Source organism: Nocardia sp. NPDC049149, assembly GCF_043197455.1.
Lineage (GTDB): Bacteria > Actinomycetota > Actinomycetes > Mycobacteriales > Mycobacteriaceae > Nocardia.
The window spans coordinates 1-45,521 of sequence record NZ_JBICTD010000022.1; the positions used below are offsets into that span (position 1 = coordinate 1).

Consider the following 45,521-nt stretch of genomic DNA (forward strand, 5'->3'; position numbering starts at 1 on the left):
CACCATCCACATCGCCGCAATCAACCAATGGCTACGACACCAATGAGGGCGGGCCAACCGGCCCGCCCTCACCACTTCGAAACACTGCCTAGCCCACACCTGGCGATACGCCCGCGATCGCTGAGACAGCCTCGGCGAGCCGGTTGCCGTCGGGGAGTTCGCCGTTCGGCGCGATCAACCACAGCACGCCGAGGCCCTGGACGAGGACGAAGTACATCTGGGCGATCGACTCGGCCTGTTCCGTGGTGAGTTGCGGATGCGTTTCCTGCAGGGCCGTACCCATTTCGCGGTAGATGGTCGGCAGCGCGTCGGTGAAGAAGTTCTTCGACTCCGGTGAGCGGGCGATGCGCACCAGGTTCTCCATGCTCGCGACCATGCTGTCGCGGTTCTCTTCGAAGATCCTCGGCATCGCGTTCCACAGCTCGGTGAACCCCGTGATCAGCGGGGTGCCGCCGGAATCACGGATCATCGCCTCCATGCCGTCGCCAATCGCGTTGCCGAGCGCGTCGGCGAGCGCCTCGGTGATCAGCTGTTCCTTGGAGCCGAAGTGGTATCCGATGGCGGCGAGGCTGACGCCTGCGGCGGCCGCGATGTCACGGGCCGTGGTCTTGGCCACGCCCCGCTCCACGATCGCCTTGCGCGCGCCCGCCAGCAGATCTTCTCGGTTTCCCATCAGGCCAGGTTACAACGTTGTCAGACATTTGTGCCAGACGCCTGCGCTAACCGTTGCCGGACCGAACGACCGCGCCGACGCTGCGCCGTGCCGACGGCGCTAATCTCGTCAGATGCGGCAAAAGATCATCATGGACGTCGATACCGGGATCGACGACTCCCTCGCGCTGCTCTACCTGCTCGCCTCGCCGGAGGCCGAGATCATCGGAATCGCCTCGACCGCGGGCAATGTGGACGCGCCGCGGGTCGCCGCCAACAATCTCGCCTGGCTCGACGTCTGCCGGGCGCCCGAGATCGAGGTGGCGCTCGGAGCCGCTGGGCCGCTGGCGATTCCGCTGCGCACCACCGAGGACACGCACGGCCCGCACGGCGTCGGCTACGCCGAACTGCCCGCGTCGACCCGAACGCTCTCGGCACGGTCCGCCGCGCAGATGTGGGTCGAACTGGTGCGGGCCCACCCCGGAGAGATCGTCGGACTCTGCACCGGACCGCTCACCAATCTCGCGCTGGCCCTGCGGCTGGAACCTGCACTGCCGACCTTGCTGCGCCGCTTGGTGATCATGGGTGGCGCGTTCAATCATCCCGGCAACACCACGCCGACCAACGAGTGGAACGTGCACGTGGACCCGGAAGCGGCCAAGGAGGTCTTCGACGCTTTCTCCGCCGCGCCACCGGATCGCAGGCCGATCGTGTGCGCGCTCGACATCACCGAGACCATCGAGATGTACCCGAAGCACCTGGCGCAGCTGGCCGAACGCGCCGGAAGCCTTCCCGTCGAAGCGGTTTCGGCTGCCGATCCGCCTGAGGCCAGGTCCGCCGCGAGCAATCCGATCATCCGGCACGTCACCGACGCGGTGCGGTTCTACTTCGACTTCCACCAGCTCTACGACCTCGGCTACCTCGCGCACATGCACGATCCGTTCGCGGCGGCGGTCGCGCTCGACCCCGCCCTCGCGGTGACCCGCCCGGCGACGGTCGACGTGGAGCTCACCGGAACCTTGACGCGCGCGACCACCGTCGCCGACTGGGCGGGCATGTGGGGCCGGGAACCCAACGCCGACATCGTGATCGGCACCGACCAGGAACTGTTCTTCGACCGGTTGATCGCCCGCGTCGGCGACCTCGCCCGGTCGGTGTACCCGCCGGAGCGAAACAACGATGCCTGACTACCTCCTGGACTTCCGCGACCGACTCGGCTTGCCCGGAATCATCGACGTACACACGCATTTCATGCCTGACTCGGTCATGCAGAAGGTGTGGGCCTACTTCGACTCGGCAGGCCCGCTGGTCGGGCGCACCTGGCCGATCGCCTACCGTGCGGACGAGCAGGTCAGGTTGAAGACGCTGCGCGGCTTCGGTGTTCGCGCCTTCACCTCGCTGGTGTACCCGCACAAGCCGGAGATGGCGGCCTGGCTCAACGAGTGGACCGCCGAATTCGCCGAGCGCACACCGGATTGCCTGCACACCGCGACCTTCTTCCCCGAACCGTCGGCCGCGCAGTACGTCAGGACCGCCGTCGAGCGTGGTGCCCGAGTGTTCAAGGTGCATCTGCAGGTCGGCCGCTTCGACCCCCGTGACCCGCTGCTCGATCCGGTATGGGGTCTGCTCGAAGACGCCGCGATCCCGGTGGTCATCCACTGCGGATCCGGACCGGTCCCAGGGGAATACACCGGCCCTGGCCCCATCACCGCTGTGCTGCAACGTTTCCCGCGCCTGCGCCTGATCGTCGCGCACATGGGCATGCCCGACTACTCCGACTTCCTCGACCTGGCCGAACAGTACGCCGACCTCCGGCTGGACACGACCATGGCGTGGACCGACTTCACCGAATCCCAAACCCCGTTCCCCACTGCCGAACTCCCCCGGCTCCGCGACGCAGGCGACCGCATCCTGTTCGGCAGCGACTTCCCGAACATCCCGTACCCCTACGAGCATTCGATCCAGGTATTAGAACAACTCGACCTAGGCGACGACTGGCTCCGTCGAGTCTGCTACCAGAACGCCGCAGACCTGTTCGCAATCACCTAACCCGCAGCATTTGGCGGGAGTGCAATGGTTGCTGGGCCATCCACGGGAGTGAAATGGTTGTTGGCCCATCGACGGGAGTCAAATGGTTGATCAACTTCATCGACGGTAGTCATATGGTGGCAATACGCACCGAGACGCCCACCATTTGACTCCCGTCGATTTCTTTCAAGATCTTTGAACCGGACCACAGCCAAGCAACCCGGTCTGGAACGAGCGAACACGCACCTGACAGCGGAGGTCAGCCGGGTACGGCACACGACGCCACCACGCTATCCAGTGCAAACCCCGAGACTGTCCCGCTCGCCAGGAGACCGTTCAACCCGCGGATAAACCACCACCCCAGACGCAACACGCCCTAGGAAACCCGCACCAACCCCCAAAGCCGCGCCCGCCCCAGACCGCGCCCGCCCCAGACCGCGCCCGCCCGAGACCGCGCCCGCCCGAGACCGCGCCCGCCCGAGACCGCGCCCGCCCAAAGCCGCACCCCACGGGGCGGGTTGGTCTGCGGCCGTGCCGCTTTGGGCTTGGCGAAGGCAAAGATTTCCCCGACTCCACGGTCTCCTGTGAGTACGGCATCTCGGTGTGTGCACCGGATTAGCGTGGTTGCTTCGCCTGCCGTACCCGGCTGACCTCCGCAGTCGATCACGCGTTCTCACGTCCCAGCCGGGTTACTTGGCTGTGCTCTCGTTTCGAGAGCTTTCAAGATCAAACAAGTCTGATTCCCGCTACCTTCCACCGGGACACCGAGAGCGGCCGACGATCCACAGACCTTCCATACGGTTCACAGGGGTTCTGGGCCCTGTGAACCGTACAGACGGTCTGCGGGATCGACCGAAGCGGTGCGGATTTCGGCGTTCGGGCGCGGCGGACTCGCTGCTGGTGGATTCAGCGGCACCGGCGATCCCGGCATGTGGGATCTCAGGGGTGGTTCCGTGCCGAGGGGGTGCTGGTGCTGGTGGCCTCTCGGGCGATGCCTGCACCAGTACCCGGTGATCAGTCGACCAACTCCAGAACGGGTGCGGATCCATGAAGGGTGCGGGTTTCTGGAGGGTGCGGGATGTTGGGCGGGTGGGGTCAGGCTGCGGCTACGGTGAATCGGGCGCGGGGGTGGGCGGGGGTTTCGGCCTCGTCGAGTAGGGCGACTGCGAAGTCTTCCATGGAGATGGTTGAGGTGCCGTCGGAGGTGGTGAGCAGGTCGTCGGTGCCGGAGCGATAGGTGCCGGTGCGGGTGCCTGGTACGAGGAGGGCGGGTGGGCTCAGGTAGGTCCAGTTTGCGGTGGTTTCCGCGCGGTACAGCGCGAGCTGTGCTGCGCAGGCGAGAGCGATGGGGCGCAATTCTGCTGGGAAGTCCGGGGTTTCGTGCAGGGTGAGGCCGTTGGCTTCCGGGACGTTCAGTGTTGCCGCGCCGCCGACGGCCAGCACTCGAACGCCGGTGTGTGCCAACGCCTTCAGCAGCACCGAGGTGACTGCGGGTAGTTCGCGCTCCTGGCCTGCCGGCGGGCGGGTCGCGGTAATCACGAGATCCTGTCCGGCACTGAGGTTTACCACGTCGTTCAGGTCGGCTGCATCGCCGACGCACACTTCGGCCGCGGCGGGCACCGCGGCCGCGCGGGCCGGATCGCGGACCACCGCGACGACCTCGTGACCGCGCGACAGCGCTTCGGCCACTACTCGGCTGCCTACGTCTCCTGTCGCACCGAACACCGTGATACGCATGATTTGTCTCCTCCGGACGCCTTCTCAGTTACTTAGCACTAAGCAACATAGCTTAGCGCTGAGTAATTTCGGGCATGAGGTATCTCACCGTTGAGGTATTCGATAGAGTGCGGGGGTGACCGATCATGTCGACCGAGTGCTTGCCCAATGGCAGGCGCAGCGCCCCGACCTGGACGTCTCCCCCATGGCCGTGCTCGGACGGTTGACCAGGCTGTCCCAGCTCGTCGGCACCGAACTGCGCAAGACCTTCGCCGCGCACAACCTCGACGCCGCCTCCTTCGATGTGCTGGCCACCCTGCGGCGCAGCGACCCGCCGCACTGCCTGACCCCGACCGAGCTGATGCATTCGGCGATGGTCACGTCCGGCGCGATCACCCAGCGCCTGGATCGGCTCGAGGAACGGGGCCTGGTCACCCGGTCGCGTAGTGAATCCGACGGCCGCGGCGTCCGGGTCGCACTCACCGAGGCGGGTCTCGCCCTCATCGACGCGGCGCTGCCCGACCACGTCGCCACCGAGGAACGCCTGCTCGCAAAGCTCAGCCCCACCGACCGCGACCAGCTCGCCGACAATCTGCGCACGATGCTCGAATCCCTGGGCGACTCAGCCTGATTCGCCGGTCAGGCCGCCGGTCAGGCCGCCGGGCGGGCGGCCAGGCCGCGGATGTAGTTGACCCGCTGCTCGGTGTCGAGGACCTGACGGCGGTCGCTGATCGGCACCTGGGTGGCGTAATAGAAATCGGGGCCCTGCACGCTGACCTGGACGAAGCCCTGGATGACTTCCTCGCGGACGGCCAGGAACAACAGGCCGAGCAGACAGGCGAGCATAAGCAGCACCGCGAGCACGATCGCATAGGACGGGATGCGCTGACTCACGGTGGTCTGGTTGGTCAGGATCCAGGTGGTACCCGCCAACGGGTGCGCACCGGACGGCGTCAGCACCCGGGTTGCCGTGCAACCGATGTCGCCAACGGTCACGAGGACCGGCTCCGGCGTGTTCGAGGCAGGGAACATGATCAATTGGGGCGGCGGTTCAGGCCCGGCAGGTCGATACGACCGAACCGGATGCGGTTCAGGCGTCCAGTGATTCACGTCATCGGTCATCGACCACACCTCCTTCGAGCTACGGAGGGAACGAGCCCTCCGTATCACGTCGGCCGGCGAGTCCTCGGCAACCGCGTCGTCGCCGGGCGGGAACCTTCAGGAAAGGAACCTTCCGCTGAGGAACCTTCGAGCCTACTCCGCGTCAACGGCGGTCGACAACTAGCAGACGAGTGGCAAACATTCCGGATTGCCTGCATTTCATATCATCCGCCCAGCTGAAGACATCCAGCCGACGAAACAAGCGGCGACCGCGCCACTACACCAGCAGCTCTGGCGACTTGCCAGTTGCCCTGTCCTGTCCTGTCCTGTCCTGCCCTGCCCTGCCCTGCCCTGCCCTGCCCTGCCCTGCCCTGACCTGACCTGACCAGAGTGCCGCGGCGACGATCAGTCCGCGAGATCGATCCTGATCGTCAACAGATTCGTACCGAGGGCACGAACCACCGCGCTGTTCATCGTCGGCAGCGTGCGCAGCCGGGCGATCGGGTCGTCCTGCGGCATCGGATGCGCGGTGCCGTGATGCCACTGCCCGTTGAGGCGGATCCGAACGGCGGAGTCCGCCATCAGGTTTCGCACGTAATCGGACTGGTCGCCATGATTCGAAACCAGCCAGAATTGCCGCCCCACCTGTTTGCCGCCCACCGGCGTGCGTCGCGGCTGGCCGGACTTGCGCCCGGTGGTCTCCAACAGGACCTGCCCCGGCGTCCGGGTGCTGATCGGATTGGCAAGGCGACGGTGGAAGAACCTGTCGAGCCGCATGCGCCAGCTGTTCGATGCCATGTCGGTCATACTCGCCGCGAACCGCGCCGAGTGCAACTTACCGACCGTCAATCACCAGTCAGCCCTCAATCACCAATCAGCTCAGCGTCCATCGAAGGCGCGCAGCAGTTCCTCCGCGGCCAGCGCCGCGGTGAGCGTGCCGTCGCGAACCTGCTTTTCCACTGTGGCCCGAATGGCTTTCACGTTCGGGTTGTCGGCGAGCCGGCGCAGCAGCTGGTCGTGCACCATCGTCCAGGTCCAGTCGATCTGCTGCCTGCGGCGCTTCTCGTCGAACTCCCCGGCATCGGTGAGCACCCGGCGATGTTCCAGGACGGTGTCCCAGAACTTGTCCAGCCCAATGCCTTCCAGCCCGCTCATGGTCAGCACCGGTGGCTGCCACAGCGCGTCGTGCGGATGGATGAGCCGCAGCGCACCGCTGAGTTCGCGCGCCGCCGACTTGGCTTCCAGTTCGTGCTTGCCGTCGGCCTTGTTGACCGCGACCAGATCGGCGAGCTCCAGCACGCCTTTCTTGATGCCCTGCAACTGATCTCCGGTGCGGGCCAGCGTCAGGAAGCAGAAGACGTCCACCATGTTGGCGACGGTCACCTCGGACTGGCCGACGCCGACCGTCTCCACCAGGATCACGTCGTAGCCCGCTGCCTCGAGCAGCACGATGGTCTCGCGCGTTGCCTTGGCGACCCCGCCGAGGGTGCCTGCGGTGGGTGAGGGCCGGATATATGCGTTGCGCTCCACCGAGAGTCGCGCCATCCGGGTCTTGTCGCCGAGGATCGACCCGCCGGTCCTGGTGGACGACGGATCGACCGCGAGCACCGCGACCCGGTGTCCCTTGCCGATCAGGTCCATCCCGAGCGCGTCGATGAACGTCGACTTGCCGACACCCGGAACACCGGTGATACCAACACGATTCGACACCGTGGCCGTCGCCGAGCTCTGCTTGTCCGGCGTCAGCTCGAGCAGCAACCGCTGTGCGAGATCGCGATGATCCGCGCGCGTCGATTCGACCAGGGTGATCGCCCGCGCCAACGCCGCGCGCTCCCCCGCCCTGACCGCCTGCGCCAGCGCGTCGACGTCGATCACCCTGCCCCGCCGCGCAGGCCGAGGACCTGCGTCGGCGGCGGCAGTGCCAGTGCCCTCACTCATTCGGCCCCTGCGGAGTCCTCGGCGCCCGCGTGGCCGAGTTCAGTCGCGAGCTTCTTCAGCAGGTCGATCGCGGCGTCGGCGATCACGGTGCCCGGCGGGAAGATCGCCGCGGCGCCCGCCTCGTACAACGCGTCGAAGTCACCGGGCGGGATGACCCCGCCGACGATGACCATGATGTCCGGTCGCCCGGCATCGGCCAGTGCCTGCCGCAGCGCGGGCACCAGCGTGAGGTGGCCTGCCGCCAGCGACGACACACCGACGACGTGCACGTCGTTGTCGGCCGCCTGCTGCGCCACCTCCTCGGGGGTCTGGAACAGCGGGCCCACGTCGACGTCGAAGCCGAGGTCGGCAAAGGCGGTGGCGATCACCTTTTGACCGCGGTCGTGGCCGTCCTGGCCCATCTTGGCGACCAGGATGCGCGGGCGGCGGCCTTCCGCCTCGGCGAACTCCTCGACCAGCTCGCTCGCCTTGGTGATATTGGTGACCTTGCCTGCCTCGTCCCGGTACACACCCGAGAGAGTACGGATCTCGGCCTGGTGCCTGCCGTATACGCGCTCCAGCGCGTCGGAGATCTCGCCGACGGTGGCCTTGGCGCGGGCCGCGTCGATAGCGAGCGCGAGCAGGTTGTTCTCCATGCCACCCTCGGACGACGCTGCCGCCCTTGACAATTCGGCGAGCGCGCGTTCGACCTCGCCCGCGTCGCGTTCCGCGCGCAGCTGGCGCAGCTTCTCGATCTGCTCGACCCGCACCCTGGAGTTCTCGACCTTGAGGACCTCGACCTCTTGGTCCTCCTCGACCTGATACTTGTTCACGCCGATCACCGGCTGCTGGCCGGTGTCGATGCGCGCCTGAGTGCGTGCGGCCGCCTCTTCGATGCGCAGCTTCGGGATGCCCTCGCCGATGGCCTGCGCCATGCCGCCGTGCGCCTCCACCTCGGCGATGTGGGCGCGGGCGCGGTTGGCCAGCTGATGGGTCAGCCACTCGACGTAATAGGAACCGCCCCACGGGTCGATCGGCCGGGTGGTGTTGGACTCCTGCTGGATGAGCAGCTGGGTGTTGCGCGCGATGCGGGCGGAGAAGTCCGTCGGCAGGGCGAGCGCCTCGTCGAGCGCGTTGGTGTGCAGCGACTGAGTGTGGCCCTGGGTCGCGGCCATCGCCTCCAGGCAGGTGCGTGCCACGTTGTTGTAGGCGTCCTGCGCGGTCAGCGACCAGCCCGAGGTCTGCGAATGCGTGCGCAGCGACAGCGATTTCGCGCTCTTCGGGTTGAACTGCGCAACGAGTTCGCTCCACAGCAGGCGCCCGGCACGCAGCTTGGCCACCTCCATGAAGAAGTTCATGCCGATGGCCCAGAAGAACGACAGCCGCGGCGCGAACTTGTCCACCGGCATGCCCGCGTCGATGCCTGCGCGGAGGTACTCGACGCCGTCGGCGAGGGTGTAGGCGAGTTCGAGGTCGGCGGTCGCGCCGGCTTCCTGAATGTGGTAGCCGGAGATGGAGATCGAGTTGAACTTGGGCATCTTGGCGCTGGTGTAGGCGAAGATGTCGGAGATGATCCGCATCGAAGGCTTGGGCGGGTAGATGTAGGTGTTGCGGACCATGAACTCTTTCAGAATGTCGTTCTGAATGGTTCCGGCCAGCTGTTCCGGCGTGACGCCCTGTTCTTCTGCCGCAACGACATACAGCGCGAGAATCGGCAGCACCGCACCGTTCATCGTCATCGACACGCTGACCTGGTCGAGCGGGATGTGGTCGAACAGCTGGCGCATGTCGAGGATGGAGTCGATGGCGACGCCGGCCATGCCGACGTCACCCTGCACGCGCGGGTGGTCCGAGTCGTAGCCGCGGTGCGTGGCCAAGTCGAAGGCAACCGACAAGCCCTTCTGACCCGCCTGCAAGTTGCGGCGGTAGAAGGCATTCGAGTCGGCGGCGGTGGAGAAGCCCGCGTACTGGCGGATGGTCCACGGTTGGTTGACGTACATCGTCGGGTACGGACCGCGCACGAACGGCGCGATGCCCGGCACGCTGTCGAGCGGATATCCCTCGGCCACAACGGCATCCCGATCGGCCTTGGTGAATACCGGTGCCACGTCGATGCCTTCGGGCGTCGACCACTTCAGCTGCTCGGGCGCATAGTGATTGGCGGCGGCCGCCGTGCGGACGTAGGCATCGACCTGTGCGGTGTCGACGGCGGCGGGCTCCGGCGCCCGCTCGGTCAGCGGCACCTCGGCGAAACTGCCGATCAGATGCTGGATATCGCCCGGTTTGCGGGCGTGGCTCAGTGTCATCAGGCTCCCACCTTCTCCAGCAGTCCGGACAGTGCGGCGACCGCGTCGATCTTGGCCGCCAGGAATCCGTCCGGTCGTTGCGACTCGCTCAGCCCGGCGACCGCTTTCGCGGCACCGGCGAGCAGCACCGTCGTCACCCCGGCGGCACGCAGCTGCTCCACCGCCGCACCGGCCTCGGTGCCGTATCTGGCGTCCGCGCCGCAGAGCACAGCGATCGGCGCGCCCGCTTCGGTTGCGGCCGTGGCGATTCCGTCCACCGCCAGCGGGCCCGGGTTGATCGACTCGATGCCGCCGGAGGCGAGCAGGTTCGCGATGAAGGTCACTCGCACGTTGTGTTCGGCGACCGAACCGAGCGGCACCAGCAGCGCTTTCGGGCGCACGCCGTGCTCGGCCAGGTAGGCGTCGGAGCGGTTGCGCAGCTCCTCGAATGCCGCGCCGTAACGCGCCACCCGGCCAGGCTGCCGTGCCGACTCCGACAGCGGCTTCTCGGCGAGATTGGGGAACTCGTTCACGCCGGTGACCGCCGTCTTGCGGTGGGCGACATCGGCATCGCGGGTCGCCTTGGTCGCGGCGATGCGCTCGGCGAGCAGTCCGGCATCCAGCGCGGCCGGGTAGCCGCCCGCCGCCTCGATCTCCTGCATGAACTCCCACGCCTTGGCGGCCAGCGCCGCGGTGAGATCCTCGACGTACCAGGAACCCGCGCCCGGGTCCTGCACGAAGCCGAGGTGCGATTCCTCGAGCAGCAGCAGCTGGGTATTGCGAGCCATGCGGTCCGAGAACGACTTCGACACCCCGAGCTCGCCCGCGGGCAGTGCCGAATCGAACGGCAGCACGGTGACGGTGTCCGCACCGCCGACGCCTGCGCCGAACGCGGCGAGCGTGGTGCGCAGCAGGTTCACCCACGGGTCACGCTGAGACATCATCGCCGCTGACGTGACCGCGTGCTGCGGCGCACCGCCGAAGTCCGGCGCACCGAGGACGTGCGCGACGCGGGCCCAGAGCTGGCGCGCGGCCCGGAATTTCACGACCGTGGCGAACTGGTCGTCGGTGGCGGCGAACCGGAAGCTCAACTGCTCCAATGCGTCCGCAATGTCCAGGTGCTCACTCAGGGCGCGCAGGTAGGCCAGGCCTGCCGCGACGGCAGCGCCCAGTTCCTGGGCATCGGAGGCGCCTGCGTCGTGAAAGACGGTGCCGTCCACGGTGATCGCACGGACCGTCTCGGCCCGCTCGGCCGCGGTGGCGGCCAAGGCCACCGTCTCCGTGAGTTCGAGATCGGGGATGCCGGCAAAGCGGCTGGTGAGTGGCGCTGCACCGAGCTCGACCTGAATCTCCTTGCGGGAGACCACCTCATAGCCATCGAGCACGTCGAACACCTGTGCCGCCGCGGCGGCCGCGGCAGTGCCTGCGTCCATGGTCAGCGGCGCGAGCTCGAACAGCAGCCCCGACAGCGCGGTAGGCAAGTCCGCCACCGGCACACCGCGTTCCCCGGCGCCGAGCCAGAGCGCGCTGATGCCGTTGCCGAGCGCGGCCAGGATCTCCCGGTTCACCTCGGCCGCATCCGCACCACCGAAATGGGCGCTCACATACCACCCGCGGTGCACGTCCCTGGTGGCGTCGCGGCCACGGACGAACGGGAAGGCGCCGGGCAGCGGCTGTTCGGGCAACTCGTCGCGGCTGGTGTAGAGCGGGGCAACGGTCAGCCCGTCGTAGGTCGTCTCATCGAGCAGGTGCTCGGGCTCCTCGGGCAACTCGGTGACCTCGACCCGCCGGACCTTCGCGAGCACCCCGGCCACACCCTTACGCCACGCGGAGAACTCCGGAACCGGACCCACACCGGTGGGTCGCTCCGCAGGCTCCGCTCCCGCGCCGGGCTCTGAAGCAATCGGCATAGCTTGCTTTCTCTCTTCCCCTCGACCTTCGGCGCACTCGTCGCGTGCACCGAAACCGCCGTATTTGCCCAGTTCAGCGCGTACTTTGGTTAACGAGGATTCGTCCCGTTTCCTCTGATGCTAGCGCCAACTACCGGATGCGTTCTCCTCCAGTACCACTACCACCCGGTAATCTTGCGCCGGTGACCAGGCTGCTCCGCGATCCCCGCGTACTCACACTGCTGGTCGGCGTGGTCGTGCTGTTCGGTGCCGCACTGCTGGTCCCGCTGCCAAGTCCGCAACAGATCCAGGATTGGGCGGGCACGGTCGGCCCGATCTTTCCGCTGCTGTTCTTCGTGGTGCACGCGCTCGTGACGGTCGCGCCGATCCCGCGCACCGTGTTCACCGTCAGTGCCGGACTGTTGTTCGGGCCGGTGCTCGGCATCGCGCTCGCGGTGGGTGCGACGACGGTCAGTGCCGCACTCGCCATCCTGCTGATCCGCGCACTGGACCGAGAGCGCGTGGCCGCGCGGTTGACGCATCCGGCGGTGCGCGCGGTCGACGATCGCCTGCGGCGGCGCGGCTGGCTCGCCGTCGGGTCGCTGCGGCTGATCGCGGCGGTGCCGTTCTCGGTGCTCAACTACTGCTGCGGGTTGTCTTCGATCCGCTTCTGGCCGTACATGGCCGCGACCCTGCTCGGTGTGCTGCCCGGCACCATCGGCACGGTCATCCTCGGTGACGCGCTCACCGGCACCACCCATCCAGCGCTGCTGGTTTTCTCGGGCGTGCTGATCGGCATCGGGGTGCTCGGTCTGGTCGTGGATGCCCGCTGGAAAGACACCACGGAAACGCCGGAGCCGGTGCCGGTTTCGGTGCTCGAGACCCCGCGGGCGCGCTGAGCGGGATCCGGCGTCAGTCCACCGTCAACTCGATCGGCACCGCGATCACGTCGACCATCGCACCGTTGCGCAGCACCGTCACCGGCAGCTTCTTGCCGATCGCGTCGGAGAACAGCTGGCGTTGAATGCCTTGCGCGTCACGGACTTCCGCCCGCGCGACGCTCAGCACGAGATCGCCGCGCCGCAATCCGGCCTCCTCGGCAGGGCCGCCGCGCACCACCTCCATGATGCGCACCCCGCCCGCCTGGCCGGTGCGGGACGCGACATGGGCGGGCAGCGGCGCGGGCATGCCGACCAGGCCGAGATAGGCGCGGCGCACGCGGCCTTCGGAGTGCAGCGTGCCGATGATGCGCCGGGTCGTCGTGTTGATCGGAATCGCAAGGCCGAGACCGATGCCCGCGACGGCGGTGTTGATCCCGACCACTCGTCCAGACGAATCCGACAGTGCCCCACCGGAATTGCCGGGATTGAGCGCGGCGTCGGTTTGGATCACGTCCTCGATCACCCGGCCCGCCCGCCGCGAGGCGACCGGAACGGCGCGACCGAGCGCACTCACCACGCCGGCGGTCACCGAGCCAGCGAGTCCGAGCGGGCTGCCGACCGCGACCACCAGTTGACCGACGACCAGCTGATCCGCGTCGCCGAGCGTCACCGCCCCCGGCGCACCGCCGCGGGAACGCAACACCGCGAGATCCGAGAGTGGATCGACCCCGACCACGTCGAACCGGGACTCCACCCCGTCGGCGAACACCACCTCGCCACCGCTGGCCGACCCGATGACGTGCGCGTTGGTCAGCAAGAAGCCGTCGTCGGTGAACACCACCGCTGAGCCGCTGCCTCGCCTGGACCGCACGCTGGCCACGTGCGGCGTAACCGACGCGGCCACGGAGATCACAGTGCGGGAGTAGGCATCCATCGCCGCATCGTCGTCCACGCTGACCACCAACCCATTCCAGCCTCGAACCAGCCCCTCCAGCATGCCCGCACTCGGCGCCGTGCGCACCGTGTTCACCCCAGGCGCAACAGGACTGCGCGGTCACCGCAGTTCCTGCAGCGAGATCCGGGCGGCCCGAACGTCTGCGCGGCCGGTGCGCGCGGACTGGGGTGCGGCGCAATGGATTCGCCACGCACTTGCCGAAAACACGCGCGGCAACCCTCTTGTCGCCACCGTCTCAGACGGTATCGTACTAGTAGTACCGCATACTGACGGTACGAAGCTCAATGAGGTGCGAGATGACCGAATACAGTGTGCAAACCAACGCACGCACAACCGGATATCCACGGGCCAGGCGGATCCGATTCCGATTCGGCGACCCGGAACCCATGGCCAAGTACTTCGCGGGCGGTGACATGGTGTTCAGCCACTTCATCGCCGGGCTCTCGGCGGCCTTCCCGCCGGGCGAAGAGTCGTTCATCCGATCGGTGCGCCGATTCGCCGACCAGATCAGCGATCCGGAGCTGAAGAAGCGCGTCACCGGATTCATCGGCCAGGAAGCGACACACGGCCACCACCATCGCCAGCTCAACGAGAAGCTCGCCGAAATGGGCTACCCCGTCGAGTGGTACGACTCGCCCGCCGCGATCGAACGGTCCAAACGGATCGAGGAACGACTGCCCGCCCTGCTGCACCTGGCGGCAACGGCGGCCGCCGAGCACTACACGGCGGTACTGGCCGAACGGACCCTGGCCAAGGCCGAAATCCAGGCGCTCGCAGGCGATCCCGAAGTGCGCAACCTCATGAACTGGCACGCCTTCGAGGAACTCGAGCACAAGTCGGTGGCCTTCGACCTGTATCGCGCGATGGACGGGACGGAGGCGATGCGGATCATGACGATGGCGACGCTGCTCGCGCTCACCCTGCCGCTCACCGCCGTCGGCCTGACTGTCTCACTCAGTCGAGATCCTGACGCCCGGCGCTATCCGCTCAGCCTGGCCAAGGAGATGGTCACGCTGTTCCGCGGGCCGATCTTCCGTGGCATCGGCCGGGAGCTGGCGCTGTATCTGCGGCCAGGGTTCCATCCCGACGACATCGAGACCACCGAGTTGTTGGAGCGTTGGCGGGCCGAGCTTTTCGGGAACGACGGCGATCTGGTCGACCACCTGAAATAGGTCAGCGCAGCCAGCCTTTTCGCTTGATGTAGGCCAACGGGATCACCGCGGCGACCAAGGTCATCAGGGTGGTCGCCAGAAACCCGTGCTGCCATTCGAGTTCGGGCATCCAGGTGAAATTCATGCCGTAAAAGGTGGCGATCAACGTGGGCGGCAGGAAGACCGCGGTGATGATGGTGAACACCTTCACGATCTGATTCTGCTTGACGTCCAGCCAGGTCATCACCGACTGCTGCAGGTAACGGACCTTGTCGTGTTCGAAGCCGGCATGCTGTTTCACCCCGTCGATATCGGCGATGAGGATGGCGATCAGGCTCTCCAACTCGGCGCTGTGCACGGTGATATCGGCCATCAGATGCCGTGCGGCACGGGCTAATTGGAGCTGGGTCTCCTGAGTGCGCGAGACGATCTCCTCCGCGGAGTTCATCCGCGACATGGTGCCGCGCATGTCCGCGACGCCGATCTCACGGCCGCGCTGGTCGTGGCCCATGGTCGCCATCTCGATTTCGTCGTTCATCGCCTCCAGCGCGTCGCTGGCGTAGTAGATGACCCGCTCGGAGGCCTCGTTCAAGGCCCACAGCAGCGCGTACATCACGCCGTGCGCAGAACCGGTGAGGGCGGGATTCCTGCGCATCTTCGCGATGGCCTTGTCGAACGGGATGAAGTGCTCGTCCGGTTGCAGCGTCACCAGGAATTCGGCGCCGAGCGCGAACACGATCGTCTCGCGTTCGATGGTGTCGCCGTGCTTGTAGTTGGCCACGACCGGCAGGTAGAGGAAGTTGTCGGTCTCCCAGACCCGCTGCTTGGCCGCGGCGAAGTCGACGCCGAGCCGCTCACGCAGCACCGCGGCGGTATCGGCGTCTGCGGCCGCCAAAGGAATCCAATGTTGTTGCAGGACTTCGGTATCGAAGCGATCACCGGTCACGGCACTGCCGACGGAGTGCATCCGCTACCGCCCCGAGGAGTGGGCAGGCGACACCGACGACGACCCGACCGGCGCCTGCGGGTGCACATAGTGCATCGTCAGCAGCCCGGCACTGATCAGCAGGTAGAGACCGATGGTGAACCAGATCGCCTGGCGCTCCAGATTCGGTGCGCGGTGCGGTGTTTCACCCCTCTTGAACATGATCGCCATGGCGGAGCTCCAATACTCGATAGTGAAAGTCAAAGCGGCTAGCGGAAAGTGCGCCCGCCTGCGCGGGCCTGGTGTCCGGGCGCGGGCAGCAGGTGTCCGCGACCGGACCTCGGCGCGGCCGTCCTCGGACGATCGCACCGAGCGCAGGCCGACGGCGCGCGCCGACCTATCGGGTCGAAAAGAATGCTGGAATCGGTGCCGCGTCAGGCGATCGGCGGGCCATCCACCTCGGCCGCGCGTCGCGCGGGCAGATCAACGACGAACCGGCACAACCTGTTTCGCTAGGGCGGTCCGGCTAGAGACGTCGATACTGTCAACCGGCATCAGCCGCTCACCCCGCTTCGTTGGTTGCTCATCCACGCAGAAATTGCGCACCCATCATTAGAAACCCGCTGCCGCACATACGTCAATCAGTTGCGCAAGTATTCGACAGCGTGTCACGCTACCGACAGGTTGGAGGCGACGTGACCGAGCACAGCGAACCGGGTCTCATCCCGGCGGCTCAACTACATGACGCGGCAGCGGTTTTCGGCATGCTCGCGGCCACCGCCCGGTTGCAGATCCTCTGGCTGCTCAGTCAGGGTGAACGCGACGTCGGCACACTGGCCACCGACATCGGCCAAACCGTGCCTGCGGTCAGCCAGCATCTCGCCAAACTCCGACTGGCCGGTTTGGTTCACGTCCGCAAAGCGGGCCGACGCAATGTCTACACCATCGCCGATCCCGGCGTCGCCGACATCGTCCGCCTCGCCGTCCGCCACCACCGCCGCCGCGGCGGGGCACTGCCCGGTCAGGTCGACTGAGCGACGAGTCGCTCTGCGGCCACCGCCGAGCTGCCGGTTGCACCCGCCCGACCGTCCTCGCTGCTGACCGGCGCTGAGCCGCCACACCGTATCCGCCGAGCCGCCCGCTCGCACTCGCCCGACCAAACCGACTGAGAGGAATATCGCTCCTGCTCAGGTCGCCGGTTCGGTTCCGTCTAGGTAGCGTGACCTGGTCTGACCCGTTAGTGATCCAGAAGGGAGCGGTGATGATCCCGTTCTCTGCCCGAAATGCCGGAGTTGCCGCTGTAGCGGTGGTCGCCTTGGCGACCGGCTGCGCCAGCAACGACGTGCCCGAGGCCGCGCCCGCCGCCGCCCGCACCCCGTTCGCCGACTGCGCGCCGCTGTCCACCGACCAGATCAGCGAGGCCGTGCACGCCGACAGCCTCGTCGCGCACCGCACCCCGCAGGCCTGCCTGTGGGACGCACAGATCGGCACCGGCGATGCGGGCATCAGCTTCGCCTTCTCCGCCGACGAGTCGCTGCAGCAGCTGTGGGACCGGGCCAGGGCGAACGGCTTCCAGACCGAGCACATGATCATCACCCAGCACGCGCTCGGCACCGTCACCGCAACCGCGTTCTACATCCGCAACCCGCACGACCCCGACGACTGCGCGGTGGCCGCCGCGTCCAACGGTTCCATCACCTGGCGCGTCCAGAACCGCTCGCGCCCCGCGGCCCTCGACCCGTGCGCGGCCGCGCTCCAGCTGGCCACGATGATGGTCGACCTCTCCCCCTAGCCGCGACCGGCCGCCTCAGAACAGGAAATAGCGCTGCGCCATCGGCAGTTCGGTGGCGGGCTGCTCGGTCCAGACCTCGCCGTCGATCCGCACGGTGAACGTGTCCGGGTCGACCTCGATGTGCGGCATCGCCTCGTTGTGCGGCATATCGGTCTTGGTCCGATCCCGAACGTTCTTGACCGGCGCCAGCGTCCGACGGAGCCGCAGCCGCTCGGCCAGCCCGTCCTCGATCGCCTGCTCGGACACGAAATGCAGCGAGGTCGCCGCCGCGGCCAACGGCGCCGCACCGAACATCGGCCGCGGCAATACCGGCTGCGGCGTCGGGATCGACGCGTTCGCATCGCCCATCGCCGCCCACGCGATCGCGCCGCCCTTGAGCACCACGTGCGGCCGCACACCGAAGAACGCGGGCTCCCACAGCACCAGGTCGGCGAGCTTGCCGACCGCCACCGAGCCGATCTCGTGATCGAGCCCGTGCGCCACCGCCGGGCAGATGGTGTATTTGGCGATGTAGCGCTGCACCCGCGCGTTGTCGGCGGCGCCGTCGCCGGGCAGCGCACCGCGGCGGCGCTTCATCACGTGCGCGGTCTGCCAGGTCCGCATGACCACCTCGCCGATGCGCCCCATCGCCTGGGAGTCGCTGCCGATCATCGAGATCGCGCCGAGATCGTGCAGCAGATCCTCGGCGGCGATGGTGGACGGGCGAATCCGGCTCTCTGCGAAGGCGAGATCCTCGGGGATGGACGCGCTCAGATGGTGGCACACCATCAACATGTCGAGGTGTTCGTCGAGGGTGTTGACGGTGTGCGGCCTGGTCGGGTTGGTCGAGCTGGGCAGCACGTTGAGATGCGCTGCGACGGTGATGATGTCGGGCGCGTGCCCGCCGCCGGCCCCCTCGGTGTGATACGCGTGGATGCCGCGGCCCGCGATGGCGCCGAGGGTGTCCTCGACGAAGCCCGCCTCGTTCAGCGTGTCCGAGTGCAACGCCACCTGGACGCCTGCGGCTTCGGCGACGGTGAGGCATGCGTCGATCGCGGCGGGCGTGGAGCCCCAGTCCTCGTGCAGCTTGAAACCCGCTGCGCCGCCACGCAATTGCTCCCACATCGCCTCGGCGTTGACCGTGTTGCCCTTGCCGAGCAGGACGATGTTCATCGGCCAGCCGTCGGTGGCCTCCAGCATCCTGGCCAGATGCCACGCGCCCGGCGTCACCGTGGTCGCCTTGCTGCCCTCGGCGGGCCCGGTGCCGCCGCCGATCAACGTGGTGATGCCCCCGCCGAGCGCCTCGTCCATCAGCTGCGGGCAGATGAAGTGCACGTGACAGTCGATGGCGCCCGCGGTGAGGATGCGCCCGTTACCCGCGATGATCTCGGTGGACGGACCGACCACCAGGTCGGGGTGTACCCCGCTCATCGTGTCGGGGTTGCCCGCCTTCCCGATGCCGCAGATCCGGCCGTCCCTGATGCCCACATCGGCCTTGATGATGCCCCAGTGGTCGATGATCACCGCGCCGGTGATCACGGTGTCCGGCGCACCGTCGGCACGGGTGGCCCTGGACTGTCCCATGGATTCGCGCAGCACCTTGCCACCGCCGAAGACGGCCTCGTCGCCCGCGAGTCCCGGTCCGCCGCTGCGGTCTTCGGTGATCTCGATGAGCAGATCGGTGTCGGCCAGGCGAATTCGGTCACCGGTGGTCGGACCGAACAGTTCGGCGTAGCGGGCGCGGCTCAGTTCGGTCATGACTGCTCTCCGTCCAACTGCCCCGGCGGCGTCAGGCTGATGCCGTGCACCTCGCGCATTCCGCCGAGCGGAACCAGCGAAACCCGCTGGCCGAGACCGGGTTCGAAACGCACCGCGGTGCCTGCGGGGATGTCGAGCCGATGGCCGTGCGCGGCCGCCCTGTCGAAGCGCAGCGCGGCGTTGGCCTGCGGGAAATGCACATGGCTGCCAACCTGCACCGGCCGGTCGCCGGTGTTGAGCACGTCGAGTTCGAGTCGCGGCGCACCCGCGTTCAGCTCGATAGTGCCCTCGGCACAGAGGTATTCACCCGGAATCATGGCCCGCCTAACCGATCGGGTGGTGGACGGTGACCAGCTTGGTCCCGTCCGGGAAGGTCGCCTCGACCTGCACGTCCTTGATCATTTCCGGCACACCGTCCATCACGTCGGCGCGCGTGAGAACCGTTCGCCCGGAAGACATCAGCTCGGCGACCGAGCGCCCGTCCCGCGCGCCCTCCAGCACGTGATCGGTGATGAGCGCCACGGCCTCGGGATGATTCAGCTTCAGCCCGCGCGCCTGCCTGCGCCTGGCCAGCTCGGCCGCATAGCTCAGCAGCAGCCGTTCCTGCTCGTGGGGCGACAGTCGCATGCGGGGTCCTCGTGGCTCGGGATGGCAAGGGTGACGGTCATTCTGGCACGCCTGTTCCGCAGGCGCGCCGCCGTGCGACCGCTCAGGCAGGCAGGTTCTGCAGCCGGACTTGGCCGCGCGCGACCACCCGGGCCTGCTCGTCGGTGATCACCACTTGCCACAGCTGTTGCAGCCTGCCGCGATGCACCGGCGTCGCCTCGCCGACGAGCAGGCCGTCGCGGACCGCACGCAGGAAATCGGTGTTGTTGTTCACGCCGACGACCGTGCCCTTGCCGCCGTACCAGACCCCGCCCGCGACGCTGGCGAGCGTCTCGATGACGGTGCAGTAGACGCCGCCGTTCTGGATGCCGGCTGGCTGGTACAGGTGTGGCTTGACGGTCCATTCGCCACGCACCCGGTCGGGGCTGATTTCGGTGTAGCGCAACCCGATCAGGTCGGTGAACGTGCCTTCGCTGGCCTCGGTCATCTGGTCCGGCGTGATGCTCGCCAGCCAGTCACGCGCCCTCTCCTGTTGCTCTGTCATACGGTCCACTTTTGCACAGCGATCGCCGCCGATTTGCGCTGGCTCGCCGCAGGCCGGGTACCGACCCCGGACAGAGCGATGGGCTCCACCGAAGTGGAGCCCATCGCGGCAATGGATCGGGGGTCACCGCAGCCCTCGGGACTCTCGCTCGATCCGCCCGCCGAGAATGAGTATAGGTCAGGCTTACCTAAGTTAGCAAGCTGGTCGTTCGGCGCACCGGAAGTCCGCGCCGCTCCAACGCCGCCAGCAGCCCTTGACCGCGGCGAGTGCCCGCCACCGCGTCGGTGCGCGCCAGCTCCGGCACGTAAGTCGAAGCGCCCGCGATGGATTCGCCGACCAGTTGCCAGAACCGGCGGGCGGGCAGACCCGCGTAGCGCGCCATGCTCGACTGGATGAGCACCAGCGCGGGCTCGCAGCGGTGCGCGAGCCAGACATACATCGCGCCGTCGCACGGCAGGCTCACCACGCCGGAATCGCCGGAAAGCACGTCGCCGTCGACGACCCGAATGGTGGTGTCGCCCAGGCCCGCCCAGTCGGTGCCGCCGTCGTTGTCGGTGTGGATCCACAGGTTCTCCAGGCCGGGATCCCAGGCCCGCCCCTCGGCGATCAGCAGCGCGACCACCCGCCCGACCACCGCGTGAATCAGCGCGGTGGCCACCACTTCCGCCGCGACGTCGGCGCGGATCATCTCGGCCGCATGCCTGCGATACATCAACTCGATCCGGCCTTCGCGCACCCCGTCGGCCAATCGCCACCATCGACGCTTGCCCTGCTCAGCCATCGCCGCCACGGCATAGACCCGCGGATGCTCGGGCTGCAGCGCACGCAGCCGATCGCAGGTGCGGTCGAACGCCAATTGAGCATGGCGTGGCGGACTGGTGGTCATGAGCTCGGGCATGAAACCTCCTCGAGGGGTTGGCCGTGACGCATGCGCACCGGGAGTTGGCCGGGACAGGTGCGCACCGAAGATAGGTTAGGCTTACCAGACCAACCAGTACCGTGCTACCACGAATCAGGAGCAGTTCGTCACCGTGACCATCCTTGGCACCGTGCGGCGCCGTCGCCTGTCCGGGCTGCTCGCGTTGACCGCACTCCTCCTGTTCGCCGCGCTCGCCAGCGTCGCGATCGGGACCAGGTCGCTCTCGCCGGGCGTCGTCTACGACGCTGTCTACCACGGACTCACCTGTCAGGGTGGACCGTTCAGCTGCGCTACAGAGTCCACCGCCGAGGACATCGTCCGCGGGCTCCGGCTGCCCCGCACGGCGCTGGCACTGACCACCGGACTCGCGCTCGGCATCGCAGGCGCGCTGATCCAGGGCTACACCCGCAATCCGCTCGCCGACGCAGGCCTGCTCGGGCTGAATGCGGGCGCGGCCTTCCTCGCCGCGCTGAGCATGTACCTGTTCGCGTTCACCACACCCGCGCAATACATCTGGTTCGCCTTCGCAGGCGCGCTGGTCGCCGGGCTCGCGGTCTTCGGGGCGTCGTCGGTCGGTGCCGGCAAGGCGAGCCCGCTGAGCCTGGTGCTGGCAGGCGCGGCAGTCACCGCATTTTTGCAGGCGATGACGAATGCCGTTGTGCTGCTTGATCCGGCGGCACTCGACGCCTACCGGTTCTGGGTCGTCGGCAGCGTCGGCGGCCGCGACGCGGCGGTGCTGTGGCAGGTGCTGCCCTTCCTGGCGATCGGTCTGCTGCTCGCCGTGATCGCGTCGCCAGGACTGAACCTGCTGAGCCTCGGCGACGACGTGGCCCGCGGGCTCGGCGTGAACATCGGCCGCAGCCGAGCGCTCGGACTGGCCGCCATCGTGCTGCTGTCCGGCGCGGCGACCGCCGCGGTCGGGCCGATCGCGTTCATCGGCTTGGTGGTGCCGCACCTCGCCCGGATGATCACCGGGCCCGACTTTCGCTGGCTCGTCCCGTATTCCGGCCTGATCGGCGGACTGCTGCTGCTGATCGCCGATATCGTCGGACGGGTGATCGCCCGCCCCGGCGAGCTCGAGGTCGGCGTCATGCTCGCCGCGCTCGGCGCACCGTTCTTCATCGCGTTCGTGCGCCGCCGGAAGCTGGTGAGCCTGTGACGCTTTCGCTGAAACCACGGTCGACCAAGGGCGTGCTGCCGACCAAGGGCGCCCGTCCCGCACTGCGGATCGGGCCGATCTCGCTGGTGCTGCGCCCGGTGATGGTGCTCGTCGTCGCCGCACTCGGCGCCGCCGCGCTGCTGTTGTTCTGTCTCGACATCGCCACCGGCGAATCGCACATCCCGCTCGGCCGGGTGCTCGACGTGCTGAGCGGCGGCGGCACCAGGGCGCAACGGTTCATCGTGCTCGACTCCCGGCTGCCGCGCGCGCTCACCGCGCTGGTGGTCGGCGCGGCGCTCGGACTGTCCGGGGCGATCACCCAGTCCATCCTGCACAACCCGCTCGCGTCACCGGACATGCTCGGCATTACCGCCGGTGCAGGCCTCGGCGCGATTTCGGTCGTCGTCCTCGGCGGCAGCACCGGTCTGGCCGCAACGCTCGGCGCGCCGCTCGCCGCACTCGCCGGCGGGCTGCTCACCGCCGCGGCGATCTATCTGCTGGCCTGGGGCCGCAGCCCGACCGGCGATCGTGGCGTCACCGGATTGCGGTTGGTGCTCATCGGCGTCGGCTTGAACGCATTGCTGCTCGCGGGCATCAACTGGGTGATCACCCGCGCCGATCTGCAAGACGCGCAGCGAGCGCACCTGTGGCTCAACGGATCTCTCAACAGCGTCAACCGCGACACCCTCGCCCCGGCCGCGGTCGCGCTCGCGGTGGTCGCGCTCGTCGCGCTCGGCTCAGCGCGGACGCTGGCCGCGCTGCGGCTCGGCACCGACACCACCCGCTCGCTCGGCGTGCGGATCCAATCCCAGCAGGCGCTGCTGATCGGAGCGTCGGTGATCGGCGCCTCGGTGGCCACCGCGATCGTCGGCCCGGTGGGCTTCGTCGCGCTGGCCGCGCCGCAGATCGCGCGCCGCGTGCTGCGCACCCCCGGCGAACCCCTCATCGGTTCCGCGCTCGTCGGTGCCATCCTGGTGGTCGGGGCGGACGTGGCCTCCCGCAGCATCCTCCCCGCCGACCTGCCGGTCGGCATCGTGACCGCCGCGTTCGGCGGGCCGTTCCTGCTGTACCTGCTCGTGCGAATGAATCGGAAGGCAACGCTGTCATGACCACCGAAGCCGCGACCAGCGCGGCGGACGCGAAGCCGGTTCCGCACTCCCATCGGCTCGGCGCCGACACCGTCACGCTCGGCTACGGCGACCGGGTGATCGTCGACGGGCTGACCCTCGACATCGCCCCCGGCGTGATCACCACGGTGATCGGCCCCAACGGCTGCGGCAAGTCGACGCTGCTTCGCTCGCTCGGCCGGTTGCTTCGCCCGCAGGCGGGCCGAGTCCTGTTGGACGGCAAGGCCATTTCGACGATGAAGACCAAGGACGTGGCCAGGGTGATCGGCATGCTGCCGCAGTCGCCGGTCGCGCCGGAAGGTCTCACCGTCGCCGATCTCGTTGCGCGCGGCCGACATCCGCACCAGTCGTGGTTCCGGCAGTGGTCGGCGGCGGACGAGGCCGAGGTGTTCGCCGCGCTCGAACAGACCGGCATCGCCGATCTCGCCGACCGCGCGCTCGACGAACTCTCCGGCGGCCAGCGCCAACGCGCCTGGATCTCCATGGCTTTGGCGCAGGGCACCGACATCCTGCTGCTCGACGAGCCGACCACCTACCTCGACCTCGCCCACGCGGTGGACGTGCTCGACCTGGTCGACCGGCTGCACGCGGATCTCGGGCGCACCGTCGTCATGGTGCTGCACGATCTGAATCTGGCGATCCGCTACAGCGATGAGCTCCTCGTCATGCGCGAGGGCCGGATCGTCGCGCACGGCCGTCCCTCCGACATCGTCACCGTCGATCTGCTGCGCGAAGTCTTCGATCTGGACGCCTCCGTTTTACCGGACCCGGTCTCCGGGCGACCGATGGTGGTGCCGATCGGAACCAGGCATGTGCGCGGCCGTGTCGGAGGTCCCGTCATGCCGGAAAACAGCACGGTATGACAAATGACACACCAGCTATTCCATAGTTACGACGACCTGTAGTACGCATGCATGTCGTTGATTCCGTAAAATTGTGGGATGGCAGGACTTGGTGAACTCGAGAAAGCGGTCATGGACCAGTTGTGGTCGACCGATGAACCGCAGACGGTCCGGCAGGTGCACGAGGCATTGGCCGCGCGCCGGGAGCTCGCGTACACCACGGTGATGACGGTGCTGCAACGCCTCGCGAAGAAGAACCTGGTGGTCCAGCAGCGTGACGACCGCGCACACCGGTACGCGCCGGTGCACACCCGCGACGAGCTGGTGGCGAGTCTGATGGTGGACGCACTGCAACAGGCCGACGCCGCGGGCAGCCGCGCCGCCGCCCTCGTGCACTTCGTGGAACAGGTCGGCAAGGATGAGGCTGACGCCCTCCGGGAGGCACTCGCTAAGCTCGAAGCATCCGAGGACACGCCGCCGCCACAATAGTTGTCGCAGTAGACTCCTCGGGGACCACGCCCCCAACGCAGTGAGCTGAGTCGATGAACGCAACCGCGCCGGTATTCGCCGGACTCGCATTGCTTCTCGCGGGGCCTGCCCCGGCCCTGCTCAGCCGGGCGACCTGGACATACCGGACGCCCCGCGCCGCGCTCGTGCTGTGGCAGGCCATCGCGCTCGCCGCCGTGCTCAGCGCGTTCGGCTCCGGACTGGCCATCGCCGCGGAGCTGCTCGTGCCTGGCCCGGACGGCAGGCCGACCACCGCACCGATGCGCGAGATCGACGCGCTCGGATTGCCGCTGTGGCTGGCCTATGTCTTTGTGTTCATGCTCACCCTGCTCGTCGGCGCGCGGTTGATCTACGCCATCGTGCGCGTCGGTGTGCACACCAGGCGCAGGCGAGCCAGGCATCGGATGCTCGTCGACCTGCTCGATCAGAGCGGACCCCGGCGCCGGGCCTCCGATATCCGGGTGCTCGCCGCGACCGAGCCGATCGCCTACTGCCTGCCCGGCCTGCGCCAGCGGGTGGTGATCAGCGAGGGCACGCTGACCAACCTGGAGGACGCGGAGATCACCGCGATCGTCAGCCACGAACGCTCGCACCTGCGGGCACGGCACGACCTGGTGCTCGAGGCGTTTACCGCGGTGCACGAGGCGTTTCCGCGGGTAGTGCGCAGCAAGGCCGCACTCGGTTCGGTGAAGCTGCTCATCGAGTTGCTCGCCGACGATTCCGCGGTCAAAGTCACCGGGCCCAAGCCACTGGCCCGCGCGCTCGTCGCCTGTGCCAAGTCCACCGCGCCGCAGGGCGCGCTCGCAGCAGGCGGACCGACCACGCTGATTCGCATCCAGCGACTCTCCGGCCGTATTGGCGACGTCCGCGTCGCCAGCGCCGCCTACCTCGGCTCAGCCGCGATTCTGGTGGTGCCGACGATGGCCGTCGCGGTGCCGTGGCTCGTCGAACTGGGTCGGCTGTTCCGCGGCTGACACTCGTAGGACGTATCCTGGACACTTGGCCCGCCCGTTGGCGGCCACATCGCCCTCTTCGCGCTGCGCATGATGTCTCTTGCCGCAGCGCGCGGTGAACCGCCCTCGGTCACCGCCCCGACCCCACCGAACAGCGCGTTCACGAAGACGAGCGCGCCGTCTTACGAAAGGCACACACCCCTCGTGACCCCCTCGACAACCGTCGCCGCGGCGCCCACCGTGTCATTTACGGACCTGGGCCTGCCCGCCGTGCTCGTGCAAGCACTGCGGCGCGACGGCATCGAGGCACCGTTCCCCATCCAGGCCGCGACGGTGCCGGACGCCCTGGCGGGCAAGGATGTGCTCGGCCGCGGCCCGACCGGTTCCGGCAAGACCCTCGCCTTCGGGCTGCCCATGCTGGCCAGGCTCGCCGGCGGGTCGAGCAAGCCGGGCAGGCCGCGCGGGCTGGTGCTGGTGCCGACCAGGGAACTGGCCGCACAGATCGAACGCGCCATGGACGCACCGGCACTCGCGCTCGGCCTCCGGGTCGCCTCCGTCGTCGGCGGTGCGCCGATCAAGCGGCAGGCCGACCGGCTCGCGCGCGGCGTCGACTTACTCATCGCCACCCCCGGCCGGCTCTTCGACCTCATCTCGCAGGGCTCGGCGTCGCTGGCCGACGTGCGGATCACCGCGCTGGACGAGGCCGACCACATGGCCGACATGGGGTTCCTGCCGCAGGTCACCAAGCTGCTCGATCAGACCCCGAAAGACGGTCAGCGCCTGCTGTTCTCGGCCACCCTCGACGGCGAGGTCGACAAGCTCGTCAAGCGCTACCTGCGCTCCCCCGTCACGCACTCGACCGCGCCGCCCTCGGCGTCGGTGGCGACGATGACCCACCACCTGCTCTATGTGCGCGACAAGATCGCCAAGCGCACCGTCGCCGCTGAGATCGCCGCGCGCGACGGGCTCACCATCATGTTCGTGCGGACCAAGCACGGCGCGGACCGGCTGGCCAAGCAGCTGCGCGGGTCCGGCATTCCGGCGGGCGCGCTGCACGGCGGCAAGGCGCAGAACAACCGGACCCGCACGCTCGCGGCGTTCGCGGACGGCTCGGTTCCGGTGCTGGTCACCACCGATGTGGCGGCGCGCGGCATCCACGTCGACGGCATTTCCCTTGTGGTGCACGTCGATCCGCCCGCCGAGTCGAAGGCATACCTGCATCGGGCCGGGCGCACCGCGCGGGCGGGCGAGGACGGCGTTGTCGTCACGCTGGTCATGGACGAAGAACGGCGCGACGTCGAGACGATGACGCGTAAGGCGGGTGTCAAGGTCGCCGGTATCGAGGTCAGGCCGGGTGACCGCAAGCTGATCGAGATCACCGGTGCGCGCCAGCCCTCCGGGGTTCCGGTCGCCGCGCCCGCACCGCCGAAGCAGGCTGCGGCCGAAGGTGGTTCGAGCACCGGCACCGGTCGCAGGCGTTCCGGTTCGGCGAGTCGTCGCGCGGCCGCTGGTGAGACCGCGGGGCGTGGGGCCGGTGCTCCGGCGCGCGCCGGCCGGGCTGCCGGAGGCCGAAATGGCGGTCCTGCCAAGGGATTCGCCTCGCGTGAAGACAACGCTGGGTCGAGCCGCACCGGCGGATCGACCGGTCGTGGCGCGGCCAAGGTCGGCGCAGGATCCGCGGGCGGCGCCACTCGTGGCGCGAAGGTCGGCGCCGGCCAGGCGGGCGGCGCACGCGGTGCGTCCAGGTCCGCGACAGGCACCGGGAACGCCGCGGGATTCGGCGGCCGGGCCGCCACCTCGAGCCGTTCCGCAGGATCGGGGACCGGCTTCAGCGGTCGCTCCGGCGGCGGCGCGAACGGCGACACTCCCGGAAACGGACGGCGACGCGCCGTACGCCCGGAGCGCGCGCCGAGCCACCGCAACCGCGGGGCTAACTGACGATCGTGGCCGAGCACCCCGTAGGCGCCGTCGTCTGCGCGGTGCTGGCTGCGCTGTTCTTCGCGCTCGCGGCGGTCGCCCAGCAGCGCGCGGCCGCCGCGGTGCCCGAAGGGGTTTCGCTCGTCCGTGCGCTGCTGAGCAACCCGCGCTGGTGGGCCGGTGTGGTCGGCGATATCGGCGGCTACGGCCTGCAGGTCGCCGCGCTGGCCCTCGGCGCGGTGTTGCTGGTTCAGCCGATCCTGGTGAGCGCGTTGGTGTTCGCACTGCCGCTGGCCGCGCGGCTCAACGGTAGGCGGGTAACCGGACGGACCTGGGCGGGCGCGCTCGCCCTCACCGTGGCGCTCGCCGTGTTCCTGCTGGTCGGCGATCCTTCGGCAGGCAATACCGATGCGCCGCTCCATGATTGGCTGGTCCCGCTGATCGTACTGATCGGGCTCGTCGCCGCCGCAACCACGGCAGGCATCGGAGCCACCGATCCCAGCAGGCGCGCACTGCTGCTCGGCGCGGCCAGCGGCTCGCTGTACGGCTTGGCCGCGGCCCTCACCTCCTACGTCACCGATCTGTTCGAACACGGCATCGGCCACGTGCTCGGCAGCTGGCAGACCTGGGCGCTGGTCGCCGCCGGAATCACCGGTGTCTACTTGCAGCAGCGTGCATTTCAGGCCGGACCTCTCACCGCGTCGCTACCCGCCGTCACGATCGCAGAACCGCTCGCGGCCGCGTTCATCGGCCTCACCGTCCTCGATGAGCGCTTGCGCACCAACGCTTTCGGCCTGGCGATCACTGCGGTCGCCGTGATCATCATGTGCGCCACCGCAATTCAACTCTCTCGCGCCCAGGCGACCAGCTGACGGGTTGTAACGGAGCCCGCCGTCGGTCCGATTCCTGAGTCATAGGCTCGGCCTGGAGAGTGACATGGGCACGAACACCACACCGGCGACGAACCGGCTTCGACTGATCCGGCCCTTAGCCGGGGCCGGGGCCGCCCTCAGCCTCGTGGTAGGAGGCTTACTCGCCTTCTCCTACCAAGAGGAACCTCACGGCAAAGAATGGGCTGTCAGCTATCCCGTCGTCATACACGACCTGCGCCCCGCACCGACCAACCCGTCGTTGTTCCCCCCGTGGCTGCGCTCGCCTCCCCCGGCAATCAGCCCACCACCTGCCCTTTTCCTACCGCCGACCCCCTCGGACTGCTGCCGCGGACCCGCCGCCCGCTGCACCGTCGGCCTCCACCTGATGCTGGGCGATTGCACGACCATGACCGCTCTTGGTTATCATCGGTTAAGTGCAGTTTCTCCCTGGCCATCAGCCGCCGTATGACCTGACCTACGACGACATCTTCCTCGTCCCCAATCGGACGGATGTCGCCTCACGGTTCGACGTCGACCTTTCCACCGTCGACGGGTCCGGCACCACCATCCCGATCGTCGTCGCCAACATGACCGCGGTCGCTGGACGCCGGATGGCCGAGACCGTCGCCCGCCGCGGCGGCATCGTGGTGCTGCCACAGGATCTGCCGATCAGCGCGGCCGCCGACACCATCGCCTTCGTCAAGAGCCGCTCGCTCACCGCGGACACCCCGGTCACCCTCGACCCGGAACGCTCGGTGTCCGAGGCCGTCGCCCTGATGCACAAGCGCGCCCACGGCGCGGTCGTCGTGGTGGACACGACCGGCCGCCCGGTCGGTGTCGTCACCGAGGCCTCGTGCACCGACGTCGACCGGTTCGCCAGACTGCGTGACGTGGCGATCACCGATTTCGTCCAGGCGCCCGCGAGCACCTCGCCCCGTGACATCTTCGAACTGCTCGAGGCCAAGCACGCCAAGCTCGCGGTCCTGACCGCCGAGGACGGCACCCTGGCAGGCGTGATGACTCGCACCGGCTCGGTCCGCGCAGGCATCTACCAGCCCGCCGTCGACCAGCAGAACCAGCTGCGCGTCGCCGCCGCGGTCGGCATCAACGGCGATGTGGTCGCCAAGGCCAAGGCGCTGGTCGACGCGGGCGCCGACGTGCTCGTCATGGACACCGCGCACGGCCACCAGGCCAAGATGCTCGAATCCCTCAGCGCCGTCCGTGATCTCGGCCTCGGCGTGCCGCTGGTCGCCGGAAACGTGGTGTCCGCGCAGGGCACCCGCGACCTGGCCGCCGCGGGCGCCGACATCATCAAGGTCGGCGTCGGCCCCGGCGCCATGTGCACCACCCGCATGATGACCGGCGTCGGTCGCCCGCAGTTCTCCGCGGTCGCCGAATGTGCCACCGCCGCAAAGGAACTCGGCGTGCACATCTGGGCGGACGGCGGTGTCCGGCACCCGCGCGACGTCGCACTCGCGCTGGCTGCTGGCGCGTCCAACGTGATGATCGGCTCCTGGTTCGCAGGCACTTACGAATCGCCCGGCGATCTGCGCGTCGACCGCGACGGCAACGCCTACAAGGAGAGCTTCGGCATGGCGTCCAAGCGTGCGGTCGCCGCGCGCACCGCCACCGACAGCGGCTTCGACCGGGCCCGCAAGGCGCTGTTCGAGGAGGGCATCTCCAGCTCGCGCATGCGGCTGGACCCTGAGCGCCCCGGCGTCGAGGACCTCATCGACCACATCTGCTCCGGCGTGCGCAGCGCGTGCACCTACGCGGGCGCGCGTAGCCTGACCGAGCTGCACGAGCAGGCCGTGCTCGGCGTGCAGTCCGCGGCCGGTTTCGCCGAAGGACGCCCGCTGCCCAGCGGCTGGTGAGCACCGGCTCGACACGCCCGTGACATGACATGGGACCGGCCAACGCGATCGTCTGCGTTGGCCGGTAACATTGTTGTTGCCGGTCTCCGGCACCACGGCCGCCACTTTGCGAAAGGATCCAGTTGTCACCCGCGTCCGAGGGCGCAGCACAGGAGGGCTCCTCTACCGAGCCGGGTGACAAACCCGGCGTCCTCCTACTCCGAGCCCCAATTCCCTCCGGCCAGTTCCCAGCCCAGGGTGGGTATCCGCCCCGCAGGCTGCGGCCACGCTGTGTGCCCGCACTCCCGCTGTCGACCTTCTCGGGGTGGCGCTGACGATGTCCGTCGCACTCACGGCACTCAGCCTGCTGGGGTTCATCGCCCTCACGGCAGGCACCGCCCTCTTCGTCGCCGCCGAATTCTCGCTGACCGCGCTGGAACGCAGCACCGTCGAATCGCATGCGCGCAACGGTGACGTCCGCGCACGGATGGTGCGCCAAGCCCATCGCACGCTCTCCTTCCAGCTCTCCGGCGCCCAGCTCGGCATCACCATCACCACGCTGATCACCGGTTACATCGCCGAGCCGGTGCTTGCTCGGCTGCTGGATCCGCTGTTCACCGGCATCGGCCTGAGCGAGGGTGCGGCACAGGGCATCTCGCTGGCACTGGCGCTCGTGCTGGCCACCTCGCTGTCCATGATCTACGGCGAGCTGGTGCCCAAGAACATCGCGATCTCCAAGCCGCTTGCCACCGCGCGCATCACCGCGACGCCGATGGTCGGCTTCTCGGTGGTGTTCAAATGGCTGATCCATTTCCTGAACAACACGGCCAACTGGGTGGTCCGCAGGCTCGGTGTCGAACCGGCCGAGGAGCTGCGCTCGGCGCGTTCGCCGCAGGAACTCGGGTCGCTGGTGCGCACCTCGGCTCTGCGCGGCGCCCTCGACCAGCGCACCGCCCTGGTGATCGATCGGTCGCTGCAGTTCGGCGAGCGCAGCGCCGAGGAACTGATGACGCCGCGGGTGAAAATCGAATCGCTGGACAAGCTCGACACCATCGCCGATCTCATCGACGCCGCTCGGCGCACCGGGTTCTCCCGCTTCCCGGTGATCGACGGCGACCTCGACAACACCCTCGGCGTGGTGCACATCAAGCAGGCGTTCACCCATCCGGCGACCGTGCGCCGCACCATTCCGCTGCAGATGCTGGCTCGCCCGGTGCCGATCGTGCCTGCCAGCCTCGACGGTGACGAGGTGCTCGAGCGCATCCGCGCCGACGGCATGCAGGTCGCACTCGTCGTCGACGAATACGGCGGCACGGCGGGCATCGTCACGATGGAGGACATCATCGAGGAGATCCTCGGCGATGTCCGCGATGAGCACGACGAGGAAGAACTCGACGTGCGCCGGGTGCCCGACGGCTGGGATTGTTCCGGGCTGCTGCGCATCGACGAGGTGTCCAGGGCGACCGGTTACGACGCACCCGAAGGGGAGTACGAGACGCTGGGCGGGCTGGTGCTCACCCGGCTCGGCCGCATCCCGGACGCCGGCGACGAGGTGCTGTTGCCGAATCCCCGCTCCCAGCAATGGTCGTCGACCGACTCGCCCGAGGACGGCGGCTGGATCGCCAGGGTCGAACGGATGGACGGGCGCCGGATCGACCGGGTTCGCCTGATCCCAGTGGCCGCGGACGATCTCGCGCTGCGCAAGCACCACCCCGACCAGCAGCCCGACGATCCGGCATCGCCGGACCGGGAGGCGCTGCCCGCACAGCTGGCGCGCCCCAAGGACGAGGCATTGACCGGACCCGGCGCGCTGCCCGCACAGGAGCACAGTCATGGGTGATCTGTTCGCAGTGCTGCTCACCGTGGTGCTGCTCGCGGGCAACGCCTTCTTCGTCGCCGCCGAGTTCGCGTTGATCTCGGCCCGACGCGACCGGCTCGAGGCGCTGGCCGCGCAGGGAAAGCGCAACGCCAACACCGTGATTCGGGCCGGGGAGAACCTGTCGATCATGCTGGCGGCGGCGCAGCTCGGCATCACCATCTGCTCGATCCTGCTCGGTCGCGTCGGCGAGCCCGCCGTCGCGCACCTGCTGGAAGGCCCGTTCGATTTCCTCGGCCTGCCCGAACAACTGCTGCATCCGGTCGCGTTCGCCGTCGCGCTGGCCATCGTGGTGATCCTGCACATCCTGTTCGGCGAGATGATCCCGAAGAACATCGCGCTGGCCGGACCGGAACGCAGTGCGCTGCTGCTGGTTCCGGTGCACCTGATGTGGTTGCGGTTGGCGCGTCCGCTCATCGCGATCTACAACCTGGCGGCGAACCTGTCGCTGCGGTTGATCCGGGTCGAGCCGAAGGACGAGCTGGACGCCACCGTCTCCTCGGTGGAACTCGCCGAGATGATCGGTGAGTCACGTTCGGAGGGGCTGCTCGACGAGGAAGAGCATCGCAGGCTCACCCAAGCACTCGGCACCAGCGAACGGGTCGTTGCCGATGTGCTGGTGCCGTTGGAAACCACCCGGACAGTTCCGTTGCGCGGCAACGGAACCACGCTCGGCGATATCGAAACCGCCGTCGCCGAAACCGGATTCTCCCGCTATCCGGTCCGGGCCACCGACGGTTCGCTGGTCGGGTACCTGCACGTGAAGGACGTGCTGGACAAGGTGGCCGACGAGGCCGCCGGTCCGGCAACGCCCATCCCGCGCACCGATATTCGGCCGTTGCCGACGGTGAGCATGCACACCACCCTCTACGAGGCGCTAGCCAGGCTGCGCCGCACCAACAGTCACCTGGGCCGGGTGGTCGACACCCGAGGCAACACCACGGGCATCGTTGCGCTCGAGGATCTGGTGGAAGAGTTCGTCGGCACCGTCCGCGACGGGACGCACCGGATTATCGAATGAGCGTGTGGGAGTGCGGTTCCCGCATGACGGAGCCGAGCGAGGCGCAGTCATGAGCGATGTGCTGGTACTCGCCGAGGAGCAGTGGCGGGAGCGGGCCGCGGCGCACGTGGTCCGGCTCGACGCGCTCGTGGGCCCGTATCTGCACCGGCGGGCTGCGGGTTCGGCGCATCCGGTGATCGACTTCCTGTTCACCTACTACGGGCACAAGCCCGCCCAGTTGCGACGCTGGCACCCGGGTTTCGGCGTCGCGCTGGCCGGTGCCGCCGAATACGACGGCGCGCGTGGCTATCACCGGCGGGCGGAAGGATGCACGGCCGATCCCGCCTATCTGGCGCGGCGGCGCGACACCATCGAGTTCGTCGCGAACCTGCTGCGCGCCACCGCGACCCGGCCCGCACACCTGTCCTGCTTCGGGCTGCACGAGTGGGCCATGGTGTACCGCACCGACGAGGTCAGGCACCGACAGGTGCCCCTGCGTTTAGGACACTCGGGCACCGACGCCGTCGTCGAGTCGATGTCGTTGCGCTGCACCCACTTCGATGCCTACCGCTTCTTCACCCCCGACGCCGTCGGCCGCAACGCCGAGCCGCTCACCCGCGCCGATCAGGTTCAGCGGGAACAGCCGGGCTGCCTGCACGCCAACATGGACCTCTACAAGTGGGGCTTCAAACTGGTCCCCCTCGTCTCGTCCGAGCTGATCCTGGACTGCTTCGAGCTGGCGTGCGCCGCCCGCGAACTCGATATGCGCGCAAGCCCCTACGACCTGTCCGACTACGGATACGAGCCGGTGCGGATCGAAACCGCCTCCGGTCGCGCGGAGTACGTGCGGGCCCAGGCCGCCCTTGCCGAACGGTCGGCCGTGCTGCGGCGCGTCCTGCTCGGTGTCTGCGACGACCTCCTTGCCGCCGACGTCGCACCGTCGACCACCGGCTAAAGCAACGCCACCGTCGTATTTGCCGAAACCACCCACACAAGTTAATGGTTGTTACTACTATTCAGTCAGTTCTTTGCTGTCCCAGTCAGCAAAAGGATGACGGATCATTAACTTGATGAAGGTTGGGGAACCCGAGGATGCGCTCACTGTCGAGCTTGCGCCGCGCCAAACCATTGGCCCTGGTCACTGTCGGTCTCGTCGCCGCGCTGCTGCTACCGAGCAGCGCGTCCGCCGACCTACAGTCCGATATCCAGCAGTCCGTGCGCGAGTTCCTCGACGTGGGCCGAACCGCCGTCCCCCGGGCGGATTGCGGGCCCGGATCGGCGCCGGAGAACGGCATGCAAGGCGATGTCACCGCAGCCGACCGGGACAGTGGACGCAGCACCCAGGGCTACCGCTGCAACATGTCGTTCGTCGGCGGCTTCGCCGGGCGCGGCGCAGGCATCACCTCGACCAGCTTCGAGCATTGCGCCTATATGGGCTCGTTCTTCCCCGGTGATCTGATCAGCGAGGGACGCGGCGTGCAGGTGCTCGACGTGTCCGACCCGGCGAACCCGCGACCCACCGCGACATTAACCGAACCGGCGATGCTCGCGGGCACGTGGGAAAGCTTGAAGGTCAACGCCGCCCGCAAACTGCTGGTCGGGACCGGCGTCCCGGTCGGCACCGGCGTCGGGTACCTGTCGGTCTACGACATCTCCGACTGCGCGCATCCGCGCCTGCTCAATCCTGGGCCAGGCACGAACATGCTGATGCCGTTGCCGATCACGACACACGAGGGCGGGTTCTCCCCCGACGGCAACACCTACTGGGCCTCGGGCATCGCGCCCGGATTCGTCAGTGCGGTAGACCTTTCCGATCCGGCCAACCCGCACGTGGTCTGGCAGGGGCTGACCGGTATCGAAGCGCACGGATTCGGGATCAGCGCCGACGGCAACCGGATGTACATCTCGGCGCTCGGCGGATTCACCGTGCTCGACATCAGCGCGGTGCAGCGGCGCGACCCGAATCCACAGGTGCACCACATCGGGCGAGTGTTCTGGACCGACGGGTGGGCGACCCAGCACAGCATCCCGGTCAGCTACGACGGCAAGCCGTACCTCTACACCGTCGACGAAGGCGGTTCCGGCGGTGTGAAACTCATCGATATCGCCGACGACCGCACGCCGAAGGTGGCCGCGAAGATCAAGCTCGAGATCAACCTGCCGCAAAACCTCGACAGCAATATCGGTTCGTCCATGGGCGGCTCGGCGTTCGCCTACGAATCGCACTACTGTGCCGCCGATCGCCGGGACAACCCGACCGCACTTGCCTGCGGCTGGATCTCCTCCGGCATCAGGGTTTTCGATGTGCGCGACCCCTTCCACATTCGCGAGATCGCCTACTACAACCCGCCGGCACGGACCGGGCAGAACCTGAGCCTCTGGAACTCGCCGCACGCGCTCGCCTCGATCATCGGTGTGCCGCTGATGAGCGCACCGCCCGCGGCGCGAGCCGTGCTGGAAGGACAGTTCAATCCGATGGATGCGCTCACCCCGCGCACCGGCAGGCTCGCCTTCGGTGACGTCTCCACGGACTGGTGCTTGTCCCCGCCGGAATGGCGCGGCTCGCAACTGTACGTCTCGTGCTCCGACAACGGGTTCATGGTGTTGCAGCTCGACAACGAGGTGTATACGCCGCCCGCGGACCAAGAATCGATCATCGGGTCGTAGCGATGGCGCAGCTTTCCGTGTTGCCGCGCTGGCTCCGCGGCGCCGCGTTTGCGTCGCTCGCCTTCGCGCTGCTGGTGTTGGGGGCCGCACTGCGTCCGCTGGCGTTTCCGGAAACGCACACGGCCACACCGGTTCTCAGCGCGGTGGAGATCGGGTTCGTGCAGGACATGACAGCGCACCACCAACAAGCCCTGATCATGGTGCAGCGCCTCGACCCCGGCGTCGATCCCGCCGTGCTCCAGCTCACCCGCCAGCTCGACGCGACCCAGCGCCTCGAGATCGGCACCATGCTCGGCTGGTTGCGGCTGGCAGGCGCGGCGCCGATGTCGAGCCGGCCGATGGCCTGGATGCATGCTGATGCGGTTGCCGCACACCAGCATTCAGCCGCTCAGGTCGCACCATCGGATCCCGCGGGCGCACCCATGGCGGGGATGGCGACAACGGCCGAACTCGACGCACTGGCCGCCGCACGTGGGCGCGACGCTGAAATCCTGTTCCTGCAGTTGATGTTTCGCCACCATCGAGGGGGCATCGCGATGGCGCAGACCGCCGATCAGTTGCTGTCCGCCGGGCCGGTCAAGGAAGCGGCGCGATCGATGATCCACGGACAAGGGCAGGAGGCCGGGCTCATGGGCGTGCTGCTCGCCCAGCGCGGCGCCGCACCCCTGCCCTGACCCGCTGCGGCCGTCTGGAATGCCGGGCCGGGACCGCGCGTTGGCCACCGGATGAGGGTCGAGCCGAGATCGACCAACGGCAGAGAGGCACGGCATTGTCCGACAAGACATTCGCGGAGCAACACGTTGTCGTCACCGGTGGCGGAACCGGGATCGGCAGGGCCGCCGCGTTGGCCTTCGCGCAGCAGGGTGCGGCCAGCGTGACGATCACCGGCCGTCGCAGTGCACCGCTAGAGGAGGTCGCCGCGCTGCACCCGGCGGTGGTTCCGGTGGTTGCCGACGTCACGACCGAGGCGGGCGCCGACGCGATCGCCGCGGCCGTGCAGCAGCGCGGGGGTGTCCTCGATGTGCTCGTGCACAACGCGGGTGTGTTCAGCCTCACCCCGCTCGACGATCTCGATCCGGTGCAAGTCCGCCAGCTCCTCGACATCAACGTCGTCGGACCGGTCCTGTTGACCGGCAAGCTGTTGCCGCTGCTGCGCTCGCCCGGCGGCGCCATCGTGGTCGTCTCCAGCATCTCCGCCCGCCTCGCCGCGCCCGCCCAGTCGGTCTACTCGGCCAGCAAAGCAGCCGTCGACAGCCTGATCCGCTCGTGGTCAGTAGAACTGGGCTCCAAGGGAATTCGCGTCAACGGCGTCTCCCCCGGCAACGTCCGAACCGACATCCTCGAGATCGGCGGCCTCTCCCCGCAGACCATCAACGAATGGAGCACCGGCTACGCCGACCGAGTCCCCACCGGTCGCGTCGGCGAGGTCGCCGACGTGGTCCCTTGGATCACCCGGCTCGCCGAACCGGCCAGCTCCTGGATCACCGGCGAAAATATCGTCGTCGACGGCGGCCGGCTCGCCGCGTAATCCCGTGACGATGCGGGGTCCGTACCGGGCCCCGCATCGTCCGCTGCTCACCACCGCGACCTCCTGCCGACACCCCATTACGGTCGCCCCCGGCTTCGTCCTGACACCGGTAGTCTTCAGTCCGAAAGATGTCCCCGTGGTCACCGACCCCGCCGTCGCCGCCGCCCACCCCGGCATGGCGGCGCTTTCGGCAATCGCGCACCGCCATAGCCCCCAACGCGATGCGATACTCAATGCGCTGGCCAAGACCGCACCGCCTACGGAGACCACCCAGAAATACGTCGACCTGATCCTGGCCACGCTGCCTCGCATGGCAGCCGATCACTTCATGGAGATGCTGATGATGACCAAAGACGCGCCGTACTTCAGCGATCAGTTCCGCAAGCCGTACTTCGAAGGCAAAGCGGAAGGCGAGATCGAAGGTAAGGCCAAGTCCCTGCTTGGCCTCATCGCCACGAAGCGCCTCGAGGTGACCCCCGAGGCGCAGACAAAGATCACGAGTTGCACCGACCCCGCGCAACTCGATCAATGGATGCAACGCCTACTCACCGCCACGACCATCGAGGAGATCTTCGCTCCGTAGACCGGAAGACGTTCGATCCCCGGAGCGCCCGCGTGTGCGCTGGGGCTCGAATCAGGTTGCAGCTCAGGATTCTTCGGTGAAGCGGTACCAGTGGGGTTGGAAGCGTTCGTAGGTGGTGGGTGGGGTGGTGGCGGAAGGTGGGGCGGCGTCGGGGAAGTAGGCGAAGCCGGTGGTGTGGGAGTCTTCGGCTTGGGTGTAGAAGTGACAGCCGCCGTCGCGGCGGGTGACGAAGGTGATGGTGTAGACGCCGAGGCGGGTGCGCTGGCCGGGGTTGGCGCAGTCGGTGGCTTGGTTTTCGAGGATGCCCCGGGAGAGTTGCCAGCCGGTTTCTTCGGGGACGTCGAACCAGACGAGGGCGCCGAAGGCGATGAGGAGCACGGGGGTGGTGAGGCCGTAGAAGATGGCACGATAGCGGAAGAGACCGAACAGTCCGAAAAGGAACGCTATCGTGCCTAAGACGCCGATAGCCAGCCAGAGGACGACCTTGGTCGGAAAGGTGCCTTCGGCCGCTAGTTGCCAGAACAGCGCTAGCCCGCAGAGCAGGAGCAGCGCGGTCAGCAAACTCATCCAGAGTACGAACCAACCAGGGGTGCGGCGCGCAGAACCGGCGGTTTTCACTCGATCAAGATACGGGTGCGCGGGCCGACGCGGCGGCGAAATCCCAAGCCCCGCGGGTATCGAGACCCGCCACCGCGCGAAAAAGGTGACAACCCCGGCGAATACACGAATGCCCCGGCCGAAAGGGCCGGGGCATTCGCACGACTAGCGGCTCACCGCGACATCACAGCGGCGGAAACCCGGACGAACCGGTTGCCATCCAATTCCAGAACATCGCCGCGCGATTAGCGAGCAACGCGACAATGTCGAGGACCGTGCTTCCCATAAATCTTCCTCACATCCGACAATCTTCAGTGCAGCGCCCAGCGTATCCGATCGTCACACGGCCTCCCCGCGCGCGAACAACGACCACGGCGGCCCCGACCCGACCGGACAGATGTCGTTGTCGTTGACCTCATTGCCCACCGCCTGGCAGGCCGTTCCTCGAGCACACTCCGACGGGACGCATCAAGGCCGCAGTGCCCCCCGGGGGCACGGCACCTCAGACCCGATACCACCTGCCCAGCAGCCAGCATCTGCTTGATTGCAGAACATGTAAATTGCATACCTAGTGGAATTCTTCATCAATCAACCGACACCAGGCCAGGTTCCTAGGTAGCGTCTCGGCGCGCGAGAGTCTTCACGACGCGCGAGAGAGGAAACCCCATGGCGGACATGGACGTGGCAATGAAGGACATGATGTTGCTGGACGGCGCGCTCGGCGCTGCGATCGTCGACTACGGCAGTGGTATGCCGCTCGGCGTGCTGGGCGGCTCGAAGAACCTCGACATCGAGATCGCGGCAGCGGGCAACACCGAACTGGTGCGCGCCAAGATGCGCACGATCGAGCAGCTCGGGCTCAACGAAGAGATCGAGGACGTCCTAGTCACCCTAGGCGGCCAATACCACCTGATTCGCCCGACGCACGGCAGAAGGACCAGGGGGTTGTTCCTCTATCTGGCGTTGGACCGCAGCCGAGGCAACCTAGCCCTCGCCCGACACCGCCTGAAGGAGATCGAGGAAGACCTCGAAGTCTGAACCGCGGCAATCCTATTCGAAGTCCATGCCGACAGCTGCCAGGACGGCAGCCGAGATGGTGATGGACGCTCGGTCGAGCCCGACAGCCGCTGGCTGATCGCCAGCGGCTGCCCGGCCTCAGGGCTGGCGGTGGCGAATCCGCTGCACCGGAATCGGTTTCGTCCACACCGTTATTCCCGCGAACTTGCGACGCTACTCGGCAAGCATCCCCTGGCATGAACGATGGCCTCGCGGGTATGGGTGAAGACCCGCTCGTCGCCGCCCATCGGCAGTGCACCGATCGCGGCCAGACGACGCCGGTGGTCCGCGCGAAGGCCGGACATCAACACCGTGATGTGCCTGCGTTCGAGCTTTCCGATGACGTCCGCAAGCACCAGCGCACCGGTGGTGTCCAGCGCGGTGATGCGGGACATCCGCAGAATCACCACGTGCACGTCCGCTATCTCGGCGAGTTCCAGCAGGAACCTGTGCGCCGCTGCGAAGAACAACGGCCCTTCGATTCGGTAGGCAACGATGTGGTCGTGCAGAAGTTCGTGCTCTTCTGTCAGATGTTCGGTGTCATCGACCGGTATGTCGAGCGGAACCTGCTGCAGCCGAGCTTCTTTCGCCACTGATCGCAGCGCAAGCAGTACCGCGACCCCGATCCCGACCGCGACCGCTGTAACCAGATCCATCACGACGGTTACCCCGAAGGTGACCATCATGATGGCTGCGTCGCCCTTCGATGCCCGCGCGATCGCTGCCAGTGAGGCCGTCTCGACCATCCGCACCGTAGTGGCCAGCAATACCCCCGCCAGTGCGGCCAGCGGAACATCGGCGACCAGCGGCGCGGCCAGGTAGACGATGGCCGCCAGGACAAGTGCATGGGTGAGCGCCGCGAGCCGGGTACGAGCCCCCGACCGTACATTGACCGCCGTGCGGGCGATCGCGCCGGTGGCGGGCACGCCACCGAACAGGGGGGCGGCAATGTTGGCCAAGCCCTGGCCGAGTAGTTCCCGATCAGGATTGTGCCGGGTGCCGACGGCCATTGCGTCGGCTGCCGTTGCCGACAGCAGCGATTCCAGGGCGGCGAGAGCGGCCACTGCCAACGCAGGCACGATCAACGAGCCCAGCTGATCGAGATGCAGGAATCCCACTGTGGGAATCGGCAAGCCGGAGGGGATGGCGCCGACCGGGACGAGATCGAAATGCAGGAGCCGCGCAGTCACGGTCGCCGCGACCACAGCGATCAGCGCGAATGGCAACCTCGGCAGTAGTCGGCCGCCGACCAGGACGATCGCAGCAACCAGCAACGCCGTGAGCAGCGGTGCCGGGTTGGTCGACGACAAGTACTGACGCACAGCATCGACGGCCGACTGCCACACCTTCTCCCCCTCAGCATGCGTGATGCCGAGTGCGGCCGGGAACTGCTGCAGCGCAATAACAACCGCGATACCCGCGGTGAACCCCTCGATCACCGGCGCGGGCACGTAGCGCACCGCTCGCCCGACCCCGACCACGGCAAGCGCCACCAGGATCAGGCCCGCCAGCAGCCCCACCGCCAGCACCGCGCTTGCGCCGTGCCGGTGGACGATCGGGACCAGCACCACGGTCATCGCCCCCGTTGGCCCCGTGACTTGGAAGCGGGAGCCGCCGAATACCGCGGCGACGGCACCCGCGACGACAGCAGTGGCCAGCCCGCCCGTCGCGCCGAGCCCGGAGGAGATGCCGAAACCCAACGCAAGCGGCAGCGCCACCAAGGCGACGATCAACCCCGACAACAGGTCCGCGCCAGGGGCACGGACCCCTGGCCGCCAGTCCGTCCAACTCGGCAGCAGCGCACGCACGCTCAGTTGGCCACCGCGAGACGGGCTTTCAGCGCGGCGAGCTGTTCGCGCAGCGCGGTAGGCAAGCGGTTGCCGCCGATCGTGGCGTACCACTCGTCGATCGCGGTGGTCTCGGCCATCCATTCGGGGATGTCCACGGCCAACGCGTCGGTGATCAGCTCACGATATCCGTCGGACAAACCCGAGCAGTCCAAGTCGTCGATACTCGGCACGTACCCGATCGGTGTCTCGACCGCGTTGGCGGTGCCGTCCAAGCGTTCCAGCGCCCACTTCAGTACGCGCACGTTGTCCCCGAAACCGGGCCACAGGAACTTGCCGTCCGCGCTGCGGCGAAACCAGTTGACCTGGAAGATCTTCGGGAGTTTTGCCGGATCCGCGGCGGCACCGAGCGTCAACCAGTGCGCGAAATAGTCACCGACGTGGTACCCGAGGAACGGCAGCATCGCCATCGGGTCACGGCGCACCACGCCGACTCGCCCGACTGCGGCGGCGGTGGTCTCCGACGACAGAACCGACGCGGTGAACACGCCATGTGCCCAGCCGAAAGACTCGGCGACCAAAGGGATGGTGGTGGCGCGGCGGCCACCGAAGAAGATCGCCGAGATCGGCACCCCGGTGGGATCATTCCATTCCGGGGCGACCGACGGACACTGTTCGATCGGCGTGCAATACCGCGAGTTCGGGTGCGCAGCAGGCGTTTCCGACGTCGGCGTCCAATCCTTGCCATGCCAGTCGATCAGATGTTCCGGCTTCTCCTCCGTCAGCCCCTCCCACCACACGTCACCGTCGTCGGTCAGTGCGGTGTTGGTGAAGATCGAATTGCCGATGTCGATCGTGGCGATCGCATTGGGATTGGTCTTGGCACCGGTACCTGGCGCGACGCCGAAGAACCCGGCCTCCGGGTTCACCGCGTACAACCGGCCATCCGCACCGAACCGCATCCAGGCGATGTCGTCACCGATCGTCTCGGCTTTCCAGCCGGGCAGCGCGGGTTCGAGCATGGCCAGATTGGTCTTGCCGCACGAGGAGGGGAACGCCGCCGCGATGTAGTGCGTCTTGCCTTGCGGGGAGGTCAATTTCAGGATCAGCATGTGCTCGGCCAGCCACCCTTCGTCGCGACCGAGGACCGACGCGATCCGCAGTGCGAAGCACTTCTTGCCGAGCAGTGCGTTGCCGCCGTAGCCGGAGCCGTAGCTCCAGATGGCCCGGGCCTCCGGGAAGTGCGCGATGTATTTGGTTTTGTCACATGGCCATGCGACGTCGGTCTGCCCCTCGGCCAGCGGGGCGCCCACCGAGTGCAGACATTTCACGAATTCGGCGCCGACGCCGAGCCTGTCCCACACCGGGGCGCCGGAACGAGTCATGATCTGCATCGACACCGCGACGTACTCCGAATCGGTAATCTGCACTCCGTATTTCGGTTCGCTGGCAGCCAACGGCCCCATGCAGTAAGCGATCACGAACATGGTGCGGCCGACCATTGATCCGCGGTAGTGCTCGGCCATCACCGTGCGCATATCGAGCGGATCTACCCAGTTGTTCGTCGGACCGGCATCGTCGCGATCCTCGGAGCAGATAAAGGTACGGTCCTCCACCCGCGCCACATCGTCGGCATCCGACACGCACCAGAACGAGTTCGGCTTGCCTGCCAACCGCACGAAGGCACCCTTGCGCACCAACTCGGTCGTCAACCGGTCCCACTCCGCCCGGGATCCGTCGCAGAACACTATCCGATCCGGTGCCGTCAGCTCGGCCACCTCGGCCACCCAGGACAGGACCCCTTCGTGATCCGTTGGCACCGAGGCCGGTTCGATGGCGATGGATTGGTCCGTCACGTCTGCTCTCCTTCTTAAACTACTAGGTACATACTTTAGAAAACCTGCAACTAATGGCCAGGCGAACACCCCGAACAATGCGCGGAACTCAGGCAGGCTCCTCCAGTGCCTCGACCTGCCCCGCCACGACACCGGTGAGAATAGCCCGGGCCGTGGCCAGCAACTGGGCCACCTCCGGGGAGGTGAGCTCGTACGTCACCGACAGGCCCTCACGACGTGCGCGCACCAGACCCGCCCTGCGCAGGATCGCAAGCTGCTGCGACAAGTTCGCCGACTCCACCCCGATCTCGCCGAGCATCTCCGACACCGCACGCTCGCGCTCACTCAACAGCTCCAGGACGCGGATCCGCACCGGATGGCCCAGCGTCTTGAAGAAGTCAGCCTTCATCTGGTACAGCGGCCTACTCAGTCCCGGCACGTGCCACACCTTCCCTCACGACAGGATCGGTACCGCGACCGATCCTCTAGTTGCGTAGTTTAGCAAGCAGCACAAACAGACCGACCCGGCGTCCCACCCCGATTGCGACAGCCCCGAGTCCGATCTACCGGCTTCCGGAGCGAGCAGGGTCGAATCCGCCCCGTAACGGCGATACAGTAGCCGCCCGCGACCGGTCTCCGCATCAGCGAAAAAGCCAGGCGGCCAGCAGCCGAGGCGGGGCATGAGCAGCAATGTGGCATGGTCGCGCGTGACCCGAGAGGAGACACCGAGAAGCAATACACGGGAGGTCGGTGTGAAAGACGTTCTCCACGTGACAATTACGGTGGTCGTCGGCATCGTGGTGGCAGTAATGCTGCTCTGACTGTGCATACCACCGCACCTCAGCACACCCGGATCTCGGCGAGCGAATCCACCGGTGGGCGCGCCGCTTCAGCACACGCCCGATCGGGATCCGTTCAGCGCCGCACCATTTCGCAGTGATCGAGCACCTCGGCGACCGTGCGGCGCGGCGTGACCGGCAGCGCGACCCCGTCGGCAGGGCCCCAACCGATTCTGACGACGGCCTGCGGATACGCTCGGTTCTCCAGCACGCCGACGCGGATACGCCGGCGCAGCTCAGGCGCTTCCAGTGGCTCGGTCAGCACACCGGTCGCCAAGCCGACGTTGGTGGCGGTCAAAAGAACTGCGCTGAGGGCCTCACCGGCAGACAGGTGCGCCAGCCGGTCATCCGTCGAGGTGCCGAGCACCAGCAATTCCGCGAAGTCGAGCCCGCTGTTCCCCGTCGAGAAGTAGCCGGTCTCGAGTTCGGCCAACGACTGCGCGCGCGGCGGGATGCGTTGGGCAGCAATGCCGTTCGACGGCGTCGGCCTGCCGCTCCAATCGGCGAGTTCCAGCCGATGCTCTGGAGTACGGGAGTCCCCCGACGCCGACTCTTGCAGCACATCGACCAGGCGCTCGCGGGTGGTGTCTACGGCCTGCCGTACGCTTGCGCCCAGCGTTGCGACACGTTCGTTCAACAACCCGACGTAGCCGGGCGGAATCGGCGCCGGATCGAAGCTTCTTCGATCGGTCTGCCTGCGGGAAATCGCATTGCTCAACGCCCGTTCGAGCATGGTCGGCCGATGCCGCACCAATCCGATCCATGCCAGGTGCTGCGGATTGGCAGGGTCCGGCAATCTCCGCACCACTGCCGACCACCCCGCGGCCGCCAACGCGATCCGCAGGTGATGGAGCGCGGCACCACAACTCATGACGGCGTCGCGCAGATCGGCGCCCGTCGACGACTGCGCTTGCTGCGGGTCGAGGAATAGGTGTAAGCCACGATCGCCGATCCGAAAGCGCCACGGTTGCGCGTTGTGGACCGACGGTGCCCGTACCGCGAGCGCCAACGCCGCCCACAAGGTCTCATCATCGGGCCACCCGCGGTTCAACATCGTCCACCATCCCCTTCTTTCGTCGTCGGCTTCCACGCTGCCAGCTATCCGACATTCGGATAAGAGCAGGACGTCCCGAAGTCGAGGGACTTCGGCGAAGCGGTCCGGAAGTCCCTCGGCATCCGCGCCGGGCAGCCGGTCACCGCCCCGGCGACGTCAAGGGACTTCGGTCACCAATCGAGGGCCCAACTCCGTGACGCGGGCGAGAAAATCTTCGTAGGCTGAATCAACTGCGCAGGGAGGTGCATTCCGTATGGTCACCGTGTTCTTGGTGGATGACCATCACATCGTGCGGCGCGGGGTGGCCGATCTGATCGATGCCGAATCCGACCTCGAGGTGATCGGCGAGGCGGGCAATGTGTCTCAGGCGAT

General features: G+C 67.7%; 42 protein-coding genes and 2 pseudogenes. 24 read left to right on the top strand and 20 right to left on the bottom strand.

Annotated features, from left to right (window positions below; translation table 11 throughout):
• Positions 1-88 precede the first annotated feature (88 nt).
• Complete coding sequence (locus tag ACGFNJ_RS43590; protein ID WP_393462485.1) at positions 89-673, bottom strand: TetR/AcrR family transcriptional regulator; 585 nt, start codon at positions 671-673, stop codon at positions 89-91.
• 112 nt (positions 674-785) lie between these two features.
• Here ACGFNJ_RS43590 and ACGFNJ_RS43595 point away from each other — a divergent pair, with 112 nt between their 5' ends.
• Complete coding sequence (locus ACGFNJ_RS43595; protein ID WP_393462487.1) at positions 786-1,838, top strand: nucleoside hydrolase; 1,053 nt, start codon at positions 786-788, stop codon at positions 1,836-1,838.
• Entirely contained in the window at positions 1,831-2,700 is an 870-nt protein-coding gene (locus ACGFNJ_RS43600) for an amidohydrolase family protein (protein ID WP_393462489.1), read from the top strand. The genes ACGFNJ_RS43595 and ACGFNJ_RS43600 overlap by 8 nt, the downstream gene beginning before the upstream one ends.
• A 1,074-nt stretch (positions 2,701-3,774) precedes the next feature.
• On the opposite strand, the gene ACGFNJ_RS43605 is transcribed toward ACGFNJ_RS43600, so the two are convergent.
• Positions 3,775-4,416 carry an NAD(P)-dependent oxidoreductase gene (locus tag ACGFNJ_RS43605; protein ID WP_393462491.1) on the bottom strand — a complete coding sequence of 214 codons (642 nt, stop codon included), beginning with the start codon at positions 4,414-4,416 and terminating at the stop codon, positions 3,775-3,777.
• Positions 4,417-4,531: 115 nt separating this feature from the next.
• Between ACGFNJ_RS43605 and ACGFNJ_RS43610 the strand changes: the two genes are divergently transcribed.
• Positions 4,532-5,026, top strand: a complete 495-nt coding sequence (locus ACGFNJ_RS43610) for a MarR family winged helix-turn-helix transcriptional regulator (RefSeq protein WP_393462493.1) — start codon at positions 4,532-4,534, stop codon at positions 5,024-5,026.
• A 20-nt stretch (positions 5,027-5,046) separates the two neighbouring features.
• On the opposite strand, the gene ACGFNJ_RS43615 is transcribed toward ACGFNJ_RS43610, so the two are convergent.
• The 5 genes from ACGFNJ_RS43615 to ACGFNJ_RS43635 all read right to left on the bottom strand — a co-directional run bounded on the left by ACGFNJ_RS43615 (position 5,047) and on the right by ACGFNJ_RS43635 (position 11,608).
• On the bottom strand, positions 5,047-5,517 hold the full coding sequence (locus tag ACGFNJ_RS43615) for a hypothetical protein (protein ID WP_393462495.1): 471 nt from the start codon (positions 5,515-5,517) through the stop codon (positions 5,047-5,049).
• A gap of 384 nt (positions 5,518-5,901) precedes the next feature.
• Positions 5,902-6,294, bottom strand: coding sequence for a nitroreductase/quinone reductase family protein (locus tag ACGFNJ_RS43620; RefSeq protein WP_393462497.1), 393 nt, complete (start codon positions 6,292-6,294; stop codon positions 5,902-5,904).
• A gap of 81 nt (positions 6,295-6,375) precedes the next feature.
• Positions 6,376-7,434 carry a methylmalonyl Co-A mutase-associated GTPase MeaB gene (meaB, locus tag ACGFNJ_RS43625; protein WP_393462499.1) on the bottom strand — a complete coding sequence of 353 codons (1,059 nt, stop codon included), beginning with the start codon at positions 7,432-7,434 and terminating at the stop codon, positions 6,376-6,378.
• Positions 7,431-9,719 carry a methylmalonyl-CoA mutase gene (scpA, locus tag ACGFNJ_RS43630; protein WP_393462501.1) on the bottom strand — a complete coding sequence of 763 codons (2,289 nt, stop codon included), beginning with the start codon at positions 9,717-9,719 and terminating at the stop codon, positions 7,431-7,433. The genes meaB and scpA overlap by 4 nt, the downstream gene beginning before the upstream one ends.
• Positions 9,719-11,608, bottom strand: coding sequence for a methylmalonyl-CoA mutase family protein (locus tag ACGFNJ_RS43635; RefSeq protein ID WP_393462503.1), 1,890 nt, complete (start codon positions 11,606-11,608; stop codon positions 9,719-9,721). Before ACGFNJ_RS43635 ends, scpA begins: the two co-directional genes overlap by 1 nt.
• 182 nt (positions 11,609-11,790) lie before the next feature.
• Between ACGFNJ_RS43635 and ACGFNJ_RS43640 the strand changes: the two genes are divergently transcribed.
• Positions 11,791-12,486 (top strand): TVP38/TMEM64 family protein, encoded by a 696-nt coding sequence (locus tag ACGFNJ_RS43640; protein ID WP_393462505.1) that lies wholly within the window; start codon positions 11,791-11,793, stop codon positions 12,484-12,486.
• A 13-nt stretch (positions 12,487-12,499) separates the two neighbouring features.
• Here ACGFNJ_RS43640 and ACGFNJ_RS43645 read toward each other — a convergent pair whose 3' ends face one another.
• A complete protein-coding gene (locus ACGFNJ_RS43645) occupies positions 12,500-13,402 on the bottom strand; it encodes a S1C family serine protease (RefSeq protein ID WP_393462559.1) in 903 nt (300 codons plus the stop codon).
• Between the two features lie 317 nt (positions 13,403-13,719).
• On the opposite strand from ACGFNJ_RS43645, the gene ACGFNJ_RS43650 reads away from it, so the two are divergent.
• The gene (locus ACGFNJ_RS43650) at positions 13,720-14,595 is read left to right on the top strand and encodes a metal-dependent hydrolase (RefSeq protein ID WP_393462507.1); all 876 of its coding nucleotides are present in this window, start codon (positions 13,720-13,722) and stop codon (positions 14,593-14,595) included.
• A gap of 1 nt (position 14,596) precedes the next feature.
• Here the strand turns inward: ACGFNJ_RS43650 and ACGFNJ_RS43655 are convergent, their stop codons facing one another.
• Together ACGFNJ_RS43655 and ACGFNJ_RS43660 are read right to left on the bottom strand one after the other, a co-directional pair.
• A complete protein-coding gene (locus tag ACGFNJ_RS43655; protein WP_393462509.1) occupies positions 14,597-15,541 on the bottom strand; it encodes a CorA family divalent cation transporter in 945 nt (314 codons plus the stop codon).
• A 3-nt stretch (positions 15,542-15,544) separates the two neighbouring features.
• Positions 15,545-15,763 (bottom strand): hypothetical protein, encoded by a 219-nt coding sequence (locus tag ACGFNJ_RS43660; RefSeq protein ID WP_393462511.1) that lies wholly within the window; start codon positions 15,761-15,763, stop codon positions 15,545-15,547.
• A 431-nt stretch (positions 15,764-16,194) separates the two neighbouring features.
• Between ACGFNJ_RS43660 and ACGFNJ_RS43665 the strand changes: the two genes are divergently transcribed.
• Both ACGFNJ_RS43665 and ACGFNJ_RS43670 read left to right on the top strand, forming a co-directional pair.
• Positions 16,195-16,533, top strand: coding sequence for an ArsR/SmtB family transcription factor (locus ACGFNJ_RS43665; RefSeq protein ID WP_393462513.1), 339 nt, complete (start codon positions 16,195-16,197; stop codon positions 16,531-16,533).
• Positions 16,534-16,760: 227 nt separating this feature from the next.
• Positions 16,761-17,291, top strand: coding sequence for a DUF3558 family protein (locus ACGFNJ_RS43670; RefSeq protein ID WP_393462515.1), 531 nt, complete (start codon positions 16,761-16,763; stop codon positions 17,289-17,291).
• Positions 17,292-17,306: 15 nt separating this feature from the next.
• On the opposite strand, the gene ACGFNJ_RS43675 is transcribed toward ACGFNJ_RS43670, so the two are convergent.
• The 5 genes from ACGFNJ_RS43675 to ACGFNJ_RS43695 all read right to left on the bottom strand — a co-directional run bounded on the left by ACGFNJ_RS43675 (position 17,307) and on the right by ACGFNJ_RS43695 (position 21,076).
• A complete protein-coding gene (locus ACGFNJ_RS43675; protein WP_393462517.1) occupies positions 17,307-19,028 on the bottom strand; it encodes an urease subunit alpha in 1,722 nt (573 codons plus the stop codon).
• On the bottom strand, positions 19,025-19,345 hold the full coding sequence (locus ACGFNJ_RS43680) for an urease subunit beta (RefSeq protein ID WP_393462519.1): 321 nt from the start codon (positions 19,343-19,345) through the stop codon (positions 19,025-19,027). The genes ACGFNJ_RS43675 and ACGFNJ_RS43680 overlap by 4 nt, the downstream gene beginning before the upstream one ends.
• A gap of 7 nt (positions 19,346-19,352) precedes the next feature.
• Complete coding sequence (locus tag ACGFNJ_RS43685) at positions 19,353-19,655, bottom strand: urease subunit gamma (protein WP_393462521.1); 303 nt, start codon at positions 19,653-19,655, stop codon at positions 19,353-19,355.
• Positions 19,656-19,737: 82 nt separating this feature from the next.
• Complete coding sequence (locus tag ACGFNJ_RS43690) at positions 19,738-20,121, bottom strand: PaaI family thioesterase (RefSeq protein WP_393462562.1); 384 nt, start codon at positions 20,119-20,121, stop codon at positions 19,738-19,740.
• Positions 20,122-20,365: 244 nt separating this feature from the next.
• Entirely contained in the window at positions 20,366-21,076 is a 711-nt protein-coding gene (locus tag ACGFNJ_RS43695) for a hypothetical protein (RefSeq protein ID WP_393462523.1), read from the bottom strand.
• Between the two features lie 133 nt (positions 21,077-21,209).
• Here ACGFNJ_RS43695 and ACGFNJ_RS43700 point away from each other — a divergent pair, with 133 nt between their 5' ends.
• The 15 genes and pseudogenes from ACGFNJ_RS43700 to ACGFNJ_RS43770 all read left to right on the top strand — a co-directional run bounded on the left by ACGFNJ_RS43700 (position 21,210) and on the right by ACGFNJ_RS43770 (position 37,981).
• Positions 21,210-22,256, top strand: coding sequence for a FecCD family ABC transporter permease (locus tag ACGFNJ_RS43700; RefSeq protein WP_393462525.1), 1,047 nt, complete (start codon positions 21,210-21,212; stop codon positions 22,254-22,256).
• Positions 22,253-23,365, top strand: coding sequence for a FecCD family ABC transporter permease (locus ACGFNJ_RS43705; RefSeq protein WP_393462527.1), 1,113 nt, complete (start codon positions 22,253-22,255; stop codon positions 23,363-23,365). The genes ACGFNJ_RS43700 and ACGFNJ_RS43705 overlap by 4 nt, the downstream gene beginning before the upstream one ends.
• Positions 23,362-24,246, top strand: coding sequence for an ABC transporter ATP-binding protein (locus ACGFNJ_RS43710; protein WP_393462529.1), 885 nt, complete (start codon positions 23,362-23,364; stop codon positions 24,244-24,246). The genes ACGFNJ_RS43705 and ACGFNJ_RS43710 overlap by 4 nt, the downstream gene beginning before the upstream one ends.
• Positions 24,247-24,324: 78 nt before the next feature.
• Complete coding sequence (locus tag ACGFNJ_RS43715; RefSeq protein ID WP_069160913.1) at positions 24,325-24,714, top strand: BlaI/MecI/CopY family transcriptional regulator; 390 nt, start codon at positions 24,325-24,327, stop codon at positions 24,712-24,714.
• A 53-nt stretch (positions 24,715-24,767) separates the two neighbouring features.
• Positions 24,768-25,706, top strand: a complete 939-nt coding sequence (locus ACGFNJ_RS43720; protein ID WP_393462531.1) for a M56 family metallopeptidase — start codon at positions 24,768-24,770, stop codon at positions 25,704-25,706.
• A gap of 219 nt (positions 25,707-25,925) precedes the next feature.
• Positions 25,926-27,123: pseudogene (locus ACGFNJ_RS43725) on the top strand (DEAD/DEAH box helicase); the annotation flags it as partial.
• Positions 27,124-27,628: 505 nt separating this feature from the next.
• The gene (locus ACGFNJ_RS43730) at positions 27,629-28,474 is read left to right on the top strand and encodes a DMT family transporter (RefSeq protein ID WP_393462533.1); all 846 of its coding nucleotides are present in this window, start codon (positions 27,629-27,631) and stop codon (positions 28,472-28,474) included.
• 434 nt (positions 28,475-28,908) lie between these two features.
• Positions 28,909-30,348, top strand: coding sequence for a GuaB1 family IMP dehydrogenase-related protein (locus tag ACGFNJ_RS43735; RefSeq protein WP_393462535.1), 1,440 nt, complete (start codon positions 28,909-28,911; stop codon positions 30,346-30,348).
• A gap of 316 nt (positions 30,349-30,664) precedes the next feature.
• On the top strand, positions 30,665-32,167 hold the full coding sequence (locus tag ACGFNJ_RS43740) for a hemolysin family protein (protein ID WP_393462537.1): 1,503 nt from the start codon (positions 30,665-30,667) through the stop codon (positions 32,165-32,167).
• The gene (locus ACGFNJ_RS43745; RefSeq protein ID WP_393462539.1) at positions 32,160-33,224 is read left to right on the top strand and encodes a hemolysin family protein; all 1,065 of its coding nucleotides are present in this window, start codon (positions 32,160-32,162) and stop codon (positions 33,222-33,224) included. Before ACGFNJ_RS43740 ends, ACGFNJ_RS43745 begins: the two co-directional genes overlap by 8 nt.
• Positions 33,225-33,273: 49 nt before the next feature.
• Positions 33,274-34,158, top strand: coding sequence for a 3-methyladenine DNA glycosylase (locus ACGFNJ_RS43750; protein ID WP_393462541.1), 885 nt, complete (start codon positions 33,274-33,276; stop codon positions 34,156-34,158).
• Between the two features lie 137 nt (positions 34,159-34,295).
• Positions 34,296-35,870, top strand: a complete 1,575-nt coding sequence (locus ACGFNJ_RS43755; RefSeq protein WP_393462543.1) for an LVIVD repeat-containing protein — start codon at positions 34,296-34,298, stop codon at positions 35,868-35,870.
• A gap of 2 nt (positions 35,871-35,872) precedes the next feature.
• On the top strand, positions 35,873-36,544 hold the full coding sequence (locus ACGFNJ_RS43760) for a DUF305 domain-containing protein (protein WP_393462545.1): 672 nt from the start codon (positions 35,873-35,875) through the stop codon (positions 36,542-36,544).
• A 95-nt stretch (positions 36,545-36,639) separates the two neighbouring features.
• A complete protein-coding gene (locus tag ACGFNJ_RS43765) occupies positions 36,640-37,398 on the top strand; it encodes an SDR family NAD(P)-dependent oxidoreductase (RefSeq protein ID WP_393462547.1) in 759 nt (252 codons plus the stop codon).
• 136 nt (positions 37,399-37,534) lie between these two features.
• The gene (locus ACGFNJ_RS43770) at positions 37,535-37,981 is read left to right on the top strand and encodes a hypothetical protein (RefSeq protein ID WP_393462549.1); all 447 of its coding nucleotides are present in this window, start codon (positions 37,535-37,537) and stop codon (positions 37,979-37,981) included.
• 63 nt (positions 37,982-38,044) lie between these two features.
• Here the strand turns inward: ACGFNJ_RS43770 and ACGFNJ_RS43775 are convergent, their stop codons facing one another.
• Complete coding sequence (locus ACGFNJ_RS43775; RefSeq protein ID WP_393462551.1) at positions 38,045-38,548, bottom strand: hypothetical protein; 504 nt, start codon at positions 38,546-38,548, stop codon at positions 38,045-38,047.
• A 696-nt stretch (positions 38,549-39,244) separates the two neighbouring features.
• Here ACGFNJ_RS43775 and ACGFNJ_RS43780 point away from each other — a divergent pair.
• Complete coding sequence (locus ACGFNJ_RS43780) at positions 39,245-39,616, top strand: hypothetical protein (RefSeq protein ID WP_393462553.1); 372 nt, start codon at positions 39,245-39,247, stop codon at positions 39,614-39,616.
• Between the two features lie 170 nt (positions 39,617-39,786).
• On the opposite strand, the gene ACGFNJ_RS43785 is transcribed toward ACGFNJ_RS43780, so the two are convergent.
• The 4 genes from ACGFNJ_RS43785 to ACGFNJ_RS43800 all read right to left on the bottom strand — a co-directional run bounded on the left by ACGFNJ_RS43785 (position 39,787) and on the right by ACGFNJ_RS43800 (position 45,149).
• Positions 39,787-41,442 (bottom strand): SulP family inorganic anion transporter, encoded by a 1,656-nt coding sequence (locus ACGFNJ_RS43785; RefSeq protein WP_393462555.1) that lies wholly within the window; start codon positions 41,440-41,442, stop codon positions 39,787-39,789.
• A 2-nt stretch (positions 41,443-41,444) separates the two neighbouring features.
• The gene (locus tag ACGFNJ_RS43790; protein ID WP_393462564.1) at positions 41,445-43,277 is read right to left on the bottom strand and encodes a phosphoenolpyruvate carboxykinase (GTP); all 1,833 of its coding nucleotides are present in this window, start codon (positions 43,275-43,277) and stop codon (positions 41,445-41,447) included.
• Between the two features lie 88 nt (positions 43,278-43,365).
• Positions 43,366-43,665 (bottom strand): ArsR/SmtB family transcription factor, encoded by a 300-nt coding sequence (locus ACGFNJ_RS43795; RefSeq protein WP_393462566.1) that lies wholly within the window; start codon positions 43,663-43,665, stop codon positions 43,366-43,368.
• Positions 43,666-44,171: 506 nt separating this feature from the next.
• A complete protein-coding gene (locus ACGFNJ_RS43800; protein ID WP_393462557.1) occupies positions 44,172-45,149 on the bottom strand; it encodes an Acg family FMN-binding oxidoreductase in 978 nt (325 codons plus the stop codon).
• Positions 45,150-45,402: 253 nt separating this feature from the next.
• On the opposite strand from ACGFNJ_RS43800, the pseudogene ACGFNJ_RS43805 reads away from it, so the two are divergent.
• Positions 45,403-45,521, top strand: a pseudogene (locus ACGFNJ_RS43805) (DNA-binding response regulator); the annotation flags it as partial.

Excerpts from the sequence above, each read along its gene's own strand:
- ACGFNJ_RS43745 (WP_393462539.1), top strand. The coding sequence starts at position 32,160 with ATGGGTGATCTGTTCGCAGTGCTGCTCACCGTGGTGCTGCTCGCGGGC.
- ACGFNJ_RS43590 (WP_393462485.1), bottom strand. The coding sequence starts at position 673 with ATGGGAAACCGAGAAGATCTGCTGGCGGGCGCGCGCAAGGCGATCGTG.
- ACGFNJ_RS43690 (WP_393462562.1), bottom strand. The coding sequence starts at position 20,121 with ATGACCGAGGCCAGCGAAGGCACGTTCACCGACCTGATCGGGTTGCGC.
- ACGFNJ_RS43695 (WP_393462523.1), bottom strand. The coding sequence starts at position 21,076 with ATGCCCGAGCTCATGACCACCAGTCCGCCACGCCATGCTCAATTGGCG.
- ACGFNJ_RS43650 (WP_393462507.1), top strand. The coding sequence starts at position 13,720 with ATGACCGAATACAGTGTGCAAACCAACGCACGCACAACCGGATATCCA.
- ACGFNJ_RS43680 (WP_393462519.1), bottom strand. The coding sequence starts at position 19,345 with ATGATTCCGGGTGAATACCTCTGTGCCGAGGGCACTATCGAGCTGAAC.
- ACGFNJ_RS43635 (WP_393462503.1), bottom strand. The coding sequence starts at position 11,608 with ATGCCGATTGCTTCAGAGCCCGGCGCGGGAGCGGAGCCTGCGGAGCGA.
- ACGFNJ_RS43605 (WP_393462491.1), bottom strand. The coding sequence starts at position 4,416 with ATGCGTATCACGGTGTTCGGTGCGACAGGAGACGTAGGCAGCCGAGTA.
- ACGFNJ_RS43715 (WP_069160913.1), top strand. The coding sequence starts at position 24,325 with ATGGCAGGACTTGGTGAACTCGAGAAAGCGGTCATGGACCAGTTGTGG.
- ACGFNJ_RS43780 (WP_393462553.1), top strand. The coding sequence starts at position 39,245 with ATGGCGGACATGGACGTGGCAATGAAGGACATGATGTTGCTGGACGGC.
- ACGFNJ_RS43655 (WP_393462509.1), bottom strand. The coding sequence starts at position 15,541 with ATGCACTCCGTCGGCAGTGCCGTGACCGGTGATCGCTTCGATACCGAA.
- ACGFNJ_RS43775 (WP_393462551.1), bottom strand. The coding sequence starts at position 38,548 with ATGAGTTTGCTGACCGCGCTGCTCCTGCTCTGCGGGCTAGCGCTGTTC.
- ACGFNJ_RS43740 (WP_393462537.1), top strand. The coding sequence starts at position 30,665 with ATGTCCGTCGCACTCACGGCACTCAGCCTGCTGGGGTTCATCGCCCTC.
- ACGFNJ_RS43685 (WP_393462521.1), bottom strand. The coding sequence starts at position 19,655 with ATGCGACTGTCGCCCCACGAGCAGGAACGGCTGCTGCTGAGCTATGCG.
- ACGFNJ_RS43800 (WP_393462557.1), bottom strand. The coding sequence starts at position 45,149 with ATGTTGAACCGCGGGTGGCCCGATGATGAGACCTTGTGGGCGGCGTTG.
- meaB (WP_393462499.1), bottom strand. The coding sequence starts at position 7,434 with ATGAGTGAGGGCACTGGCACTGCCGCCGCCGACGCAGGTCCTCGGCCT.
- ACGFNJ_RS43675 (WP_393462517.1), bottom strand. The coding sequence starts at position 19,028 with ATGACCGAACTGAGCCGCGCCCGCTACGCCGAACTGTTCGGTCCGACC.
- ACGFNJ_RS43760 (WP_393462545.1), top strand. The coding sequence starts at position 35,873 with ATGGCGCAGCTTTCCGTGTTGCCGCGCTGGCTCCGCGGCGCCGCGTTT.
- ACGFNJ_RS43710 (WP_393462529.1), top strand. The coding sequence starts at position 23,362 with ATGACCACCGAAGCCGCGACCAGCGCGGCGGACGCGAAGCCGGTTCCG.
- ACGFNJ_RS43755 (WP_393462543.1), top strand. The coding sequence starts at position 34,296 with ATGCGCTCACTGTCGAGCTTGCGCCGCGCCAAACCATTGGCCCTGGTC.
- ACGFNJ_RS43795 (WP_393462566.1), bottom strand. The coding sequence starts at position 43,665 with ATGAAGGCTGACTTCTTCAAGACGCTGGGCCATCCGGTGCGGATCCGC.
- ACGFNJ_RS43600 (WP_393462489.1), top strand. The coding sequence starts at position 1,831 with ATGCCTGACTACCTCCTGGACTTCCGCGACCGACTCGGCTTGCCCGGA.
- ACGFNJ_RS43615 (WP_393462495.1), bottom strand. The coding sequence starts at position 5,517 with ATGACCGATGACGTGAATCACTGGACGCCTGAACCGCATCCGGTTCGG.
- ACGFNJ_RS43595 (WP_393462487.1), top strand. The coding sequence starts at position 786 with ATGCGGCAAAAGATCATCATGGACGTCGATACCGGGATCGACGACTCC.
- ACGFNJ_RS43645 (WP_393462559.1), bottom strand. The coding sequence starts at position 13,402 with ATGGATGCCTACTCCCGCACTGTGATCTCCGTGGCCGCGTCGGTTACG.
- ACGFNJ_RS43720 (WP_393462531.1), top strand. The coding sequence starts at position 24,768 with ATGAACGCAACCGCGCCGGTATTCGCCGGACTCGCATTGCTTCTCGCG.
- ACGFNJ_RS43670 (WP_393462515.1), top strand. The coding sequence starts at position 16,761 with ATGATCCCGTTCTCTGCCCGAAATGCCGGAGTTGCCGCTGTAGCGGTG.
- ACGFNJ_RS43620 (WP_393462497.1), bottom strand. The coding sequence starts at position 6,294 with ATGGCATCGAACAGCTGGCGCATGCGGCTCGACAGGTTCTTCCACCGT.
- ACGFNJ_RS43750 (WP_393462541.1), top strand. The coding sequence starts at position 33,274 with ATGAGCGATGTGCTGGTACTCGCCGAGGAGCAGTGGCGGGAGCGGGCC.
- scpA (WP_393462501.1), bottom strand. The coding sequence starts at position 9,719 with ATGACACTGAGCCACGCCCGCAAACCGGGCGATATCCAGCATCTGATC.